57 protein-coding genes (1 of these 57 only partly in view) are annotated in these 56,231 nt (G+C 63.4%); 38 read left to right on the plus strand and 19 right to left on the minus strand.

Annotated features, from left to right (window positions below):
• The first annotated feature begins 116 nt into the window (after positions 1–116).
• The 22 genes from fliF to JYP46_RS08020 all read left to right on the plus strand — a co-directional run bounded on the left by fliF (position 117) and on the right by JYP46_RS08020 (position 19,492).
• Complete coding sequence (fliF, locus tag JYP46_RS07915) at positions 117–1,757, plus strand: flagellar basal-body MS-ring/collar protein FliF (RefSeq protein WP_206547786.1); 1,641 nt, start codon at positions 117–119, stop codon at positions 1,755–1,757.
• Positions 1,757–2,413, plus strand: coding sequence for a FliH/SctL family protein (locus JYP46_RS07920; protein ID WP_206547787.1), 657 nt, complete (start codon positions 1,757–1,759; stop codon positions 2,411–2,413). Before fliF ends, JYP46_RS07920 begins: the two co-directional genes overlap by 1 nt.
• Positions 2,410–3,744 carry a MotB family protein gene (locus tag JYP46_RS07925; RefSeq protein ID WP_206547788.1) on the plus strand — a complete coding sequence of 445 codons (1,335 nt, stop codon included), beginning with the start codon at positions 2,410–2,412 and terminating at the stop codon, positions 3,742–3,744. The genes JYP46_RS07920 and JYP46_RS07925 overlap by 4 nt, the downstream gene beginning before the upstream one ends.
• Positions 3,741–5,084, plus strand: a complete 1,344-nt coding sequence (locus JYP46_RS07930; protein ID WP_206547789.1) for a chemotaxis protein — start codon at positions 3,741–3,743, stop codon at positions 5,082–5,084. Before JYP46_RS07925 ends, JYP46_RS07930 begins: the two co-directional genes overlap by 4 nt.
• Positions 5,081–6,376 carry a flagellar hook-length control protein FliK gene (gene fliK / locus JYP46_RS07935; protein ID WP_206547790.1) on the plus strand — a complete coding sequence of 432 codons (1,296 nt, stop codon included), beginning with the start codon at positions 5,081–5,083 and terminating at the stop codon, positions 6,374–6,376. The genes JYP46_RS07930 and fliK overlap by 4 nt, the downstream gene beginning before the upstream one ends.
• Positions 6,348–6,902, plus strand: a complete 555-nt coding sequence (locus JYP46_RS07940; RefSeq protein WP_206547791.1) for a lytic transglycosylase domain-containing protein — start codon at positions 6,348–6,350, stop codon at positions 6,900–6,902. The genes fliK and JYP46_RS07940 overlap by 29 nt, the downstream gene beginning before the upstream one ends.
• Positions 6,903–7,041: 139 nt before the next feature.
• Positions 7,042–7,716, plus strand: coding sequence for a response regulator transcription factor (locus JYP46_RS07945; RefSeq protein WP_113152886.1), 675 nt, complete (start codon positions 7,042–7,044; stop codon positions 7,714–7,716).
• A 99-nt stretch (positions 7,717–7,815) separates the two neighbouring features.
• Positions 7,816–9,072, plus strand: a complete 1,257-nt coding sequence (locus JYP46_RS07950; protein ID WP_206544152.1) for a flagellar hook protein FlgE — start codon at positions 7,816–7,818, stop codon at positions 9,070–9,072.
• A 37-nt stretch (positions 9,073–9,109) separates the two neighbouring features.
• On the plus strand, positions 9,110–10,570 hold the full coding sequence (gene flgK, locus JYP46_RS07955; RefSeq protein ID WP_113152888.1) for a flagellar hook-associated protein FlgK: 1,461 nt from the start codon (positions 9,110–9,112) through the stop codon (positions 10,568–10,570).
• Between the two features lie 11 nt (positions 10,571–10,581).
• A complete protein-coding gene (locus tag JYP46_RS07960; protein WP_206547792.1) occupies positions 10,582–11,631 on the plus strand; it encodes a flagellar hook-associated family protein in 1,050 nt (349 codons plus the stop codon).
• A gap of 32 nt (positions 11,632–11,663) precedes the next feature.
• Positions 11,664–12,014, plus strand: coding sequence for a flagellar biosynthesis regulator FlaF (gene flaF / locus JYP46_RS07965; RefSeq protein ID WP_113152890.1), 351 nt, complete (start codon positions 11,664–11,666; stop codon positions 12,012–12,014).
• A complete protein-coding gene (gene flbT / locus JYP46_RS07970; RefSeq protein ID WP_113152891.1) occupies positions 12,011–12,448 on the plus strand; it encodes a flagellar biosynthesis repressor FlbT in 438 nt (145 codons plus the stop codon). Before flaF ends, flbT begins: the two co-directional genes overlap by 4 nt.
• A 3-nt stretch (positions 12,449–12,451) precedes the next feature.
• Positions 12,452–12,856 (plus strand): flagellar hook assembly protein FlgD, encoded by a 405-nt coding sequence (gene flgD / locus JYP46_RS07975; RefSeq protein ID WP_206544156.1) that lies wholly within the window; start codon positions 12,452–12,454, stop codon positions 12,854–12,856.
• 3 nt (positions 12,857–12,859) lie between these two features.
• Complete coding sequence (gene fliQ, locus JYP46_RS07980) at positions 12,860–13,126, plus strand: flagellar biosynthesis protein FliQ (protein ID WP_007008607.1); 267 nt, start codon at positions 12,860–12,862, stop codon at positions 13,124–13,126.
• Between the two features lie 114 nt (positions 13,127–13,240).
• Positions 13,241–15,328, plus strand: coding sequence for a flagellar biosynthesis protein FlhA (flhA, locus tag JYP46_RS07985; RefSeq protein ID WP_206547793.1), 2,088 nt, complete (start codon positions 13,241–13,243; stop codon positions 15,326–15,328).
• Positions 15,329–15,400: 72 nt separating this feature from the next.
• Entirely contained in the window at positions 15,401–16,147 is a 747-nt protein-coding gene (fliR, locus tag JYP46_RS07990) for a flagellar biosynthetic protein FliR (RefSeq protein WP_113152894.1), read from the plus strand.
• A 2-nt stretch (positions 16,148–16,149) separates the two neighbouring features.
• On the plus strand, positions 16,150–16,539 hold the full coding sequence (locus JYP46_RS07995) for a hypothetical protein (RefSeq protein ID WP_113152895.1): 390 nt from the start codon (positions 16,150–16,152) through the stop codon (positions 16,537–16,539).
• A gap of 60 nt (positions 16,540–16,599) precedes the next feature.
• The gene (locus tag JYP46_RS08000; protein ID WP_222473995.1) at positions 16,600–17,145 is read left to right on the plus strand and encodes a rod-binding protein; all 546 of its coding nucleotides are present in this window, start codon (positions 16,600–16,602) and stop codon (positions 17,143–17,145) included.
• Between the two features lie 22 nt (positions 17,146–17,167).
• On the plus strand, positions 17,168–17,581 hold the full coding sequence (locus tag JYP46_RS08005; RefSeq protein WP_204360837.1) for a hypothetical protein: 414 nt from the start codon (positions 17,168–17,170) through the stop codon (positions 17,579–17,581).
• Entirely contained in the window at positions 17,578–18,096 is a 519-nt protein-coding gene (locus JYP46_RS08010) for a hypothetical protein (RefSeq protein ID WP_206544157.1), read from the plus strand. Before JYP46_RS08005 ends, JYP46_RS08010 begins: the two co-directional genes overlap by 4 nt.
• Positions 18,097–18,551: 455 nt before the next feature.
• Positions 18,552–19,085, plus strand: a complete 534-nt coding sequence (locus tag JYP46_RS08015) for a MarR family winged helix-turn-helix transcriptional regulator (RefSeq protein ID WP_206547923.1) — start codon at positions 18,552–18,554, stop codon at positions 19,083–19,085.
• A gap of 125 nt (positions 19,086–19,210) precedes the next feature.
• The gene (locus JYP46_RS08020; RefSeq protein ID WP_113152899.1) at positions 19,211–19,492 is read left to right on the plus strand and encodes an SCP2 sterol-binding domain-containing protein; all 282 of its coding nucleotides are present in this window, start codon (positions 19,211–19,213) and stop codon (positions 19,490–19,492) included.
• A 136-nt stretch (positions 19,493–19,628) separates the two neighbouring features.
• Here JYP46_RS08020 and JYP46_RS08025 read toward each other — a convergent pair whose 3' ends face one another.
• Together JYP46_RS08025 and odc2 are read right to left on the minus strand one after the other, a co-directional pair.
• On the minus strand, positions 19,629–20,204 hold the full coding sequence (locus JYP46_RS08025) for a GNAT family N-acetyltransferase (RefSeq protein WP_206547794.1): 576 nt from the start codon (positions 20,202–20,204) through the stop codon (positions 19,629–19,631).
• A gap of 128 nt (positions 20,205–20,332) precedes the next feature.
• Positions 20,333–21,466 (minus strand): ornithine/lysine decarboxylase, encoded by a 1,134-nt coding sequence (gene odc2, locus JYP46_RS08030; protein WP_206544159.1) that lies wholly within the window; start codon positions 21,464–21,466, stop codon positions 20,333–20,335.
• Positions 21,467–22,009: 543 nt separating this feature from the next.
• On the opposite strand from odc2, the gene JYP46_RS08035 reads away from it, so the two are divergent.
• The 4 genes from JYP46_RS08035 (at position 22,010) to JYP46_RS08050 (ending at position 26,009) form a co-directional block, all read left to right on the plus strand.
• Positions 22,010–23,197, plus strand: coding sequence for an amidase (locus JYP46_RS08035; protein WP_206547795.1), 1,188 nt, complete (start codon positions 22,010–22,012; stop codon positions 23,195–23,197).
• Between the two features lie 11 nt (positions 23,198–23,208).
• On the plus strand, positions 23,209–24,111 hold the full coding sequence (locus tag JYP46_RS08040; RefSeq protein WP_113152903.1) for a LysR family transcriptional regulator: 903 nt from the start codon (positions 23,209–23,211) through the stop codon (positions 24,109–24,111).
• 68 nt (positions 24,112–24,179) lie between these two features.
• A complete protein-coding gene (locus tag JYP46_RS08045; protein WP_206547796.1) occupies positions 24,180–24,845 on the plus strand; it encodes a DUF1007 family protein in 666 nt (221 codons plus the stop codon).
• A 3-nt stretch (positions 24,846–24,848) separates the two neighbouring features.
• On the plus strand, positions 24,849–26,009 hold the full coding sequence (locus JYP46_RS08050; RefSeq protein ID WP_206547797.1) for a nickel/cobalt transporter: 1,161 nt from the start codon (positions 24,849–24,851) through the stop codon (positions 26,007–26,009).
• A gap of 30 nt (positions 26,010–26,039) precedes the next feature.
• On the opposite strand, the gene JYP46_RS08055 is transcribed toward JYP46_RS08050, so the two are convergent.
• From JYP46_RS08055 to JYP46_RS08110, 12 genes are all read right to left on the minus strand, one after another.
• A complete protein-coding gene (locus JYP46_RS08055) occupies positions 26,040–26,243 on the minus strand; it encodes a hypothetical protein (RefSeq protein ID WP_113155996.1) in 204 nt (67 codons plus the stop codon).
• Positions 26,244–26,383: 140 nt separating this feature from the next.
• Positions 26,384–27,058 (minus strand): GNAT family N-acetyltransferase, encoded by a 675-nt coding sequence (locus JYP46_RS08060; RefSeq protein ID WP_206547798.1) that lies wholly within the window; start codon positions 27,056–27,058, stop codon positions 26,384–26,386.
• A 261-nt stretch (positions 27,059–27,319) separates the two neighbouring features.
• Positions 27,320–28,939 carry a TRAP transporter large permease gene (locus JYP46_RS08065; RefSeq protein ID WP_206547799.1) on the minus strand — a complete coding sequence of 540 codons (1,620 nt, stop codon included), beginning with the start codon at positions 28,937–28,939 and terminating at the stop codon, positions 27,320–27,322.
• Between the two features lie 5 nt (positions 28,940–28,944).
• A complete protein-coding gene (locus tag JYP46_RS08070; RefSeq protein WP_206544165.1) occupies positions 28,945–29,640 on the minus strand; it encodes a TRAP transporter small permease in 696 nt (231 codons plus the stop codon).
• A 101-nt stretch (positions 29,641–29,741) separates the two neighbouring features.
• Positions 29,742–30,737 (minus strand): DctP family TRAP transporter solute-binding subunit, encoded by a 996-nt coding sequence (locus JYP46_RS08075; protein WP_206547800.1) that lies wholly within the window; start codon positions 30,735–30,737, stop codon positions 29,742–29,744.
• Positions 30,738–30,963: 226 nt separating this feature from the next.
• Positions 30,964–32,217 carry a phenylacetate--CoA ligase family protein gene (locus JYP46_RS08080; protein WP_206547801.1) on the minus strand — a complete coding sequence of 418 codons (1,254 nt, stop codon included), beginning with the start codon at positions 32,215–32,217 and terminating at the stop codon, positions 30,964–30,966.
• A 28-nt stretch (positions 32,218–32,245) separates the two neighbouring features.
• Positions 32,246–32,926 (minus strand): zinc metallopeptidase, encoded by a 681-nt coding sequence (locus JYP46_RS08085; protein ID WP_113152909.1) that lies wholly within the window; start codon positions 32,924–32,926, stop codon positions 32,246–32,248.
• Positions 32,927–32,957: 31 nt separating this feature from the next.
• The gene (locus tag JYP46_RS08090; protein WP_113152910.1) at positions 32,958–33,341 is read right to left on the minus strand and encodes an Omp10 family outer membrane lipoprotein; all 384 of its coding nucleotides are present in this window, start codon (positions 33,339–33,341) and stop codon (positions 32,958–32,960) included.
• Positions 33,342–33,484: 143 nt separating this feature from the next.
• Positions 33,485–34,930, minus strand: a complete 1,446-nt coding sequence (locus JYP46_RS08095; protein ID WP_206544168.1) for a homospermidine synthase — start codon at positions 34,928–34,930, stop codon at positions 33,485–33,487.
• Positions 34,931–35,024: 94 nt separating this feature from the next.
• Positions 35,025–35,309 carry a YciI family protein gene (locus tag JYP46_RS08100; protein ID WP_206544169.1) on the minus strand — a complete coding sequence of 95 codons (285 nt, stop codon included), beginning with the start codon at positions 35,307–35,309 and terminating at the stop codon, positions 35,025–35,027.
• A 43-nt stretch (positions 35,310–35,352) separates the two neighbouring features.
• Positions 35,353–36,507 (minus strand): aminodeoxychorismate synthase component I, encoded by a 1,155-nt coding sequence (locus JYP46_RS08105; protein WP_206547802.1) that lies wholly within the window; start codon positions 36,505–36,507, stop codon positions 35,353–35,355.
• Between the two features lie 19 nt (positions 36,508–36,526).
• Positions 36,527–38,386: a M3 family oligoendopeptidase gene (locus tag JYP46_RS08110; RefSeq protein WP_206547803.1), complete on the minus strand. Its 1,860-nt coding sequence runs from the start codon at positions 38,384–38,386 to the stop codon at positions 36,527–36,529.
• Between the two features lie 158 nt (positions 38,387–38,544).
• Between JYP46_RS08110 and JYP46_RS08115 the strand changes: the two genes are divergently transcribed.
• Both JYP46_RS08115 and mepK read left to right on the plus strand, forming a co-directional pair.
• Positions 38,545–40,059 (plus strand): sigma-54-dependent transcriptional regulator, encoded by a 1,515-nt coding sequence (locus JYP46_RS08115; protein ID WP_206547804.1) that lies wholly within the window; start codon positions 38,545–38,547, stop codon positions 40,057–40,059.
• Between the two features lie 280 nt (positions 40,060–40,339).
• Entirely contained in the window at positions 40,340–42,061 is a 1,722-nt protein-coding gene (mepK, locus tag JYP46_RS08120; RefSeq protein ID WP_206544172.1) for a peptidoglycan L,D-endopeptidase MepK, read from the plus strand.
• A gap of 75 nt (positions 42,062–42,136) precedes the next feature.
• Here mepK and JYP46_RS08125 read toward each other — a convergent pair whose 3' ends face one another.
• Positions 42,137–42,775, minus strand: a complete 639-nt coding sequence (locus JYP46_RS08125; RefSeq protein WP_206544334.1) for a 2-dehydro-3-deoxy-phosphogluconate aldolase — start codon at positions 42,773–42,775, stop codon at positions 42,137–42,139.
• 131 nt (positions 42,776–42,906) lie between these two features.
• The gene (locus tag JYP46_RS08130; RefSeq protein WP_222473992.1) at positions 42,907–43,803 is read right to left on the minus strand and encodes an N-acetylmuramidase domain-containing protein; all 897 of its coding nucleotides are present in this window, start codon (positions 43,801–43,803) and stop codon (positions 42,907–42,909) included.
• Between the two features lie 154 nt (positions 43,804–43,957).
• On the opposite strand from JYP46_RS08130, the gene trhO reads away from it, so the two are divergent.
• Positions 43,958–44,908 (plus strand): oxygen-dependent tRNA uridine(34) hydroxylase TrhO, encoded by a 951-nt coding sequence (trhO, locus tag JYP46_RS08135; protein WP_206544174.1) that lies wholly within the window; start codon positions 43,958–43,960, stop codon positions 44,906–44,908.
• 26 nt (positions 44,909–44,934) lie between these two features.
• On the opposite strand, the gene JYP46_RS08140 is transcribed toward trhO, so the two are convergent.
• Together JYP46_RS08140 and JYP46_RS08145 are read right to left on the minus strand one after the other, a co-directional pair.
• The gene (locus JYP46_RS08140; protein ID WP_222473991.1) at positions 44,935–45,108 is read right to left on the minus strand and encodes a hypothetical protein; all 174 of its coding nucleotides are present in this window, start codon (positions 45,106–45,108) and stop codon (positions 44,935–44,937) included.
• Between the two features lie 29 nt (positions 45,109–45,137).
• Positions 45,138–45,719 carry a TetR/AcrR family transcriptional regulator gene (locus tag JYP46_RS08145; protein ID WP_206547805.1) on the minus strand — a complete coding sequence of 194 codons (582 nt, stop codon included), beginning with the start codon at positions 45,717–45,719 and terminating at the stop codon, positions 45,138–45,140.
• Between the two features lie 74 nt (positions 45,720–45,793).
• On the opposite strand from JYP46_RS08145, the gene JYP46_RS08150 reads away from it, so the two are divergent.
• From JYP46_RS08150 to modC, 5 genes are all read left to right on the plus strand, one after another.
• The gene (locus JYP46_RS08150) at positions 45,794–46,564 is read left to right on the plus strand and encodes an HD domain-containing protein (protein ID WP_222473990.1); all 771 of its coding nucleotides are present in this window, start codon (positions 45,794–45,796) and stop codon (positions 46,562–46,564) included.
• Between the two features lie 119 nt (positions 46,565–46,683).
• Positions 46,684–47,379 carry a tellurite resistance TerB family protein gene (locus JYP46_RS08155; RefSeq protein WP_206547806.1) on the plus strand — a complete coding sequence of 232 codons (696 nt, stop codon included), beginning with the start codon at positions 46,684–46,686 and terminating at the stop codon, positions 47,377–47,379.
• Positions 47,380–48,077: 698 nt separating this feature from the next.
• Positions 48,078–48,815: a molybdate ABC transporter substrate-binding protein gene (gene modA, locus JYP46_RS08160; RefSeq protein ID WP_206547807.1), complete on the plus strand. Its 738-nt coding sequence runs from the start codon at positions 48,078–48,080 to the stop codon at positions 48,813–48,815.
• A gap of 9 nt (positions 48,816–48,824) precedes the next feature.
• A complete protein-coding gene (modB, locus tag JYP46_RS08165; protein ID WP_206547808.1) occupies positions 48,825–49,508 on the plus strand; it encodes a molybdate ABC transporter permease subunit in 684 nt (227 codons plus the stop codon).
• The gene (modC, locus tag JYP46_RS08170) at positions 49,505–50,626 is read left to right on the plus strand and encodes a molybdenum ABC transporter ATP-binding protein (protein WP_206547809.1); all 1,122 of its coding nucleotides are present in this window, start codon (positions 49,505–49,507) and stop codon (positions 50,624–50,626) included. The genes modB and modC overlap by 4 nt, the downstream gene beginning before the upstream one ends.
• Here the strand turns inward: modC and JYP46_RS08175 are convergent.
• Positions 50,601–51,110 (minus strand): OsmC family protein, encoded by a 510-nt coding sequence (locus tag JYP46_RS08175; RefSeq protein WP_206547810.1) that lies wholly within the window; start codon positions 51,108–51,110, stop codon positions 50,601–50,603. The two genes, modC and JYP46_RS08175, sit on opposite strands and share 26 nt — an antisense overlap.
• Before the next feature lie 217 nt (positions 51,111–51,327).
• Between JYP46_RS08175 and JYP46_RS08180 the strand changes: the two genes are divergently transcribed.
• From JYP46_RS08180 to JYP46_RS08195, 4 genes are all read left to right on the plus strand, one after another.
• Positions 51,328–53,577 (plus strand): 5'-nucleotidase C-terminal domain-containing protein, encoded by a 2,250-nt coding sequence (locus tag JYP46_RS08180; protein ID WP_206547926.1) that lies wholly within the window; start codon positions 51,328–51,330, stop codon positions 53,575–53,577.
• Between the two features lie 127 nt (positions 53,578–53,704).
• Positions 53,705–54,769 (plus strand): ferrochelatase, encoded by a 1,065-nt coding sequence (hemH, locus tag JYP46_RS08185; RefSeq protein WP_113152924.1) that lies wholly within the window; start codon positions 53,705–53,707, stop codon positions 54,767–54,769.
• Between the two features lie 201 nt (positions 54,770–54,970).
• Positions 54,971–55,930 (plus strand): SPFH domain-containing protein, encoded by a 960-nt coding sequence (locus tag JYP46_RS08190; RefSeq protein WP_113152925.1) that lies wholly within the window; start codon positions 54,971–54,973, stop codon positions 55,928–55,930.
• Positions 55,931–55,934: 4 nt separating this feature from the next.
• Positions 55,935–56,231, plus strand: partial view of an NfeD family protein gene (locus JYP46_RS08195; protein ID WP_206544182.1) — the 5' portion only. 165 nt of this gene lie beyond the right edge of the window; only the first 297 of its 462 coding nucleotides appear in the window; it begins with the start codon at positions 55,935–55,937; the stop codon falls past the right edge of the window.

Raw genomic sequence — 56,231 nt, forward strand, 5'->3', positions numbered from 1 at the left:
ACCGCACCGCACATCCCGGTATTCTTTCCAATGGGGCCGCGAAACGGCCCCATTTCATTTTCGCACAAGCTTCGGCGTCTACTCTCCCATCAGAATTCGTATGGGAGCATTGGGCGTTGCCTGAGCAGATTCAGACCGTTGTCGCTAACCTGAAAAGCCTCGGCCCCCGCCGGCTCGCCCTTCTGGGCGGCATGCTGGCGCTGGTCATGGCCGTCGTTGTCGCGGGCGCGGCCTATCTCAACAAACCCGCCTACGAAACGCTCTATGTCGGGCTCGACCGGTCCGACGTGAACCAGATCGGTCTGGTGCTTGGCGAAGCCGGTATCGGCTTCGACGTGGTGTCGGACGGAACCGCTGTTCTGGTTCCCGCCGGCAAGACCGCGCAGGCGCGCATGCTCCTCGCCGAAAAAGGCCTGCCGAGCAGCACCAATGCCGGTTACGAACTTTTTGACAATGTCGGCTCGCTTGGCCTGACCACCTTCATGCAGCAGGTCACGCGGGTGCGCGCGCTGGAGGGAGAAATCGCCCGCACCATCCAGTCGCTGACCGGCATCAAGGCCGCCCGCGTCCACATCGTCATGCAGGAGCGCGGCACGTTCCGCACCGAGGAGCGCCAGCCCTCCGCATCCGTCGTCATCCGCGCCTCCAGCCTCGACGCCACCAACGCCGCCTCCTCGATCCGCTATCTGGTGGCCGCTGCCGTGCCGGGGCTCGACGCGGAAAAGGTAACCATTCTCGATTCCACCGGCACGCTGCTCGCTTCCGGCGACGATCTGTCAAACAGCACCGCACAGCGCTCTATCGGCGTTGAACGCACCGTGGAAAACCAGATCGAAAAGAACATCCGCCGCGCACTCTCTCCGTATCTCGGACCGGACAATTTCCGCGCCAGCGTGAAGGCCGACGTCAACACGGACGCGCGCCAGATCGAAGAAGTCATCTTCGATCCCGATTCCCGCGTCGAGCGCTCGGTTCAGGTGGTGCGCTCCAGCGACAGCGCCAACCGCGAAACAGCAATCCAGCCCACCTCCGTCGCCCAGAACCTGCCCGAAGACGAGGCCGCCGCAAGTGCCGGACCGAAATCGTCCGAGGAGAGCGAGCGCCGCGAGGAAACCACCAATTACGAGCTGAACACCAAGCGCATCGCCACCACCAGCAACGGCTACAGCGTCGACAAGATGTCCATCGCCGTCGTGGTCAATCAGGCGCGCATCATGGACATTCTCGGGCCGAACGCGACCCCTGACCAGATCAATGCGCGCATCGCCGACATCCAGAAAGTCGTCGCTTCGGCCACCGGCTTCAACGAAACGCGCGGCGACGTGATCAACGTTTCCTCCGTCGAGTTCATCGATGGTCTGGATGGCGTACCGGTCGCCGAACCCGGCATCATCGACGCCGTCGGCCAGCACACCGGCACGCTCATCAATGCAGCCGCCTTCATTCTGGTCGCCTTCCTCGTCACCTGGTTCGGCCTGAAGCCGCTCGGCGCAAACCTGATGCGCCCGGCAATCGCGCAGGGGCCTGCCGATGAAGAGATGCAGCGTTCGCTGCCCAACCCGGAAGAAGAGCAGGCCCGCCTCACCGATGGCGGCTACTCCGAGACCGAGTTCGAGGAAGACGACACATATGGCACCCATCGCCTGAAAATCCGTCCCGCACCGCAGGAGCGTCTGGCCCGCATGGTCGACCTCAATGAGGAGCGCACCGCGCACATCCTGCGCAAGTGGGCGCGCGTTGAGGCGGAGGCGAGCTGATGCCCCCCGCCCTCTCGCTGTTCGACGTTCTGCCGGATTTCGGCGCGCCAACGCCGCCGCCTTCTCCCGGCGACCATGCGGCGGATCACGGTTTCAACCCGCTCTCCCAGCCGGACGAGCAGCCGGTGGCAGCGGCAGAGCCCGTCCGCCCGCTCCAGACCCAGACGGACGAACTCATCGCGGCCGCACAGATTGCACTGGCGGAGCGTCTTTCACGTGAACATGCCGAGGCCATGGAGCAGGAGCGCCAGCGCCATGCCGACGAGATGGACGCACTGCGCGCCCAGCTTGGCGAGGCCGCCGGCCAGACCATCACCCAGCACTTCACCGTTCTGGAAAATCAGGTGGTCGAGCTCGCCACGCAGGCAACCGCGCGCATGCTTGGTTCGGTTCTCACCGAGGATCTGCAAAAACGCTCCATCGCCGAGCTGGAACGCGTCGTGCGCAGCGCCATCGATGATCGTGAGGCCCTGCGCATTCGCGTCAGCGGCTCGCCGGCCCTCTGGGAGGCGCTGAAAACCGGGCTCGGCGAAAAGGCCAGCCACGTGGATTTCGCCGAAGCGCCGGGCTTCGACATAAGCGTCACAATCGATGAAGAGCTGTTTGAAACGCGGCTCACCGAGTGGTCGGAAACACTGGCAGGATTGATCTCATGAGTTTGGCCGAGAACGAGGATCGGGCATCCGAGATCATTATCGTTCGCCGTGGCGGCGGCGGCGAGGACGAGGGCCATCATGGCGGTGCATGGAAGATCGCTTTTGCGGATTTCATGACCGCCATGATGTGCTTCTTCCTGGTCATGTGGCTCATCAACGCTACGGATGACGACACCAAGACCGCGCTTGCCAGCTATTTCAATCCCGTAAAGCTGATCGACCAGAGCACCAACAGCAAGGGTCTGGAAAGTCTGGACGGCGATCCGGCTGATCCCGCACCGGAGGATGTCGAGGTCGATGCGCCCGGCGCACCCTCGCAGGATCACGACCAGACCTCCGGCCCGATGAGCTTTGAAAGCGCCGTCGGCACCTCCGACACGCGCGAACTCTCCGACGAAAACCTTTTCTCCGATCCCTATGCCGTTCTGGCCGAGATCGCGTCGAACACCGACACCATGCAGAACGTGTCGACCAAGGGCGAAGGCGGCGCGCAGAATGCAGGCCCGTCATCGGGCGCGTCGGGTGGTGAATCCTACCGCGACCCGTTTGCGCCCGATTTCTGGTCGCAGCAGGTTGCCCGTCCCGGCATCGGCGTTCAGGGCGATCCCGACGATGTGCGCGAGAATGCGGCCGGCAGCGATGTCGATCTGCCCACGAATGGCAAGAATGCGCCTCCGACCGTCGCCCGCGAAGCGCCGAAGGAGGGCGACGGCAACGCCATCGCCCTGACGCCCGTTCCAGACGTCCAGCCCCTCAAGCCGGAAGAAAAGGCAGAGGCCGAACCGGTCGAGGCCGTGCCGCCCGTCGCGCAACAGGCAGACGCGACCGCCGAGGCTGAAACCGCTGCCCCTGAGGAAACGCCAGGCGAGCGCGGCCAGAAGCTCGCCGACCAGATCCGCGAGCAGCTTGCACAGCAGTTTGCCGGCAGTCCTCTGGAAGGCTCCATCTCGGTCGTCGCCACCGATGAAGGTGTGCTCGTCTCCATCACCGACGATCTGGAAAACGGCATGTTCCCGGTCGGCTCCGCCGTGCCGCAACGCGATCTCGTGCTCGCCATGGACAAGATCGGCCAGACCCTCTCCGATCAGTCGGGCAATGTCAGCGTGCGCGGCCACACGGATGGGCGTCCCTTCCGCAGCGAGACCTACGACAACTGGCGTCTTTCCAGCGCCCGCGCGCAGGCAGCCTATTACATGCTGGTTCGCGGCGGTCTCGACGAGCAGCGCATCGAACAGGTCGCCGGCTTTGCCGACCGCAAGCTGAAAGTGCCCGAAGACCCCTATGCGGCCGCCAATCGCCGCATCGAAATCCTGCTGGAAGTGCCGCAATGAGAGTGATTGCGAAACTGGCCGCTGTCCTGGTGGCGGGCATGTTTCTCGACAACAGCGCCCAGGCAGCGGCCATGCAGCCCTATCAGATGGTGCGTTCGCTCCAGCGCGTGCAGGACCGCATCGCCGATGGCGATCACGCAGCACTCCCCATGCAGCAGAAGCTTCTGGGCATCATCGACGGCCGCATGAGAAACGCCACGCCTGAAGATTTCGAAGACGAGCGAAACCTCCAGGCGCTGCTTATCTACGGTCTGAGCGGCGGCAATCCGAAGACGCTCGAACTGCTTTTCTCCAGGCTCACGCTTGAGGGCAAGAAGGCCGAACTCGGTCAGGCCATCGTGCACTACGCGCTTGGCGATTATGCCTCGGCCCGCGCCACATTGCAGACGCTCGATCCAAAAACGCTGCCGCCGGAAGTCGGTCCGTCGGTCGCGCTTGTCAGCGCAACGGTCACGGCGCGTGACAATCCCCTGTTCGCCGTGAAGATGCTGGATCAGGCGAGGCTGTTAAGCCCCGGCACGCTCATCGAGGAAGCAGCCCTGCGCCGCAGCATTCCGCTGGCCGCAGCACTCAACGATACCGAGCGCCTCTCGCGCGCGTCCGAGCAATATGTCCGGCGCTATCTGCGCTCGCCCTATGCGACCCAGTTCGTCGACACGTTCGTGGCCGCCGTGGTGGAGCTGCACGACACGGTGGATCCGACCATGGTCGATGAAGTCACCGCACAGATGTCCGACGAGCAGGCGCGCATCGTCTATCTGCGCCTCGCCCGCAAGAGCGCCATCGAGGGCTACGACCGGCTTCTCTCCTTCGCCGCCATGAAGGCCATGTCCTACAGCCAGACGACTGAGGGTGAGAGCGATCCCCGCGCCATTCTATACGCAAACATGGCGTCGGTTACCTCCGACAATGTGGACGAGGTGCTCGCCGCGCTGAATGGTCTGGATGCAGAACGCCTCTCGGCCCCCGACCGTGAATTGCTAGACGCGGCCAAAACCATCGCCAAGGCGGTTCTCGATGAGCCCCGCCACACCTCGGCCGTGTCCGAAGAGCCGGCACCCACGCCAGCACCTGCCGCCGTGCCCGTCGTCACACCTGCCGCGGCGCCCGTCGCCGTACAACCGGAGCCGCAGAACGACCCGCTTCTGCCGGATATCATTCCCGACGCCGATCTCATCCCGGACCTCGTGGAGACGCAGCCGGAGAGCGCGCCGCAGGAGCCTGTGGAGGCCGCATTCCCGGGCGACCCGATCAACGAAGCCGCCGACGCTTACATGCTGGAAATGCGCAGCAAGCTCGATGACATCGACGCGCTGCTTGAGAAGGAAACCGGTCAATGAACGCTGCCATCAGTCGCGGACTGCCCGCTGCCGCACAGGCACTCGATTCAGCACCGAACAAGCGCGCCAATGGCGCTGCTGACGAAGCCGGGTTTGAAGAAGCCCTGCAGGAAAGCGCGGCCAAGAAAACCAAATCCGCGCCCGGTGAGGAAACGCCGGGCGAAGACAGCGCATGGCGTCCCATCCGCTGGACCCTGCCCCACCAGATGGACACGCAGGAAACCGAGACTGCAGAGGGCGACGCCAGCGCGACCGACCCTGCCCTTACCGACCCTGCCCTTCCGGCCAATCCGGCTCAGGCGACCGAAACGCCTGCCGCGCCGCCAGCAGCCGCCACACCAGCCAAAGCAGACCATGCCGCCATCCCGGCGAATGCCGATACAGAAACCACCGGGGAGCAGGCGAACACCGCCGGCAAAAGCGGAACGACCCCGGCGCAGCCCGAACTGCCCGCAAATGCCGCCGCAGCAGCACAGACGGCAGGCGCTTCGCAGGCAGCCGCCGCACAGCCCGCGCCACAGGCAGGCGACCGTGCGCGCGAGCGCTACGCTCCTGCATCCGCGTTAAACCAGCCCGCCCGCGCCCTGCCGGAAGCCGCCAGCGCAACCGCAAAGGCCCATGCCGCACTTGGCGAAAAGGCCGTTTCCCGGACGCCGGAAGAACAGCCGGTCCAGACCGGCAGAGGCGAAAACCAGACGCGCGGCGGCGGCGAGACGCTGTTGCGCGATGGCCCGCAGCAACAGCAGCAGCCCCAGCCCGAAATCCGCGTTGTGTCGATCCAGCGCGCGCCTGCACCGGCAGCGAGCAGCGAACAGGCTGCAGCCACCCAGCGCGCCGCAGCCGGTGAAGCCGCACATCTGCAAACCACGCAGCAGGGTGAAGCCGGCCGCATGGTCCAGACCCTGAAGATCCAGCTTCAGCCGGCAGAGCTAGGCCTTGTCACGGCGCGTCTGCGCATTGTCGCCGATCAGCTCACCGTCGACCTGCAGGTGGAGAACGCGGAAGCCCGCCATCGCCTCAGCACCGATAGCGAGAGCATCGTCAAGGCGCTGCGCTCGCTCGGCTATGACATCGACCGCGTGACCGTCCAGCAATCCGCATCCGGAGGCCAGAGCAACACCGCCACGGGCGGCAATACGCGCGATGGCAGTTTCCAGTCCATGAACGGCCAGAACGATGGCGACCTTTCGCGCGGAGGCAATGGCGAACGCTCCTCACGCGAACAATCGGGCCGTGAGGGACGGCAGACGCAGGATGGCGGCGATGCGGCGAATAACGGCCTTTATATTTAGCCTCGCAGCTCTCACCGCAGGCGCTCAGGCCGCGACCAATGCCTGCGAAAGCGAAATCCTGCGCGCCGCCGAACGCTACCATGTTCCGCCTGGCATTCTTTACGCCGTCGGCCTCACCGAGACCGGCGTGAAAGGAAGCCTCCAGCCCCACGCACTCAACATCGAAGGCAAGGCCGTGTTCGCCCGTAGCACCAGTGAGGCGATCCGCACCTTCGAGAAGGCGCGCAGGGAAGGCAGAAAGCTGATCGATCTGGGCTGCATGCAGATCAATCACCACTACCATGGCGATCAATTCAGGAATCTGAACGCCATGCTCGACCCCCGCCAGAATGTCGATTATGCCGCCCGTTTTCTGGTTCAGCTGAAGAAGCGTCACGGTTCCTGGTCAATGGCGGTGGCCCGCTATCATGCCGGGCCGAATAACGACCCGGCACAGAAACGCTATGTCTGCCGCGTCATCACAAACATGGTCGCGACCGGCTTCGGAACGTGGACGCCAGAGGCACGCAGTTTCTGCAACCCATAATTGAATCTACTGAACAGCGATACCGGAAGCCGGACCGCTCTCCGGACTCCCCATTATTGACTCCTGAGAATTCATAGTTGTGCGCGATTCGCCCGACCAGTTACCACTTGACACATTAGTTGATTCGGAGGGCGGGCCGGTGATTGTGGTGATAGACGAGCGTGAGCTGGTGACGGAAGGTTACCACTCACTTTTCAATCGAGAAGGGGTGGCGAGCGCGGGTTTCGCGCCGCAGGAATTCGGCGAATGGGTCGAAACCGTTGCAGATGATGAGTTGAAGGCCGTCAGCGCCTTTCTTCTCGGTCAGTGCGACGAAGGCGACATCCGCGCCCAGCGCATCCGCGAACGTTCGGCAGCACCGCTGATCGCGCTCAGCGAGCGCAATTCGCTCGATGACACGCTGCGCATGTTCGAATGGGGCGTCGATGATGTCGTGCGCAAGCCCGTTCACATCCGCGAAATCCTGGCGCGCATCACGGCCATTCGCCGCCGCGCCCAGCAGGATACGGCAACCTTCACCGAAATCGGCGCCATGCGCATCTATTTCGACGGGCGCGACCCGGAAGTGTCCGGCGAGCCTCTTCCCCTGCCGCGCCGCGAGCGCCGCATTCTGGAATATCTGGCCGGCAACCCGACGCGCCGCGTGACCAAGACCCAGATCTTCAACGCCATCTACGGCATTTTCGACGAAGACGTCGAAGAGAACGTCGTGGAAAGCCACATCAGCAAGCTGCGCAAGAAACTGCGCCAGAAGCTCGGCTTCGATCCCATCGATTCCAAGCGGTACCTCGGTTACAGGCTGGCGGACGGATAATCCGCCAGTTTTCTTCCTCAAAACGCGCCACCACCAGTTTCACGCAAGTCACATCCCCTACCGTGATTGCAATCGGCGTAGACTACGAGGAGACTTCCGATGGGCCTTTACGGCATGATGCGTACCGGCGTTTCCGGCATGGCGGCACAATCCAACCGGTTGTCCACCGTTGCCGACAACATCGCCAATTCCAGCACCAATGGGTACAAGCGCGCGAAGGCTGAATTCTCCTCGCTCGTCCTGCCATCGTCCGGCGGGTCCTACAATTCGGGCGGCGTCACCACGTCGATCCGCTACGAGATTTCCAAGTCCGGTCCGCTTCAGTACACGACGTCGGGCACCGACCTCGCCATTGAGGGCGGCGGCTTCTTCGTCGTTCAGGGCACCAACGGACAGCCCTTCCTGACCCGCGCCGGCTCCTTCGTTCCAAATGCCCAGGGCGAACTGGTCAACGCCGCCGGTTACAAGCTCATGGGCTACAGCTACGCCAACGGCACGCCCGCAGTCACCGCAAACGGCTATGCCGGCCTTGAAGCAGTCACCATCGCCCAGTCGGAACTCGTCGCAACGCCCTCGCGCAACGGCAAGCTCGCAGCCAACCTGCCGGCAAGCTCGACTGCGGTTGCAGCAGCCGATCTCCCCTCCGCCAACGCCGCGACGGCGCAGTACACCCACAAGAGCTCGCTGGTCGCCTATGACAATCTCGGCGGCAAGCAGCTGCTCGACGTCTACATGACCAAGACCGGCCCCGACACCTGGGAGATGACGGTCTACGACCGGGCGGATGCAGCGCCCAACACGTCGTTCCCCTACGCCAATCCGCCGCTTGCAACGACCACGCTCACCTTTGATCCGACAAACGGCAAGCTGGCCGGCGGCAGCCCGACCGACATTTCGCTGACGGTGCCCGGCGGCGATGCGCTGACCATCGACCTGTCCGACATGACCCAGCTCGACACCGGCTTCTCGGTGACCGGCGAAGTCGACGGCAGCGCGCCTTACGCCATCGACAGCGTGGAGATCGCCGAAGACGGCACCATCTTCGCGCAGTATGCGGACGGCTCCATGCGCGCTCTCTACCGCATCCCGCTCGCCAATGTGCAGAGCCCCGACCAGCTCAACGTGATCACCGGCAACGTGTTCTCCGAAAGCGCGGATTCGGGCGGCGTACAGCTCGGCTTCTCCGGTTCGGGCAATCTCGGCAAGGTCGTCGCCGGCGCGGTCGAAAGCTCCAATGTCGACATCGCCCAGGAGCTTACCGACATGATCGAGGCGCAGCGCAACTACACCGCCAACTCCAAGTCGTTCCAGACCGGCTCGGAGCTGATGGAACTGCTGGTCAACCTGAAGCGATAAGCGTCGATTTCTGGAACGGGGAAGTGGAAGAATATAAATGTCACTGACATCCGCACTTAGCATCGCACAGACCGCGCTCTTCAACACCTCGCGCCGGACATCCGTCGTCTCACGCAACGTTTCAGAAGCCAGCAACCCCGATTACGCACATCGCAGCGCGCTGTTGACCAGCATGGTCCCCGGCGCGCGCATCGCCCAGATCCGGCGGGCAGCCGACGAGGTCCTGTTCCGGCAGAACCTCTTTGCCATCTCCGCATGGCAGGGGCAGAAAGCCATGTCCGGCGGGCTCGACACGATGCGCCTGACGGTCAATGGCGTGGACGACGCCAATGCGCCGGCCACCGCCATCAGCAAATTGCAGGAGGCGATGCAGCTCTACGCGGCAACGCCTTCCAACGCCACGCTCGCCGAAAGCGCGGTACAGGCCGCGCATCAGGTCGTGCGCTCGCTGAATGACGGCGCCAATAGCGTCCAGACATTCCGCGCCGACGCCGACCGCGACATCGTCACGGCGGTCGACGACCTCAATTACCTTCTGGGCGAGTTCGAAACGGTCAACACCGAGATCGTCAACGGCACCCGCGCGGGCCGCGACATCTCCGACGCGCTGGACCGCCGCGACGCGCTCCTGAAGAAAATCTCCGAATATGTGGCGATTTCCACCACGACGCGTGCGGCCAACGACATGGTCATCGTCACCGCAGACGGCGCGACGATGTTCGAGACGGTCCCGCGTCCCGTCACCTTCACACCGAACACGGCCTATGGCCCCGGCACGACCGGCAATGCGGTCTATGTGGACGGTGTTCCGCTGGTGCCGGGCAGCGGCGGCAACACCGACGCCAAGGGCTCAATCGCGGCAGCCCTGCAGCTGCGCGACCAGACCGCCCTTCAGATGCAGCGCCAGCTCGACGAAGTCGCGCGCGGCCTCATCACCGCCTTCGCCGAAACCGATCCGAGCGGCATACAGCCGGACATGGCCGGTCTCTTCAACTGGGCAGGCGGCCCCGGCATTCCGCCGGCTGGCACACTGATCGACGGCCTGGCGGGCGCAATCCGCGTCAATGCCGCCTTCGACAAGAATGCCGGCGGCGACCCGTCGCTCTTGCGCGACGGCGGCGCGAATGGCGCGGTCTATCTGCACAACACCACGGGTGCTGCATCCTATTCGGATCTGCTCCTCAGCTATTCCCAGCGCCTCGACGAGCCGATGACCTTCGACCCGCTGGCCGGGCTCGATACGACCCGCAGCGTCACGGCCTTCTCGTTCGATTCCGTGAGCTGGCTGGAAGCCACCCGCAAGCAGGCGGCGAGCGGAGCTGAAGGCAAACAGGCGCTCGCCGTGCGCTCGGCGACGGCCTTATCCAATGCAACCGGCGTCAATGTCGACAATGAGATGGCGCTGCTGCTGGACCTTGAAAACGCCTACGAAGCGTCCGCGCGTCTCATCTCGGTGATCGACGAAATGCTCAAAACCCTGATGCAGGCCACCCGGTAGAGAGAGAGCACATGAAAACCTCCTTCATCTCATCGCTCGCCATGTCGCAGACGCTGCGCTATCAGACGATGCGCATGCAGTCGGAGCTGGCCGAGAGCCTGAAGGAGTCGCAGACCGGCCGTCACTCCGATGTTGGCATCGCCCTTGGCGCGCATGCCGGCCGCAATCTCTCCATGGACCGCAACATCGACCGGCTGAAAGGCCTGATCGACGCAAACGCGCTCGCCGCCAACCGGCTTTCGGCAACGCAGAACGCCATGTCGCAGATCGGCGACATGGGCCAGAGCCTGCTCGTCTCGCTGACCGCAGCAAAATCCGACATCGATCAGGTCGCCGTTTCGCAGGCCGAGGCGGAGCGTGTTCTCAAAACGCTGACCGGTGTGCTCAACACCAATCTGAACGGCGAATATCTGTTCGCGGGCATCAACACCGATGTGAAGCCACTGACCGATTTCCACGATGCAGGCTCGCCGGCAAAGACCACCTTCGACGCCGCCTTCATGGCCAAGTTCGGCTTCACGCGCGACGATCCGGCAGCCGCCACCATCAGCGCGGCCGACATGGACGACTTCATCACCAATTATGTGGAGCCGCAGTTCACCGGCGCGGGCTGGGAAACCAACTGGTCCAGCGCATCGAACCAGAAGATCACGAGCCGCATCGCCATGAACGAGATGGCCGAGACCTCGCTGACAGCCAATGAGAACGGCATCCGCAAGCTCGCCATGGCAGCCGCCACCATCTCCGACCTCCTCAACGGACCGCTTGGCGAAGAAGCCCGCAACGTACTCTACGAAAGATCACTCACCATGGTCGGCGAGGCCATTGCCGACATCGCCAATGCGCAGGCGCATGCCGGCGTCGTGGAGAACCGCGTGTCAGACGCCAGCGCGCGGGTTTCCGCGCAGGTGGATCTCTTCAAGACACTCATCAAGGACAGCGAGGGCATCGACCCTTATGAAGCCGCGACACGGGTCAACGACCTGCGCGCTCAGCTTGACGCATCCTATGCACTGACCGCCCGCCTGCAGCAGCTCAGCCTGCTCAACTATCTGCGTTAACCGACAGCCGGAACCAAACGAACGGGAAGCACATGTACCAGTTTTCCTACAGCGAAGTTCAGACAGACTCGCTTGCCGACGCCCGGGACAGGGAGGAGCAGGTTCTGAGCCGATCGATCGAGCTTCTTCAGAGGGCGCGCGAGAAGGGCCTGAACTCGCAGGAGGCTGTCGAGGCCATTCACTTCATGATGCGCGTCTGGACCGCCTTCATCGACGATCTCGGCAGCCCGGACAACGAACTGCCCAATGAGTTGAGAGCCAATCTCATCTCCATCGGCTTATGGCTTCTGCGCGAAGGTGAAGAAGTCCGTCAGGGGCGTTCCCAGAACCTGGACGGCCTCATAGAGGTGTCGCAGATCATTCGCGACGGCATCCAGCAATGAGCACACTGAAAATATCCCTGAAGGCGAATGAGAAGATCTACGTCAACGGCGCGGTCATCAAGACCGACCGCAAGGTGACGCTCGAATTCCTGAACAATGTCCAGTTCCTGCTCGAGAACCACGTTCTGCAGGCAGAGGATGCGCGCACGCCGCTGCGCCAGGTCTATTTCACGGTGCAGATCATGCTGATCACGCCGGAAAACGCCGATGATGCGCGCCGGCTCTTCAATCAGCTTCTGCCGCGCCTGCTCGACAGCTTCACCAATGAACGCATTCGCGCCGGCCTCAAGCATGTCGAGGAACTCGTTTCCAACGGGCAGGTCTATGACGCCCTGAAGGAAATCCGCGCGCTCTATCCAATCGAAGACGAGATCATCGCACAGCCTGCCGCGCCCACCGGGGACAACAGGCTGGCTGCAATGGCAGGGGAGTAAGTCATGAACGTCGAAGCGACTTCGGGCGCACAGCAGGCCCAGAAGGCCGGCGCCGCCCGGCAGGCCAACGCGCCGCAGACCGTCGACTACCAGTCGTTTCTGCGCCTTCTCGTGGCCGAGATGAAAAACCAGGATCCCACGAGCCCGATGGAGTCCACCGACTACGTGGCCCAGCTCGCCAGCTTCTCGCAGGTGGAGCAGTCGGTGCAGGCCAATGCCAAGCTCGACCAGATCCTTCAGGCCTCGGCGCTGGCGCAGGCCGGCAGCCTGGTCGGCCGCGAAGTCACCTCCGCCGATGGCGAGATCACCGGAACGGTTGCCGAAGTGCGCCTCTACAGCGATGGCGTGATGGCCGTGCTGGAAAGCGGCGACAAGATCCCCGTCGGCCCCGGCGTTGTGATACGCTAGGCCATGAACGAAGCCGACGCCCTCGATATCGTCCAGTATGCGATCTGGACCGTTCTGGTGGCATCCAGCCCCGCGGTCATCGTCGCCATGGTGGTCGGCGTCGGCATTGCGCTTGTGCAGGCCCTGACACAGGTGCAGGAAATCACCCTCACCTTCGTGCCCAAGATCGTTGCGATCCTCGTTGCGGTGGCGTTTTCCGCACCTTTCGTCGCCTCGCAGATCTCCGGCTTCAGCAACGTCATCTTCCAGCGCATCGAGGGCGGGTTCTAGACCCAGCCTTAATTACAGCCGGCAATCCTCCCACGCTCCTCTTTCGCGCAAGCTTGAGACGCTAGCTTCGGCGCAAAGGCGTGCGAACGCCTTCCATCGAGTGGGAAGACCGGCATGGCGTTAAGCGAAGCAATCACAGGCGCAGAGACCCGAAAGCACGGCCGCGACATCGGCTTCGCAATCGGCGTCGTCATCATTCTGGCGGTGCTCTTCCTGCCCATCCCGCCATTCCTGATCGACGTCGGCCTGGCCTTTTCCATCGCTCTTTCGGTTCTCATCCTCATGGTGGCGCTGTGGATCCAGCGGCCGCTGGACTTCTCCTCCTTCCCCACGATCCTGCTCATCGCAACCATGCTGCGCCTGTCGCTCAACATCGCGACAACCCGCGTTATCCTGTCGGAAGGCCACGAGGGCGCGAATGCAGCCGGCTATGTCATCGGCGGCTTCTCGCGCATGGTGATGAGCGGCGATTTCGTGATCGGCCTCATCGTCTTCACGATCCTTGTCGTGGTGAACTTCGTCGTCATCACCAAAGGCTCGACCCGTATCGCAGAGGTGGGCGCACGCTTCACGCTGGACGCCATTCCCGGCAAGCAGATGTCCATCGACGCCGACCTCTCCGCCGGCACCATCGACGACAAGGAAGCCCAGCGCCGACGCGCAGAACTCGAAGAGGAAAGCTCCTTCTTCGGCGCCATGGACGGTGCATCCAAATTCGTGCGCGGCGACGCCATTGCCGGCCTCATCATCACCGCCATCAACATCGTCGGCGGCATCGCCATCGGCTATGCGCGCCACGACATGAGCATCGGCGAGGCAGCCGATGTCTTCACCAAGCTTTCGGTGGGTGACGGTCTCGTCTCGCAGATCCCGGCGCTGATCGTTTCGCTCGCCGCCGGCCTGCTGGTTTCCAAGGGCGGTACGCGCGGTTCTGCCGATCAGGCCGTGTTCGGCCAGCTCAGCGCCTATCCCCGCGCGCTGTTCGTCGCCGCCATGCTGCTCACCGTTCTCGGTCTGGTGCCCGGCCTGCCGTTCCTTCCCTTCATCACGCTTGCCGTCATCATGGCCGCCATCGGCTACACGCTGCCGCGCCGCGCGCGTCAGCGTCAGGAAAGCGCCGACGAGGCCCAGCGTCAGGAGCAGCTCTCGCAGGAAGAAGAAGAGCGCAACTCCGTCAAATCCTCGCTCAAGACCGCGGAGATCGAACTTCTCATCGGCAAGCAGCTCTCCACGCGGCTTCTCGCCTCGCATCAGGAGCTCGCCTACCGCATGGGCAAGATGCGCAAGAAATTCGCTGCGCAATACGGCTTCGTGGTGCCCGAAGTGCGCCTGACGGATGATTATACGATCCCGCCAAAGAGCTACCGCATCAAGATCCACGGCACCGTGGTGACCGAATATCAGATGCGTGTAGGCGAGTTGCTCGTGCTGGTCGGCAACAACCGGATGCCGGACATGCCCGGCGAAGAGGTCAAGGAACCCGCCTTCGGCATGCGCGCCTTCTCCGTGCCGGAGATGTTCGCCGACGATCTGAAGCGCGAGCGCTATGCGTTCGCCGACAACATGTCGGTGTTACTCACCCATCTGAGCGAAGTGATCCGCAACAACCTGCCGCAGCTCCTGTCCTACAAGGACATGAAGGCGCTGATCGAGCGGCTTGATCCGGAATACCGGAAGCTTGCCGACGAGATCTGCTCCTCGCACATCACCTATCCGGGTCTGCAGGCAGTGCTGAAACTGCTCCTTGCCGAGCGCGTATCGATCCGCAACCTGCACCTCATCATCGAGGCCATTGCCGAAATCGCCCCCCATATCCGCCGCACCGAGCAGATCGTCGAGCATGTGCGCATCCGCATGGCGCAGCAGATCTGCGGCGACCTGACGGAAGGCAACACGCTCAAGGTGCTGCGGCTCGGCGGCCGCTGGGATCTGGCCTTCCACCAGGCGCTCAAGCGCGACGCCAAGGGCGAGATCCGCGAATTCGACATCGACCCGCGCCAGCTCGAAGAGTTCGGCCAGGATGCGAGCAAGGCAATCCGCAAGCATCTGGACGCCGGCGAGCGCTTCGTTCTCGTCACTGCGCCGGAAGCCCGCCCCTATGTGCGCATGATCACCGAACGCCTGTTCCCCACCCTGCCGGTGCTCAGCCATGTGGAAATGGCCAAGGGCGTCGAGCTCAGCGTTCTGGGCTCCATCTCCTGATGCGGCGTCCGCCCCTTCCTTCATGCAGACCCGGCGTCCACCGCCGGGTCATTCCTGCCACGGGCTGACGCGATGCTTGAAACGCCGCTCCTTGCAGCCTTTCTGGCGTTCTGCCGCATCGGCGGCTGTTTCCTGTTCATGCCGGGCCTTTCCAGCGTGCGCGTTCCCATGCAGGTGCGGCTGTTCGTGGCCGTTGCCGCCACACTTGCCATGCTCGCGCATCTGTGGGACCTCATCACGCCGCATGTGTCGAGTGAGCCCGGACCACTTTTCCTGCTCATCGCTTCGGAACTCGCCATTGGCGCGCTGATCGGGCTCATCGCCCGGCTTTATGTCCTGTCGCTGCAATTCATCGGCACATCCATGGCGATGTTCGCCGGTTTCGGCATGGCTGCCGGCGGCACCGCAATCGAAGAAGCCGAACCGCAGCCGCCGCTTACCGCGCTCATCTCGCTGTCGGCGCTGATGCTGCTTTTCGTTCTGGACTTCCACCACGAGATCATCCGCGCGCTCGTCGTGTCCTATCAGCTCGCGCCGATCGAAAGCCTGTTCGATCCGCAGTCGGCCCTGACCGACATCACCGACACGCTCTCCGACGCCTTCTACGTGATGATCCGGCTTGGCAGCCCGTTTCTCGCCTACGCCATTCTGGTCAATCTGGGCATCGGCTTCATCAACAAGCTCACGCCGCAGATCCCGATCTACTTCATCTCCCTGCCCTTCGTGATCGCGGGCGGCCTGATCCTGCTTTATTTCGCCATTCCCTCGCTGCTCGGCCTGTTTGCCGAGGGCTTCTTCCCGATTTTCGAGGGGCGCTAGCCATGGCGACGCCACGACAAAAACGCCTCCAGAAACTGGTTCTCGTGATGCAGCGCCTGAAGGACTACCATCAGGCCCAGCACGCGACCCATCTGGCGCAAGCGATTGCCGCCGAGGAAGAGGCAAAGGCCATCACCGACACGCTCGACACCGGCACGGACATGACCAACCTCTTCCCGGAACTCTATCACCGCCGGGTGGCCAGTGCGATGGAGCGCAGGCAGGCCAGCGCCGCACGCGCCCGACAAGAGGTCGGCAACATCATGCAGGCGGATGCGCGCGGCAACGCGCTGGCGCGCGCCTATCGCGAAGCCACCGACCTCGAAGAGCGCAGCGCCGCCGACAAGGAACGTCTCGAATTCATCGAGCGCCGCAGGTCAAACGAGGCTTAAGCCTCCCACAAGCTTGATCTGGGAATATGCCGGTTACAGACACGAGCGATGGAGGACGCCTTGGCGATATCGCCTCCCGGCGACATTGTTTTGAATGTGGCGCGCGCCGCAGATCCGGCCAAAGCCGCCGCCGCGAAGGAGCGGTTGCAGGCAAAGTCGGGCGCGACGGCCAGCTTCCAGGCAGTGTTCGACGCAAGACCCGTCGGCGCAACCAGAACCGACGCCAGCGCACCTTCCGATGTGGAGAAGAAGTTCGAGGCCATGGTGCTTCAGAACTTCATGCAATCGCTCCTGCCGGAAGAGACCTCCTCCGTTTACGGCGAGGGGCTGGCCGGCGAAATGTGGCGCTCCATGCTCGCGCAACAGCTTAGCGAGTCCCTCGCCGAGCAGGGCGGGCTGGGCATCGCGCGCAATGTGCTGCGCGACTACACGGTCGAAAACGAAGAACGGGTTCCAGTGGGCGCAGTCTCGCAGACACCCGAGCAGGAAGAGGCAGGCAGGCGGGCTCTCATGTCCACCGCCATGGTCGAGGAAATCGAACGGCATGCAGCCAGGACACTCGGGGTAAACCCAGCCGCTGCCGCACGTGACGAAAAAGAGAGCTGAAGCTCAGAAACGGAACGAACCCATGTATGATATGACCTCCGCAGCCAATTCCGAGAAAGCCGCCCTGGCCATGAACCAGCATGGAGGCGCGAGCGCCTTGGCAATCATGCGCCGCATCGAGGAAACCATCGACGCCGAGACGGACGCGATCCGCAACAATCCCGGCTTCGACATCAAGGCCTCCAATGCGCGCAAGAGCCGTCATCTCTACGAACTCACCCGCGCCCTGAAAGGCGCAAATGAAGCAGGCCTCGCCAACGCACACCGCGATGCGCTGGAGCGCCTGCGCGACAAGCTCGCCGTCAATGAAGAGACCATTCGCGCCCATATGAGCGCCGTCAACGATGTGGCCGACCTCCTGCAGGAAGCCATCGAACGCGCCCAGACCGACGGCACCTATTCCGAACGCGAATTCGGGCAGGCCTCACCCGCATGATCAAGTTCGTCCTTGCAGCCCTGTGGATCTGCGCCGTCACGGTGGGAACGATGCTTTATTCGTTCCAGTTCTCACAGGCCAAGAACAGCGCCGAGCCGCCGCCCGCCTTCTTCGGCGGCCTCGACTATGTGAGCACCGACGTGATCTCGGTGCCGGTCGTGAAGAACGGCGCGGTGGATGGCTATTTCCTCGCGCGCCTGTCCTATTCGGTGGATTCCAAGAAGATCAAGGCGCTCAGCATTCCCATGGACGCCATGCTGGTGGACGAGATCTACTCCCATCTCTACGCCAACCCCACCATCGATTACGCAAGCGAAGACGGTTTTAACGTAAACGCCTTTCGCGACGGGCTGATCGAGAGCATCAATGCCCGGGTCGGCGACGAACTCGTCCATGAAGTGTTTATCGAGCAGGCCGACTATCTGTCGAAAGCGGAAATCCGCAATCAGGGAGCACGGAGCCGGCTCGGTCCGGATTCCGAGAGCAGCGCACCCGCATCAAAAACCGATCACTAGGGACACGACTGACACTGTCGTCCTGCTCCTGAAACACCTTCTGCGAGCCAAATATCCCAGACCCTGAAAATCGCCATGGTTTTCAGGGCTTTTGCTTGTCTGAGATCAGGCAAAGCCGATGGATCGCCCCCAAAAGCTTCAAGCCTCAGCACGCCGAGAATAGAGATTATAACTTTAAAACTTGAAATATTATAAAGAATAAAAGCTATCGCAGGACGGCCATTTTTTGCGAAATTAGCCTAATTCGTGAACTTTTGTTTCCGAACGCCTCATTCCTGTCCAAAATCGATTTGTTTAATGCAGATATAAGGCGTTGCCTTATACAGCGAACCTATGCAAACAGTCTTTTGCTACTGCGATTATCCCGGTCATTTTTCGTCCGGGGTGCAGAGCGCTGTTTCGTTGCCGCCCTTCGCGCGGGCCGAAAGAGTATATTTTGGAGATTTATAGTGACGATGACGCACACCACGGTCGATATTTCGCCGCCGACCACGGATAAGGAATATATCGAAGCTTTTGACACCGACACCAACGGTTCGTGTTTACCGCCCCTGGCAACGGCCATCGGATACAAGCTGCGTCGTGCGCAGCTTGCAGTCTTCCAGGATTTTCAGAAGTCGTTCGCTTCGGTGAAGTTGCGTCCAACCGAGTTTGCGGTGCTTTCCCTGATCGCCGCAAACCCCGGCCAGAAGCAGACCGAAGTTGCAGAACAGCTCGGCATCAAGCGCGCCAATTTCGTCGCATTGATGGACTGTCTGGAAAACCGTGGCCTTGCCGAACGCCGGAAGGGCGACATAGACCGCCGCTCCCACTCTCTGCACCTCACCGAGAAGGGCGCGGATTTCATCACCGAAATCTCGAAGCTCTGGGCACAGCATGAGAAGCGGATCATCGACAAACTGGGCGGAGAGGACAACCGCAACGCCCTCATAGCACTGCTCGACCGCCTGCTGGCCCCCAAGAAAAGAACCCCGCTACCGCGCCGGTGAACGCCAGAAAAACATTGACGTAAACGTCAACAAATGACTAGTGTCGCCATGTCAGGCCGCACGCTCTCAGAGCGGGTGAAGCCATCGAAACAAGAAAGCGCATCCGGGTTACAGGGAGAATACGCATGGGGATGGACGCAATTGCCGAGAAGGTGAAAGCACGTGTCGCAGATTCGGGCTTTGGCAGCTCGGTGAAATTCGATTGCGGCGATGACGGTGTCATCGTCATCGACGGAAACAGCGTCTCCACCGAGAACGGTGATGCCGATTGTGTCATCAGCCTCGCCAAGGAAGACCTCGAGGCCATGATCGCGGGCGATCTCGACCCGACAGCCGCTTTCATGCAGGGAAAACTCAAGGTGGCCGGAGACATGTCCGTCGCCATGCAGCTCAGCCAGGTGCTCTAAACGACAGCTGAACAGCAGGTCTCCTGCACCATTGCAGGAACCATAACGCATCAGGGCGGGTCGCTTTTGTCAGGAAAGCGCTCCGCCCTTTTTCATTTCGGAATGGCACGCAGGTCTTATCCCCAGGATCAGAACCCTAGACAACCCGCCCATGCGCCCCGGCGCGCGCGGCAATCAGGCGGCCACTCGCCTCAAGCGTCCCGGAAGCACCGGCAAGCACGCCGGGCCTGAACTCGAGCGCCTGAAAGCGTTCCGCCTCATAGGGTCCGGGCATGGCAAGCGCACCCGTCAAACTGGCCGAAAACCCGAAGCGCTCATAATAGGCGGCGTCTCCCACCAGAAGAACGGCTGCGTGCTCCAGCCGCCTGGCCTCGGCCAGCGCATGGCGCATCAGGGCCGCGCCCACCCCGCGCCCGGCAAGCGCCGTTTCGACAGCAAGCGGCCCGAGCAGCAGCGCGGCAGGACCGCCCTCGCCGAGACGCACGTCCCAGAGACGCACCGACCCGATCATGAAACCATCCGCATCGCGCGCAACAAATGCCAGCCCCTCGGCCGGCACCCGGTCACGGCGCAGCGCCTCGGACGATTTCAGCCTGCGTTTCGGTCCCATGACGCGGTCGAGCAGCGCCTCGCGCTCGATCTCGTCATGCGCTGTTTCGCAATGAATGGAGAAGGCAGGCGCAAGCGCCCCACCGACAACAGCCTGTGTCATGGCCCTGTCCTCGATGTTCTGTCGATCGCACAGATCGTCCCTGCGCATCCGAATGGGCGCAGGGCGATCTGGAGGCAGTGTGGAATGGGAAGCCCGCGCGTTCCTGCGCGGGCCGGATGTCCGATGCGTCAGATGACGTAGGATCGGAGCGGCTCAAACCCGTTGAAGGCCACCGAAGCATAGGTCGTGGTGTAGGCGCCCGTGCCTTCGATCAGCACTTCATCGCCAATGGTCAGCGACAGCGGCAGCGGATAGGGCGTCTTCTCATACATCACGTCTGCGGAATCGCAGGTCGGGCCGGCCAGAACGCAGGGTGCGGTCTCACCGCCGTCATGCGGCGTCACCAGCGGGTAACGGATGGCCTCGTCCATCGTCTCGGCCAGACCGCCGAACTTGCCGATGTCCAGATAGACCCAGCGCACATTGTCGTTGTCCGCCTTCTTGGAGATCAGCACGACTTCCGACTTGATGACGCCGGCATTGCCGACCATGCCGCGGCCCGGCTCGATGATGGTCTCGGGAATGCGGTTGCCGAAATGCTTGCGCAGCGCCGAGAAGATCGCCTGGCCATAGGCCTGTGCGGCCGGAACGTCGCGCAGGTAGCGGGTCGGGAAGCCACCGCCCATATTGACCATGCGCAGCACGATGCCTTCGTCAGCCAGCGCGCCGAACACGCCACGGGCGTCTTCCAGCGCGCGGTCCCATGCATCGAGATCGGTCTGCTGCGAGCCGACATGGAAGGAAACGCCATAGGGGTCGAGGCCAAGCGTGCGGGCATGGCGCAGAACGTCCACGGCCATGGCCGGCACGCAGCCGAACTTGCGCGACAGCGGCCATTCAGCGCCAGCGCCGTCCGTCAGCACGCGGCAGAACACGCGCGAGCCCGGTGCGACGCGCGCAATCTTGTCCACCTCTTCCTCGCAGTCCACCGCGAACAGGCGAATGCCAAGCTCATAGGCGCGCGCAATGTCGCGCTCCTTCTTGATCGTGTTGCCGTAGGAGATGCGGTCGGGCGTCGCGCCGGCGTTCAGCGCCATCTCGATTTCGGCCACCGAAGCGGTGTCGAAGCTCGAGCCCAGCTGGGCGAGCAGGCGCAGGATCTCCGGGGCCGGATTGGCCTTCACGGCGTAATAGATCTTGGAATCGGGCAGCGCCTTTTCAAAGGCGCAGTAATTGTCATGCACGACGTCGAGGTCGACGACCAGGCAGGGACCATCGGGACGGCGGGTGGCGAGGAAGTCAAGAATGCGCTGAGTGGCCATCAGTCTCTCCAATTGCGGCCCTGCTGGCCGCATTACCGAAGCTTCGAAACTGCAAATGCCGTCAGGCATCCGCGGTGGACAAAGGACGCGGCGTGCACACACTGGGGCCGGCAGGTGGAGAGCACCGGAACCAGGTCATGCGTAACGCGTATCGATGCATTCCCGCCTTGCGGCGAATATGCGCTTTGTCTGCCTCAGCTTTGGATGGGAGACCCCAACCGCACTGCCGGCAATGAAGGTGTGCCTCTTCAGTAACCCCGGCTTTTGGACAGCCGGCAGACACCAGAAAGGCCCGCACCGTCGTTGCTTCAAGATGTCCTCGATCTATCGGTTGGCCGTAAGATCGACTGGAGCGGTTAGGTCCAGGTACCGTACCGGTTTCCTCGCCATTTTCGAGGTCCGGCGGACACCCACAGGCACGTGCGACTTTGGGCAGCGCGGATATAGGGGCAACGCCTGTCACAATCAACGAAAATTTTTGTGTGCTTGAAAAAAAGTTCCTGAATGCCAACCTGTTGCCGCAAGACCCAGCGAGGAAAAACAATGACAACGACCCGCGACACGCTGAATGCTTTCCTCGACTACCCGAACATCCCCCTTCCAGCCTCCGGCGAAGGCCCGCTCAACGGGCTGACACTCGGCGTCAAGGACATCTTCGACGTGGAAGGCTACCCGACTGGCGGCGGCAATCCGGATCGCGCCAAAGCCTTTCCCGAAGCGACGGGTACCGCGCCCGCCATCCAGCGCCTGCTCGACGCCGGCGCGCAGTTCATCGGCAAGACCCAGACCGACGAGCTCACCTTCTCCATGATCGGGCTCAACGCCCACTTCCCGGCTCCGGTCAATCGCGCCGCCCCGCAGCGCTTTACCGGCGGCTCCTCTTCCGGCTCGGCTGCGGCCGTCGCCGGCGGGCTTGCCGACATCGCCGCCGGTTCGGACACCAATGGCTCCATCCGCGCGCCCGCTTCCTATTGCGGCCTGATCGGCCTGCGCACCACCCATGGGCGCATTTCACTTGAGGGTTCGATGCCGCTTGCCCCCTCCTTCGATACGTTCGGCTGGTTTGCGCGCGACGCCTCGCTCTATGCCCGTGTGGGCGATGTCCTCCTCGGTGAGGACACGCACCGGACACGCCTGACCAAGCCGGTCCGGATCGCGGAACTCGAAGCGCTTCTGTTCGGCGAGCAGGAGCGCGCCGCCTACACAAGCATGCTCCACGCAACAGGTCGTCATTTCCAGCGCGAAGCGGCGTTTCTCGCCCTTCCCGGAACGGTCGATGCGCTCTTCTCCTGCTTCCGCACCATTCAGGCTTACGAGGCCTGGCAGTCCCATGGGGATTTCATCCGCAGGGAAAAACCCCAGCTTGGCCCCGGCGTGAAGGACCGGTTTGAATTCGGCAGCCGGATCAGCGCCGAAACCGTTGCCGGGGCCCGTGCCGAACGCCACCGCTTCCAGCAGGATTTCGCAGCGCTCTTCGAAGACGACATGGTGCTGGTCATGCCCACCCAGCCAACGGTCGCCCCGCTCAAAGGTGCGACCGAGGAGGAGCTGGACCGTTTCCGCGGCCTCGCGCTCAGCCTCACCTCCATTGCCGGCCTGCTTGGCTGGCCCCAGATCACCCTCCCCCTCGGTCACGTGCATGATGCCCCCTTCGGCATCTCGCTTCTCGGGCCAGCCGGCAGCGACCGGCAGCTCATTCGCATGGCCGCAGACATTCTCTCCGGAACCTGAAGGATACGCCCTTGGACACCCTCAGCCGCATGCGCGCCTTTGTCGACGTGGTCGAAGCGGAAGGCTTCTCCGCAGCCGCCCGCAAGGTCGGCAAGTCGAAGGCCCTGCTCTCGAAATATGTGCGTGAGCTCGAAGACGAACTGGGCGCGCTGCTTCTGAACCGGACCACAAGGCAATTGTCGCTGACGGAAGCCGGCCACACCTATTACGCGCGCGCCGTGGAGCTGCTGCGCGATGTGGAAGACCTGGCTGAATCCGTGCGCGATTCCTCCGGTGACGTGCGCGGCCGCGTCCGCCTTTCCGCCCCGCGCACCTTCGCCGACGCGCCTGTCGGCCAGTCGCTGATCGATTTTGCCAAGGCGCATCCCGACATCACGCTGGAGATCAATCTGGATGACCGGTTCGTCGATCTCGTGGAAGAAGGTTTCGACCTTGCGATCCGGATCACGAAGCTCTCCGATTCCTCGCTCATCGCAAAGCGCCTCGCCCCCTTCCGCGTCGTGCTCTGCGCTTCCCCGGAGCTGATCGCCACCCATGGCGAGCCCAAGAGCCCGCAGGATCTGACCCACCTGCCCTGCATCGTCGACACCAACAGCCGCTATCGCCAGAACTGGCCCTTCCGCGACGAAGATGGCGAAATCGTCAACATCCCCGTCACCGGGCGCATCGAGGTCAACAGCCCGATGACCGCGCGCGCTGCCGCGATCTCCGGGCTGGGTTTCGCCGTCCTGCCGGACTTCATCGCCGATCCCGAGGTCGAGGCCGGCCGTCTCGTGCCCCTGCTTCAGGACAATGCCGCCAATGGCGCGGGCATCTACGCCATCTACCCGCATCGCCGATACCTTCCGGCAAAGGTGCGCGCTTTCGTCGACTATCTGGCGCGCTGGCTGAAGGAAAATTATCCCACGCGCTAACAATTGGTCTAATTTCCGCCGGGTTCGTGTAAAACACAGCACAAACGAGACGGGAGCAGACATTTCAAATGCCGACTTGCAAAAAATCCATGCTGAGAACCGGCATCGCGCTTTTGGCCATCGCCTGCGCGGCTCCCGCATTCGCGCATCCGCATGTCTTTGCCGAAGCGCGTCTCGACGTGAATGTCGACGATCAGGGCAACATCGCATCGCTGCACCATGTGTGGCGTTTCGATGATCTGTTCTCCAGCACCGTGCTGGTCGAGTTCGACAAGAACCAGGACCTAGCGCTCAGCCAGGAAGAGCTGGACGAGGTGGCAGGCGTCGTTCACGCCTCGCTCGCCGACTTCAACTATTTTCAGCTCGTAACCAGGGACGGCAAGGATGTCGCGATGGAAGCGCCGGACCGGCTCATTGCCGATTTCGTCGACAACCAGCTCATCATCCTGTTTGAATCGAAGCCCGAAGCGCCGCTCGCCCTCGACGGCAAGATTTCGCTCGGTGTCTACGACCCCACCTTCTACACAGCCATCGACTTCATCGAAGACAGCTACATGACCGTCAACAATCTGCCGGCCGGTTGCACGCAGAGCGTCGTCCGTCCCGATCCCGATGAAGCGCTCGCCCAGAACCAGCAGACGCTGACCGAGGCCTTCTTCGAAGATCCGACGGGCAACGACATGAGCAAGATTTTTGCGACCCGGCTGGAGATCGCCTGCAACAAGGACAGCTGACCAATGCTTCCATCCCGCCGTGTTGTCATCGCAGCCGCCGCGCTGACCGTTCTGGCCACGGGCGCGGCCCTCGCGCAAAGCTCGCTCGGCATCGGCGCGGCAGAGCCGGCAATCACGCCGACAGGCCCCTTCGCCGGCACGCTGCAATGGATCAACACCCAGCAGCAGGCGTTCTACCGCACGCTCACCGGCGCGCTGAAAGCGATGCGGGACGATGGCAGCAATCTCTGGATCCTGATCGGCCTGTCATTTGCCTATGGCGTCTTTCACGCCGCCGGCCCCGGCCACGGCAAAGCCGTCGTCTCGTCCTACATGCTGGCCAATGAAGTGGCGCTTCGGCGCGGCGTGGTTCTCTCCTTCGCCTCCGCGCTCCTGCAGGGGCTCACCGCCATTGTCCTCATGAGCATCGTCTTCCTCGCGCTGCGCGGCACCTCCATCTCCATGACAGACGCCGCCCGCTTTCTGGAAACCGTCAGTTTCGGCCTCATCGCCGTGTTCGGCGCATGGCTCCTGTGGCGCAAGCTCTCGGGCATGATGCGCAGAAGCCCGGCGCCAGAGCCCGCGCCGCAGGCCATGCACAGCCTGTCTGCCGCCCGTGCCGGCAACCACGCGCATGACCACCACGATCATTCCACCTGCGGCCACGCGCATCATCACGATCACGCACATGATCATGACCACGGACATGACGGACACAGCCATGACTGTGGCCACGACCATGCGCACACGCATGACCATGGGCATGATCATGAACATGACCACGGGCACGCTCATGGTCCGGGCGAAGTCTGCCCCTCCTGCGGCCATTCGCACGCACCCGATCCCGCCCTGCTTTCAGGCGAGCGGTTCGACTGGAAGACCGCGAGCACGGCCATTGCCGCAGTCGGCATTCGCCCCTGCTCGGGCGCGCTCATCGTGCTCACCTTCGCATTCCTGAACAGCCTGTGGCTCGGCGGCATGCTCTCGGTCATCGCCATGTCCATCGGCACGGCCATCACCGTTTCTATTCTCGCGACACTCGCGGTCACGGCCAAGAACTGGGCAATCGCGCTGTCGGGCAGCGACCGCGCAAGCAATCGCGTTCACAATGTGATCGAGATCGGCGGCGCAGCCATGGTCATGCTCCTGGGGCTCACGCTTCTGGCAGCGAGCCTCACCGCCTGAGATTTCCCGTCTGACGAAAAGGGAGCGGGGTCAGTCCCGCTTCTTCTTCTGGGCGCGCGCGCGAAGCCAGAACACGCCGAAAAACGCGAGTACGAACAGCGCCGCGAAAGTGCCCGCCGCCCAGGGCGAATACTCGCCAATGGCCAGCATGATGCGTGGCATCAGATACGCCACGACGCCAAAACCGATGAGGATGAGCGCGGCCGCGATCGCCGCCTTGCGATTTTCCGACAAGTGATCCCGTCCGTCTTCCAGATCGTCCCGCGTCCATTCCGACGCACAAAGGACCATCGCAATCATTGATGCAGCCCCGGGCATTCCCGCCCGCCTGCACGTTGCCACAACAAAAGCGCCTGCAATCAATCCGCCCCGGATCAGTCCCGGAACGCTTCCAGCCGCTTCCTCTGTCGGCCTTCCTTATCGAAATTGGCCGGATCAAGCCATCCGTCAAATGCACTTTTTAGGGCCGGCCACTCGCTGTCGAGCATGGAAAACCACGCCGTGTCGCGGTTCTCACCCTTGACCACCATATGCTGCCGAAACAGCCCCTCATGGGTGAAGCCAAAGCGCTCAGCCGCCCGCCGCGAGGGTTCGTTGGCATTGTTGCACTTCCACTCGAAACGCCGGTAGCCCAGATCCTCAAACACATGGCGCGCCACCAGATAGAGCGCTTCGGTCGCCCGCACCGTTCGTGAAATCCCCGGCCCCCAATAGATGTTGCCCACCTCGATCACGCCATTGGCCGGATCGATGCGCATCAGCGCCTGTCGCCCGCCAACCGCGCCCGTCTCCTGATCGATCACCACATGGAAAAACGGATCGGCGCTGGCAGCCTCCTGTTCCAGCCATTCCTGAAACGCCTCACGGCTCAGCGGCGGATAATCGCCCAGCCAGCGAAACCGTTCGCCAGCATCGGGGACGGTCGAAACCGCGTAGAGCCCGTCGCCATGGCGCGCCGGATCAAGCGCCTCCAGCCGCACGGTGCGCCCCTCCAGAGCGGCGCGCCCGGGACGCGGCCTTGCTGTCCAGCCGGAGAGATCGGTCTGCATGTCGGTTTCCTCCAAAAGCGCCTTTTCTCCTGAAAAGCACGCCCGCCCTGCACAGAACAGACCCAGCTCCAGACGCAGGCTGCGCCAGAAACACCAAGAGCACCTTGGAAGAGGAAATATCAGGGTGGAAAACGGGCGGAGCGGCCACTGGTCGGCCGCCCCGCTTCGAACCGTGCTTGGGAGGAGGAAAGCCGATCCGACATCCAGAATCCTAAGCGCGAAATCGTTAACGTTTACTTAACGCAACCCCTCAAATCCCGATTATCGCGTCACGATCTCAGGCCCCATAAGGCTATAGGGCAACCATGTTGACATAAACGGTACATAGGTGACGAGGATCAGGAAGACGAACAGCACCAGCACGAAGGGCGCTGCCGCCCGCACCACCTGGATCAGACTCATGCCGGTGATGCCGCTCGTCACGAACAGATTGAGCCCGATCGGCGGCGTGATCATGCCGATCTCCATGTTCACCACCATGATGATGCCGAGATGCACCGGATCGACCCCAAGCTCCATGGCAATGGGAAACACCACCGGCGCAACGATCAGAAGAAGCCCCGACGGCTCCATGAACTGGCCACCCAGAAGCAGGAGCAGGTTCACGGCAATCAGGAAGGTGAACCAGGTGAAGCCCGCATCGACCATGAGGGCGGTGATCGCCTGCGGAATGCGCTCGGCGGTCAGCACATGGGCGAACAGCAGCGCGTTAACGATGATGAACATCAGCATCACCGTCGTGCGCGCGGCGTCCACCGTCACCTTGCGCGTTTCCTCGTTGAAGAAGGCGCGCAGGAAATTGCGCCCCATCAGCCCCAGATTGCGCCGCCAGATCGGCAGGCTGGCCACCAGAAGCCCCGCAAGGCCCCGGGAACCGGCCTGCTTGCCGCGCCACAGCGCATAGGCGACCATCGCCACCAGCGACAGCACGACGCCCGTCAGCGTGCGCCCCTGAAGCGTGACGCCCTCCCAGTCCGCCGTCAGGAAGAAGGTCAGGATCATCCAGACGAAGAAGAAGGCCAGCGCATAGACGGTCGCGGAGAACCCGATGCGCGCATTGACGCCATCCTCATCGCGCACCCATTGCTCGCCCTTCATCGGCCCCATGTCACGGTAGACGAAGACCGCCACAAGGAAGGAATAGACAGCGGCAACGGCCGCCGCCTCGGTCGGCGTGAAAACGCCGCCATAAATGCCGCCCAGAATGATGATGATCAGGAACAGGCCCCAGCCGGCTTCCTTGCCGCCCGCGATGATCTCGCCAAAGCCCTTCCAGTCTTCCGCCGGCAGGTTGCGCACCCGCGCCATCACATAGATGGCGATCATCAGCATCAGGCCCGCCACCAGCCCCGGCACCACACCGGCCAGGAACATGCGGCCAACCGAAACATCCGTCGCCGCCGAATAGACGACCATCACGATGGACGGCGGAATGAGAATGCCGAGCGTGCCCGCATTGGCGATGATGCCGGCCGCAAACTCCTTGGTGTATCCGACCTGCCGCATGCCCGCGATGGCGATGGTGCCAATGGCCACCACCGTTGCCGGCGACGAGCCGGAAAGGGCCGCAAACATCATGCAGGCCAGAACCGACGCCATGGCCAGACCGCCACGGAAATGACCGACCGAGGCGATGGCGAAGCGGATGATACGCCGCGCCACACCGCCCGTCGACATGAAGGCGGACGCCAGAATGAAGAACGGAATGGCAAGCAGCGTGTAGTTCTGCGACGCGGTGAATAGCTGCAGCGCCACCGACGATATGGAATCGCTGGAAAAGAACGCGATGATGATCAGTGACGAAAGGCCGAGCGCCACCGCCACGGGAACGCCCATGAACAGAAGGAACAGGACGAGGATGAACAGAATGGCTGGTTCCATCGCCGCTACTCCTTCAACGCGTCTTTGTTTTCGGCGACCAGATCCTCGGCCTCATGACCGGCAATGATCAGATCGCGCTCGCCACGGGCGATGCTCACCACGCCCTGCAACGCGCGGAAAGCGAGCAGCGCAAGCCCGACCGGCAGCATCAGATAGGCCACCCAGCGCTGCACACGGTCCTGCAGCCCAAAGGCCTCCTGCATCCACAGGGGATAGCGCAGATCATCGAGGCCGGTGCCCCGGTCGAACATGAATTTCCAGTAGCCGATGGCCCCGGTCTGCCGCCAGTTGGTGGAGACATCCGCGCCGACCAGCGTCATCCAGCCCGCATAGAGCAGGATGAAGGCATAGAGGAAGACACACACCGCCCCGAAGATCGCCGCCAGCTTGAAAAGCCGCGACGGCATCATGCGGATAAAGGCATCGACCCCCAGATGGATGCCGTTCTTCACGCCATAGCTCATGCCGAAAAGGATCATCCAGGCAAACAGGATGCGCGTGAATTCCAGCGCACCGCCCCAGCCACTGTTGAAGCCGTAACGCGCGATCACCTGCGTGAACGAAACGAATGTGATGGCTGCCAGAAGAATGGCGAGAATGTTTTCCTCAAACCGCCCCACCGCATCGGGATAGCGCCGTTCCAGAACGAACAGCACAATCACGAGGGCGACGAGTCCGAGCGCCGGCCACAAGAGCGCCATGTTTTCCTCCCGAAAACACCTGCCACAAGACCGCCCGCTGAAAGCGGACGGCCCTGCAAGGCGCGGCGAGGGGAAACGCCGCGCCGGGATTGGTTATGGGATCAGGAGCCGCTGGAAGCAGCAGACTCGATCAGCTCCGCGCCGATGTCGCCTTCGAACTGCGTCCATACCGGCTTCATGGTCTCAACCCATACGGCGCGCTGCTCGGGCGTGAGCTCGCGGATCGTGCCGCCTGCATCCAGAATGTTCTGGCGGCAGGTCGCTTCCTGCTCGGCAACATTGTTGTTCGCCGTCGTGGTCACCTCTTCCACGATGGCCACGAACTGATCGCGCACCGCCGGATCGAGACTCTCAAGCCATTCGGTCGAGGTCACGAGAAGATAGGCAAGGAGCTGGTGGTTGGTCTGGGAGATGCCGTCCTGCACCTCGAAGAATTTTTGGGTGTAGATGTTGCACCAGCTGTTTTCCTGGCCGTCCACAACGCCCGTCTGCAACGCGCCATAGACTTCCTTGAAGGCGAGCTTCTGCGCCGATGCACCCATGGCCTCGATCATGGCGACGGCCACGTCGGAGGTCTGCACACGGAACTTCAGCCCCGCCGCGTCCTGCGGCTCGATCAGCGGCTTGCCAGCCGAAAACTGCTTGAGGCCCGAAGACCAGAAGCCAAGACCCTCATAGCCCTCGTCTTCCATAACCTTCAAAAGCCCGTGCCCTTCCTCGGAGCCGATGAAGCTGTTCACCGCATCCAGTGTGGGGAACAGGAACGGAAGGTCAAACAGGCGGTATTTCAGCGTGTAGGCCTCGAATTTCGCAAGCGAGGGGGCAGCGAGCTGCACATCGCCCAGAAGCAGGGCTTCCATCACCTTGTCATCGTCGTAAAGCGTCGAGTTCGGGAACACTTCCATACAGGCGGTTCCGTTCATCTCCTCATTCACGCGCTCGGCAAGAAGCGTCGCTGCATCGCCCTTGGGGTGGCCCTTGTCGGCAACCACATGGCTGAACTTGATGACCATTTCGCCATCGTCACACTGGGCCTGGGCCTGCGTGGCTAAAGCGGTCAGGGCAAGCGCCGACACGGCGCCAATCAGAAATCGCATGAGTGTCTCCTCCACTGTGCACGCCCCGTCATGCGCGTCATACGCGACGGGTCATCCAATGCGGCCTTTTCCGGCCGCCTCATTCTAGTTCTTGGGTGCTACCTTGTTCTTGGGCATTGCACGAAAGGCACACGCCATCCGAGCACCGCTATAACTGTATCCTGTGATACGGGTGCCCTGAAATCAAGCGAGAGGAGGAGCCCTCAATGGGTTTCGCTCTTATGCTTTAGTCTGAGTAGTCGCGTTCGTCGGCGATCACCTTGCCGTCGCGCGGCAGGCTTCCGGGCTCCGCCAGATGCACCTGTCCGCCAACCTTGGTCACCTCGCGCAGCGTCGCCTCAATGGCGGCTGCGTCCGGCTCAGCGCCCGCATGCGCCTCCACATGCAGGGCCATCGCATCGCTTGCGCCATCGCGCGTCACCACCAGCCGCGCCCGTTCAACCGCGCCATGCCGGCGGATCAGCTCCGCGATCTGCTTCGGGTCGATGAACATGCCCTTGACCTTGGTGCGCTGGTCGGCGCGCCCCATCCAGCCCCGGATGCGCATGTTTGTGCGCCCGCAGGGGCTTTCCCCCGGCATGATTGCCGAGAGATCGCCAGTGCCCAGCCGCACAAGCGGATAGGCAGGATTGAGCGATGTGACCACCACCTCCCCGACCTCGCCTTCCGACACCGGATCGTCTGTGCCCGGCCGCACGATCTCCACGATCAGATTCTCGTTCAAAACCATGCCCGGCAGCGGCGCACCGTCCTGCCCGGAGGTTTCATATGCGATCACCCCGAACTCCGCCGTCGCATAGCATTGCAGCACCGAAATGCCGCGCGCGCGATAGGCTTCCCGCATGGAGGGAAACAGCGCACCACCGGAAACAAGGCCGATGCGGATGGATGAGAGGTCCCTGCCATCCCTGTCCGCGCGCTCCAGCATGATCTGCAGAAAGTCGGGTGTTCCCGCATAGACGTCGGGCCGAAACGCCTCTGCCGCCTCCACCTGCATGTCGGTGTTGCCGGTGCCGGCGGGAAACACCGCACAGCCCAGCGCCCGCGCGCCCGTGTCGAGCACGAAGCCGCCCGGCGTCATGTGATAGGCAAAGGCGTTGTGCACGCGCGCACCCGGCCGCACACCGGCGGCAAAGAAGGCGCGGGCCGCCTGCCAGGGATCGGCCCCGGCTCCCTGAATCTCCCAGATCGGCCCCGGCGACATGAACACCCGCGCGCCCTCAAGCGCATCCGGGTCGACAAACCCGCCAAACGGCGGGTTCTGCTTCTGTCGTTCCAGAAGCTCCGGCTTGCGCAGCACAGGCAGGCTGGCAAGAGCCTGCCGATCCACGATTTTTGAGAGATCATGGCCGGAGAGCCAGTCCGCAAGGCCTTCAGCTTTGCCAACGGCGTCGCTCAGAAAGCGCGGCAGGCGTGAAAACAAATCATGCTCGCGCTCCGCCGGATCGCGGATTTCCAGCGCATCGAAATGCGGTGACATGGCTCCTCCCCCATGGGTTCAGGCCATGTTATCGCAACAATCGCACCCAGCGGGCAAGATCGACCAAGGTAATGAGTGCCGCCGCCAGATAGGTCAGCGCCGCCGCCTTGAGCACCGAGCGCACGGCCGGCATATCCGTCTCTGAGACATAGGCCCCCTTCTCCAGAACCGGCAGCGCCTTGCCGAAACTGGCGTCCAGCTCTACCGGCAGCGTGGCGAGCGTCACCAGAACGCGCACCGAAAGGAGCCCTACCCCGACCGCGAGAAGCGCCACCAGCGCCATGGGCGTGCGGGCCAGAATGGCGAGAAAAGGCGCAGCGATGAAGAAGATGCCCGCCGCCTTGTCCGTCACCATGGCAAAGCGCGCAAGCCCCTGCCACGCCCTGAAGGAGCGTTCGCCATTTGCGTGCTGAACCGCGTGCGAAACCTCATGCGCGGCAACGGCCACCGCCGTCAGCGAACGCCCGGAATATACATTTTCGGAAAGACGGACCGCCCGCGCCTGCGGGTCGTAATGGTCGCCCCGATCACTGGTTTCGACGGGAACATCCGGCAGCGAGAAGCGGTCGAGCAGATGGCGGGCAAGCTCCCCGCCGGTTCCGGGAATGTCCGGTCGGTCATCCCCGTGCTTTGCCAGCGTGTGCCGCACCCAGAATTGCGGCAACACGATCACGGCAAGCAGAAGAAGGGCGAGGACGGCAAACAGCATGTGTCGCGGCTCGCCCCCGCCCCTTCAAGGTTCAGGAAACGCCGGAGGCGCGGTTGAGAACGAAGTTCGTTCCGTTGGCCAGCGTGCAGTTCATCCGGTCGCTTGAGGCCAGAAGGCATGTGGCTGCCGTCTGCTGCTGGCTCTTCAGCGAATAGAAGGAAAGCTCGATGGTCTGCCCGCCACGGTGCGAGTACGACCCCTCGGTCAGCACTTCACCGGTCTGGATCGAGCGGGAGCTGAAGCGTCCGCCCTGCAGGGTCGAAACGGCCACACCGTCCGTGCCCATCCACTGCCCTTCGACGCCGGTCTGCCGCGCCATGCGCGGGCCGCCGCCGCTGCCCATATCGGTCTGACAACCAGCCACCGCCAGTGCAGCCGCCACCGCTCCAAGCGTCAGAATATTACGTGTTCTCATAGCCTTGGCCTCCTGTCGCCAACCGGCTCCTGCCGGTCGCGCACCGTCTTTTCATCAGGCCCGGCCCCCGGCGGGGACCGAACTATACCCGTTTCAATTGCCCGATTTTGCCGGCATTGCAAGCGCAGCGCGCCGCCTGACGCTCAGCGCACGAGAATGTTGCGGAACTGCCACGGGTCGGATTCGTCCAGATCTTCAGGGAAGAGGCCCGGCCTCCCCTCAAGCGGCGTCCAGTCGGTGTAATAGCCTTTCACCGGTCCGAGATAAGGCAGCTGCACTTCGAGACAGCGGCGGTAATCCACCTCGTCCGCCTCGACGATGCCGGCTTCCGGGTTCTCCAGCGCCCACACCATGCCTGCGAGCACGGCGGAGGTAACCTGCAGTCCCGTCGCGTTCTGGTAGGGCGCGAGCTTGCGGGCCTCTTCCAGCGTCAGCTGCGAGCCGAACCAGTAGGCATTCTTGTCATGGCCGTAGAGCAGCACGCCCAGCTCGTCCATGCCGTCGACCAGCTCGTTCTCATCCAGCACATGCTGCTCGGGCTGCGCCTTGCCTTCCGCACCGAACATCTCGTGTAACGAAAGCACGGCGTCGTTGCAGGGGTGATAGGCGTAATTGCAGGTCGGGCGGTAGACCAGCTTGCCCTTCTTGTCGCGCACGGTGAAAAAATCCGCGATGGAGATCGATTCATTGTGCGTGACGAGGAAACCGTATTGCGGGCCGGGCGTCGGGCACCAGCTGCGCACCCGCGTGTTCGCGCCCGGCTGCTCCAGAAAGATGGCCGCCTTGTTGCCCTTCTTCTGCTTGCGCGCGTTTTTCGGCGTCCACTTCTCATGCGTGCCCCAACCCAGTTCCGCCGGCTGCAGCCCCTCGGCCACGAAACCTTCCACCGACCAGGTGTTCCAGAACACGTTCATGGGCTTCGGGTTCTTCGCGCGCTGGGTGTCGCGCTCGGCGATGTGAATGCCCTTCACACCGCATTTCTTCATGAGCTTCGCCCAGCCCTCACGGTCATCGAACGCGGGCTCCTCGAATTTTAGCCCAAGATCGCCGGCAAGGTTCACCAGCCCCTGCTTCACGAACCACGAAACCATGCCCGGATTGGCCCCGCAGGTGGAAACCGCCGTGGTTCCGCCCGGGTTCTTGGCCTTTTCCCGCCGCACCGTCTCACGCAGCGCATAATTGGTGCGCGAGGCATTGTCGGCCTTGTCGTCGAAATAGAAGCCAAGCCACGGCTCGACCACCGTATCGACATAGAGCACGCCGAGCTTGCGGCAGAGCTTCATAAGGTCGAGCGAGGACGTGTCCACCGAGAGATTGACGCAAAAGCCCTGCCCTTCGCCCTCGGTCAGAAGCGGCTTGAGCAGCTCCTTGTAATTGTCTTTGGTGACATGCGCCTGCACGTAGCGGATGCCGCGGTCGTCCAGCAGCTTGCGGTCGGTATCGACCGGGTCGATCACCACCATGCGCGTCTTGTCGAATTTGAAATGGCGCTCGATCAGCGGCAGCGTGCCGCGCCCGATAGAACCGAACCCGATCATCACGATCGGTCCGGTGATTTCACCATGGATGGGCCAGTCGTTAGCAGCCATTGCACGCCTCTCCGAAACAGAATGTCTGAATTTCCAAAACATATAAGCCTGTCATAATAAAGAGCAAAAACGGTTCTGGTTCAGACAGGCTTTGTTATTCCTTAAGAGCATCCAGCCTGTCGACCGTGCGCGAGATGGCGCATTCGATGATCTCGAATTCGGCAACCCCGTGCACCGCGAAGGGATCTTCCGCAAGACACGCTTCCAGCGCCGCGCGCTCGCCCCGCGCGAGGATCACCCCGCCGGTGCGCGGCACCTTGCGCCCGGAGGCAATGAAAATGCCGTCGGCATAGCAGCGGTCCAGCCACGCCATATGACCGGCCATATGCGGCTCGACCTCTTCGACCGGAACCACATAGCGCAGCGAAACAATGAACATGCCCTGATCTCCAATAACAATTCCAGGAAAAGCGGGAACCGCTCTAATTCTCGATTTTCGCGAAGCGCGCCTTCACGAGCGCTTCCTCATATTCACCCCGGGCAGTGGAATCGAACACGACCCCGCCGCCCACATTGTAGATCGCAGACCCGTCTTCAAAGAGCGAGACCGTGCGGATCGCCACGTTGAACCGCATCGTGCCATCGGGCGCGACCCAGCCGACCGAGCCGCAATAGGCCCCGCGCGGCCCCGCCTCCAGCGCATGCAGGATTTCCATGGCGCGTATCTTGGGTGCGCCCGTCACCGAGCCGCAGGGAAAAAGTGCGGAAAAGATCTCGCGCAGCCCCGTTCCCGGCGTCAGCCGCGCCCGAACCCGGCTCACCATCTGGTGCACCGTCTGATAGGTCTCCACATGGAACAGCTCCGGCACGTCCAGCGTGCCCACCTCGCTGATGCGCGAAATGTCGTTGCGCAGCAGGTCGACGATCATCCGGTTTTCGGCCTGGTTCTTCGGATCGTTGCGCAGAAAATCCTTCAGCGCCGCATCCTCGTCCGGCGTCTCGCCACGCGGCGCGGTTCCCTTCATCGGCATGGTCTCGATCCAGCCATCGCGCGAAACCTGAAAAAACAGTTCCGGCGAGCGCGAAACGATGACCGGCCAGCCAAGATCCAAAAGCGCCGCATAACGCACGGGCTGGCGCGCGCCGAGCGCATCGAACAGCGCCGCCGGTTCCCCCTCCCAGCGCGCATGGACCGGAAAGGTCAGGTTCGCCTGATAGCAGTCGCCTGCGCGCAGATGCGCATGCAGTCGCTCAAAACGCGGAGCGTAATCCTCAAAGGTCCAGAGCGGCTGCGCATCGCCAAGCGCCGCATCGCGCACATCAAGCACGGGCCGCACTGCGCGTTCTTCCGGCGCGTCAAACACGCCGAAACACAAAAGCGGCCCCCGCCGCCCCGCTTGCTGCCGCCCTTCCGGCAGGAGCGGCTTCAGCTTCGGCTCCAGCAGATAACCGGCCTCGTAGGCCATGTATCCGGCAAGCCAGAACCCGTCGCGCCGCGCCTTCTCGGCGCAGGCGAGCATGTCGTCAAATGACCGGCCGTCCCATGCGATCAGAACATCGCGCGGGCGGGAGAAGAAAAGCTCCCGCCCGGCCATGTCGTCTCGAAAAAGAGCCTGCCCCCGAAGGTCCGTCAGCATCGGGTCGAACGCGCCCGGATTAGCCGTCGAGCGTCTCGAGCTCGTCGATCAGCCCCTCGATGACCGACAGCCCCTTGCTCCAGAAGTCCGGATCGCTCGCATCGAGACCGAACGGCGCGAGAAGCTCGGAATGATGCTTCGTGCCGCCTGCCTCGAGCATGGCGAAATACTTCTCCTGAAAGCCCTCCGGCGCCTGCTGGTAGACCGCAAAGAGCGAGTTCACCAGGCAATCGCCGAACGCATAGGCATAGACGTAGAAAGGCGAATGGATGAAGTGCGGGACATAGGCCCAGAAGGTCTCGTATCCCTCGCGCAGCTTCACCGAAGAGCCAAGGCACTCGTTCTGTGCCTCAAGCCACAGCTCGCCGATCTGCTCGGAGGTCAGCTCGCCATCGCTGCGCCGCCTGGAGTGCACCTTGCGCTCGAACTCGTAGAAGGCGATCTGGCGGACAACCGTGTTCAGCATGTCCTCCACCTTCTGCGCCAGCATCGCCTTGCGCTCGCGCTTTTCGGTGGTCCGGTCAAGCAGCGAACGGAAGGTCAGCATCTCGCCGAACACGGAGGCCGTCTCGGCCAGCGTCAGCGGCGTCGGCGCCATCAGCGCGCCCTGCTTTGCCGCCAGCACCTGATGGATGCCATGGCCCATCTCATGCGCCAGCGTCATCACATCGCGCGGCTTGCCCAGATAGTTCAGGAGCAGATAGGGATGCGCGGAAGGCACGGTCGGATGGGCAAACGCCCCCGGCGACTTGCCCGGACGCACCGGCGCGTCGATCCAGTTGCGGTCGAAGAAGCGCCCGGCGATCTCCGCCATGCGCGGATCGAACGCCGCATAGGCGTCGAGCACGGTCTTCTGCGCTTCCTCCCAGTCGATCACCGCCTGCGGGGTTTCCGGCAGCGGCGCATTGCGGTCCCAGTGGTTCAGAACCTCCATGCCCAGCCATTTCGCCTTCATGGCGTAATAGCGGTGCGACAGTTTCGGATAGGCCGTGCGCACGGCTTCGGCCAGCGCGTCGACAACCGGGCGTTCAACGCGGTTCGCCAGGTGGCGGGAGTCGGCAATGTCCTCGAAACCGCGCCAGCGGTCGGAGATTTCCTTGTCCTTGGCGAGCGTGTTGGTGATCAGCGTGAAGGTGCGCAGGTTCTTGCCAAACGTCTCCGCCAGCGCTTCGGCGGCCCTGCGGCGTTTCTCGCCATCGGCGTCCTGCAACAGGTTGAGCGTCTGCTCCAGCGCCAGCTCCTCGCCATCGACCGTAAAGCGAAGCCCCGTCAGCGTCTCGTCAAAGAGACGGTTCCAGGCACCGCGTCCGGTGACCGACTTTTCATGGAAGAGCTGTTCGATCCGGTCTTCCAGCTCATAGGGCTTGTCGCGGCGAATATCGAGCACCCAGGGCCGGTAATGAGCCAGCCGGGCATCCGCCTCAAGCGCTGCCTCAATGGCCGCATCGTCAATCTTGTTGAGCTCCAGCGTGAAGAAGATCAGATGCGCGCTCGCATCGGTCAGCTTCTCCTGCACGTCGCCATAAAGCTTTGCGCGCTTCGGGTCGGAGGTGTCGCCTGCATAGAGAAGCCCCGCATAGGACACGATGCGCCCCATGAGTTCCTCAAGCCCCTCATAGGCCTCCACGGCCTCGCCCAGCCGGCTCTCCGCGCCCTTGGCCACCTCGTCGGCGAGCTTGCCCTTCCAGGCCCTCTCAAAACCGGCAGCCTCTGCCGCTGCGCGGTCCAGATCGCGCTTCAGCTCAGGCGACTCGATTGCGGGATAAAGATCCGTCAGATCCCATTCTGGCAGCTTGCCGAATTCCGAAGCGGCCCTGTCAGCCACAATTGCCGCATCCGTTGCCGCAGGGCGCGCGACCCTGCCAGTGTACTTGGCCATGTAATCCTCGTTCTGCCGAATTCGGTCATTTCTCCGCGACGACGAAAGGTTTCGTTCACCGGGATTCTTGAACCCTTGTTTAGAAGCCTATGCCATTTTGATCCAGCCCGTGCGCGGAAAGCGCGCTCGATACTCTAACGCCATTGCATAAATGCGACATGTCGGAAGCCGTTCTCATAGTCGATGATGACCCGGTCCAGCGCCGCCTCCTTCAGGCTGCGGTGGAGAAACTCGGGCACACGGCGCTGCTTGCCGAGAACGGACGCGAAGCGCTTGGCGTTCTGGAGCGCACCGAACAGACGCCGCGCACCATCGTTCTCGATCTCATGATGCCGGAGATGGGCGGGCTTGAAATGCTCGAACACCTCAATGGCGACGGAACAGACATTCCCGTCATCGTCCAGACATCGCGCGGCAGCATCGACACGGCTGTCGAAGCCATGCGCGCCGGCGCGTTCGACTTCATCGTCAAGCCCGTTGCCCCTGCGCGCCTTGGCGCCGCCATCGGCAATGCGCTCAAGGTCCGCGCGATGGAGACGCGCCAGCGCAGGAGCCAGAAGCCCGCCGAAACCGCCTCTTTCGAAGCCCTCGTCACCAACAGCCCCTCCATGGCGCGCGTCATGAAGCTGGGCGAAAAGGCCGCCGCGAGCGACATCCCGGTTCTCATCGAAGGTGAATCCGGCGTCGGCAAGGAGCTGATCGCCCGCGCCATTCAGGCAGCAAGCGCCCGCCGCCGCAAACCTTTCGTCACCGTCAATTGTGGCGCGATCCCCGACACGCTGGTGGAGAGCATCCTGTTCGGTCACGACAAGGGCGCGTTCACCGGCGCAACCGAAAAGCGCGCCGGCAAATTTGCCGAGGCCGACACCGGCACCCTGTTTCTCGATGAGATCGGCGATCTGCCGCTCGACGTGCAGGTCAAGCTTCTGCGCGCGGTGCAGGAAGGCGAGATCGATCCGGTCGGCGGACGCGGCACGCGCAAGGTGGACATCCGCCTCGTCTCGGCCACCAATCAGAACCTTATTGAGCGGGTGAAGGAGGGCCGCTTCCGCGAAGACCTCTTCTACCGCCTGAACGTCTTCCCGATCATGGTTCCGCCGCTGCGCGACCGCAAGGAAGACATACCGCTTCTCGTGCAGGCCTTCATCGCCCGCTTTGCAGACAGTGCGGCAAGCCGCGTCACCGGCATTGCGCGCCCGGCCCTTGCGCTTTTGGAACGCTATGACTGGCCCGGCAATATCCGCCAGCTCGAAAACGCGGTCTTCCGCGCCGTGGTGCTTTGCGAGACCGGCGTCCTCGATGTCGCCGACTTCCCACAGATCCGTGCGCAGGTGGAAGGGATCGACCCCTATGAGGCGCAGTTCGAGGCTGTCACCGCCTCACCCGCACAGGAAGCGCTGGCCCCCGAGCACCGCCAAGAGACAACGGGCGGGACAGCAGCAACGCCGGCAGAGCGGGTTCGGAAGGGTTTCATCAAGGCGTTGGACGGTCACAATGAGATCCGTCCGCTGGAAGAGATCGAGAACGACATGATCCGGCTCGCCATCGAACATTATGGCGGCCAGATGAGCGAAGTAGCGCGCCGTCTCGGCATTGGTCGCTCGACATTATACCGCAAACTCAAGGATCTCGGGATCGATCCGACCGGGCGCACACGCCCGAATGAAGACTGAGGCCAATAGAGCACAGTCCACGCATTAACCTGGCGTTTACCCTGCGGCGCGTCGTCACGCTTCGCCACGATATCGCCATCGTCTTTGCGCATTCCTACTTTAATAAGATGGAATTAACCATTAAATCGAATACTCGTAAGGTGGGAAGATAGAGTTCCGGGCCAAAGGCTCGGGGGACAAACACCAGCCTGTAAGGCCACGGACCTTGAGACAGAACGACGTTCACGCACCTGTATGGCGCTTGGCTTCACTCGCACGCGTGAGGTTCCTCGCCGGATTGATGCTCGCAGCCAGCGCGCTTTTGGCAGCAGCGCCTGCCGCGCACGCTGAAACGCGCACGCTGAAGCTCTACTTCATCCATACCAAGGAGCGCGCGGAAATCACCTACAAGCGCAACGGACGCTACATCCAGAGCGGCCTGAAGCAGGTGAACCGTTTCCTGCGCGACTGGCGTCGAAACGAACCAACCAACATGGATCCGCAGGTTCTCGACCTGCTTTGGGAGACCTACCGCGCCGCCGGTGCCCGCGATTACATCCATGTCGTGTCCGCCTATCGTTCGCCGCAGACCAACGCCATGCTCCGCAGCCGCTCCAGCGGCGTCGCGAAAAAGAGCCAGCACATGCTCGGCAAGGCGATCGACTTCTACATTCCCGGCGTGAAGCTCTCCACCCTGCGCAATTCCGCCCTGAAGTTTCAGGCTGGCGGCGTCGGCTATTACCCGCGTTCCGGCTCGCCCTTCATCCATATCGATGTCGGCGGCGTGCGCCACTGGCCGCGCATGAGCCGCAAGGAGCTTCTCGCTGTGTTCCCGAGCGGCAACACGATCCACGTGCCGACCGACGGCAAACCGCTCCCCGGCTACAAGCAGGCGCTCGCCTCCTATGAAGCGCGCAAGCGCAAGGGCAGCACCATTCAGGTCGCCCGCGACACCGGCAGCAAGAGCAATAGCGGCGGTGGACGCGGTCTTCTCGCCACGCTGTTCGGCGGCGGCGCCGACGAGGAAGAGGATAACGCAGAAACCACAACGGTTGCTGCGCGTCAGCCGGCAGCCCGCCGCGCGCCTGCCCCGGCAGCCGCACCTGAGCCGCAGCCCGAAACGCCGGGCACGATCCTTGCCGCCCTGCCCCAGCGCAGCGTTCCCACGCCGCGCGCCGCACCGCGCCCTGCCGCCGAAGTTGGCCAGCAACCCCTGCCCTTCGAGGTAAAGCCGGTTGAGGAAGCGCCGACCATTGAGGAGGCAACGCCGCAGGATGCAGGCACTGCCGTTCTGGTCGCAGCGAACATTCCGACGCCCACGCAGCGTCCGGAATACGCGCCTGAAACCTCGACGCAGGAAGCGCTTGCACAGATCGCCGCTGCAGAACCCCAGGCCTCCGACGCCATTGCCGGCGTGCTGGCCGATGCCGCGCAGGAAGAAGAACCGATCACCACGGCCGCCTACATGCCGCTGCCGTCCAGCCGTCCGGCTCAGGCTCTTGCGCCGTCCGACGAGTTCACCCTCGCCGCACAGCCCCAGCCGCGCCCGCAGCCCGCAGCAGTCACCGCGCCTGAGAGCGACTTTGCGCTCAAGGTCGATGAGCAGGCTGCCGTCACGGTTGCCGCGGCTCCGGCACAGCCTGAACGTGGCCAGCCGGTCTCCGCATCGCCGCGTCAGGCGCTTCTGGCCCGTGCGGACCAGCAGGCTGCCCCGCGCCCGGAAATCCGTTCGCGCAGCACGCGCAAATCGGCCAAGCCCGGCCCCAACGACATCGCACCGGGCGCACAGCCCGTCGTCGTTGCGGCAACCGGCGAAGCGCCGATCCGCGCACTCAGCCGCAACTCCATGCTGAACGAAGCCGTAAAGCCGACACAGCCGCCGGCATTCGACAGCGAGTTCGTCCGGTCGCCTGAAACCGTCTACACGACCGGGTTCCAGCAGGACGTGACCGTCGCCGACGCCACGCGCTTCACCGGCAAGGCCGTGAACTTCATTTCCATGGCCCGGTTCCGCACCAACTGACGAGCCGAAAGCAGACATGAAAAAAGCGGGGCCAGGCCCCGCTTTTTTTGTGCGTTGGTTTTCGCGAAAAGGCATTCAGTTCTTGAGGCCACTTGCCTCACGCGCCAGCGCTTCGATGGCGTCCCAGTCGCCTGCGTCAATCGCCTTGTCGGGCGCAACCCAGGAACCGCCCACGCAGATCACGTTGGGCAGCGAAAGATAGTCACCCACATTCTTCGGCGACACGCCGCCCGTCGGGCAGAAGCGTATGGAAGCCAGCGGGGACGAAAGCGCCTTCAGGAAGGGCGCGCCGCCCGCCTGTTCGGCCGGGAAGAACTTCAACAGGCTGTAGCCTTCCTCACGCGCAGCCATCACCTCGCTCGGCGTCGCCGCGCCCGGCAGGAAAGGCACCTCGGACATGGAGGCCGCATCAAGCAGCTCCTGCGTGATGCCGGGGCTCACGATGAACCGCGCGCCCGCCGCCACTGCATAGGAGAAGTCCTTCGAGGTCAGGATCGTGCCCGCGCCGACAATCGCCTCCGGCACTTCCTCGCAGACGAGGCGGATCGCATCGATGGCGTCCGGCGTGCGCAGCGTGATCTCGATGGCGGGAAGCCCGCCCTTCACCAGCGCGCGGGCCAGCGGCACGGCATCTGCCAGACGGTCGATCTTCAGAACCGGAATGACCGGCTGTCCTTCAAGGATCGCCAGCAATACGTCGTTCTTCTTCTGCATGGCAGCGTTCATGTGCACACCTCTCCTCAAGGCCTGTCCGTTTCGTGCGAAACCGCACTTTTAAAACGGTTCAATACATCGATTTCGCCGCCCATGAACACTTTTCTTCCGAAACTGGCAAGCCGCAACGCTCAAAACGCCCGTGGCAAATCGCGCCAGAGGCGCAAAACAAACGCTTTTGCGCGCGTGAAAAGCCCGGTGAGCGGCAGGCTCCGACGAAGCGCCGCACGCGTCACCGGCCCCGCGATGCCATCCACCCTGATACCCGCCTCCGCCTGAAACCGCTTCAGCGCCTCCTCGGTGCGCTGCCCGAAAACGCCATCCGCCGCCACCGGATAGCCCTGCGCCGAAAGCATGGTCTGCACGCTCTCGACCGCCTCTCCCCGCGCGCCCATTTTCAGCAGACCTTCAGCAGCCTGCCTTCCTTCGACACGCTTCCCCGCATATGCGCGATAGGCCTGCGCCAGCTTCCGGTCATAGCGGTTTCGCCGGTAGCCCGGCCCGTTATAGCCATGCGCGAACCGCGCCCAGTCATGCGCGGCAAGCGGCTCCTTCAGCCCGGCCTTTTCGATGTAGCGCAGCATCAGACGCATCTGCCCGGCAAGGCCGTCGCGCGCCTCGGCCACCAGCGCCTCCACATCGGCAAAGCCGAGCCAGCTCCAGTGCGCGCCCATCACCTGCCCCACGCCCCACGACACCGACTCATACGCCGCCTTGCGGTCGATGCGCGCCGCCTTTTGCAAAAGCGCCCAGCGCGCCGCCTGGCTGCGTGGATTGGCAATCGCACCCGCCTCGGGCGAAGCCAGTCCCGCCGCCCGCGCCGCCGCCTGCTTCGCACCGGAAAGCCGACGGTCGAAATAATGCCCCTCAAACCGGATCGGCGGCTCCGCCCTGCCGCGCACCATCGCCGACACCTGCCCGCCGCTTTCCACCTGCGCCACCGCCAGAAGCAGCGCAGGCTCCAGCCCCGCCGCCAGCGCCGCATCCCAGATTTCACCGATCTCCGCGTCCGAAAACATCGCGCTCATCCCTCTCCGTTTTCAGGAATTATCGCCCCGCCCCCGCAGCCGGGGAGAAAACGCGCTTCAGGAAAACCCGCGCAAACCCGCATCCGCCCCCTCAAACCGAGGAAAACGCGGCTTTTTCTTGCAAGCTGAAAAGGAGAAGCGTAGGAGACCGCGCATGATTTCATCCTCGCCAGACCAGACGTTCCGCGTCGCCGCTCTTTATCGTTTCGCCGCCCTGCCGGATTATGAGGCGCTGCGTCCGCAGCTTGCCGCCTTCTGCGAGAAGAACGGCATTCGCGGCACGCTTCTGCTGGCCGCCGAGGGCATCAACGGCACCGTTGCCGGCGCGCCCGAAGCCATCGACGCGCTGATCACCCATCTGGAAACGATCCCCGCCCTCAAGGGCATCGAGGTCAAATACAGCACGGCCTCCGAAATGCCCTTCCACCGCATGAAGGTGCGGCTGAAGAAGGAGATCGTCACCATGGGCGTGCCCGAGGTCGATCCCGTCAATCAGGTCGGCGCCTATGTTGAGCCTGCCGACTGGAACGCGCTGATCGCCGATCCCGACACGCTGGTCGTCGACACCCGCAACGCCTACGAAACCGCCATCGGCACGTTCTCGCGCGCCGAGGATCCGGAAACGGAAACCTTCCGCGACTTCCCCGCCTGGGCCGAGCGCAACCTCAATCGCCTCAAGGGGCGCAAGGTCGCCATGTTCTGCACCGGCGGCATACGCTGCGAAAAGGCCACCGCCTATATGAAGCTGATCGGCGTCGATGACGTCTATCACCTCAAGGGCGGCATCCTGAAATATCTGGAAGAGGTTCCGGCCGAAGAAAGCCTGTGGGAAGGCGAGTGCTTCGTGTTCGACGAACGCGTCTCGGTGCGCCACGGTCTCGAAGAGGGCGACGCCACGCTTTGCCGCGCCTGCCGGCATCCGCTGACGCCTGAGGAGCGCGCCTCCCCGCTGTTTCAGGAAGGCGTTTCCTGCCCGCATTGCGCCGAAACCCGCAGCGAAGCAGACCGCGCCCGCTATGCCGAGCGCCAGCGCCAGGTGGAACTGGCCGAAAAACGCGGCGAGAGCTTCCCCATCGGCGCACCGTCAGAGAAGCACAAAGCCTAAAGCAATTCCAGGAAAAGCGGATTGCTCTAGACCGCTGCGGCCAGATCCTCGAGTATCGCGTCCGCATTGCTCCACAGAATGGCGCTGCCCTCGCCTTCAAGCCGGTGCAGCGTGCTGTTGACGAAACGGCCATCCAGCGTCGCGCCGAAGTCCGGCGAATGCACCGGGCTCGTATCGGCAAGGCCGAACCACAGCGCCACCCGATGCGCGAAATGTCAAAGTTCGATCATCAGGACTGACGCAATGCCGCAGCCACGCCGGCGCGCGCAAAGCGCTTCAGCGCCGTCTCGTCAACACCCGCACGGGCCTGAACGGCAATGCCGATCAGAACCGACACCATCAACTGCGCAAGCCCCGCCACTTCACCGTCAGCCGCTTCCCGCGCAATCCGCGCCGTAAGCTGCGCCTCGATCCCGCGGATCGTGTCCGCCAGCGCGGCTGCGATCTCCTCATCGGCCGGCGCTTCCGCCGTTGCCGTGCACAGAACCAGACAGCCAGGCGCAGCACCCTCGCCATAAAAGCCGACCGCCGCGTCGAAGAACCCCGTCAGCGCATCGCCCAGAGGCCCCTCGCGCTCCAGCGCCGGCGAGACCGCCCGTTCCATCCGCCGCCGGTAATCTTCAAGGGCGGCCAGATACATGGCCTTCTTGTTGCCGAACGCGGCGAAAAGGCTGGGCCGGTTCATCCCCGCCGCCCGCGCGATCTCGTCCAGCGAGGCAGCGGCATAGCCGCGCAGGCGAAACGCTTCTGCAATGGCCATCAGCGCCGCTTCGCGGTCATAGGCAGGCGGACGTCCTCGGCGTGCAATCATTTTGTACCATCTTGCATAAAATTCATCTCCGTGCATTTTTATGCGAAACAGTACAAATATCAAGGCACATCACAATGACCCAATCCAAACATCCCGGAAATGCAGCCATGGGCACACTCGCCTGGGGCCACGGAACGGATGGAACACTGAGCGGCGGCGAAAAAATCCGCCTCATCGGCAATCTCGCCTTTGTGCAGGTGCAGCAGGCACTCGACACGGTTCGCCACCGCCTCGGCCTTCTCACCCCGGCCCCGGTCTCGCTCGACGCGCTGATGCCGCCGCAGACCGCGCTGGTCGAAGATGCGCTTCAGCTCGCCACGGAGACCCATCGCGATGCGCTGCTTTTCCATAGCTGGCGCACCTATCTGTTCGGCGCGTTGATCGCGGCCCATGAGCGCCTCGACCACGATCCCGCCCTGTTCTTCGCCGCCGCCATCCTGCACGATATCGGCCTGACCGAGCGCCACGAGCCGTCACTCTGCACGCGCTGTTTTGCGCTCAGCGGCGGCGAGCGGGCGCGCGATCATCTCTGCACGAAGGGACATGGCGGCGAGATCGGCCGGAAGGTCGGTGACGCCATCGCGCTCCATCTCAACGGATGGGTGTCCGCCCGCGCCCATGGCGCGGAGGCGCATCTGGTGTCGCGCGGCGCGGTCTGCGATCTTTTCGGCGCTGGCCGCCACCGTATCGCACCCGCCACGCTCGCAAAGGTCCTGGAGCGTTTCCCACGCGACGGCGTGATCGAAGCCCTCCGGTTCGAAACCGCCGAACACAGAAAGGGCACCCGCCCCGCCATCATGACCGGGCTGTCAGGCGGCAAGGCTCCTGCCGAACCCTTCGGATGACATTGGACTTTCGTCGCCCCATGCCGGTTGCAGCGCCCTGCAACATTGCAATGCCGCAAATGCCTTCCTACCTTTTCGCCAACGCTACGGCGCGACAGGCGCGAAACGAGGAGATGCGGATGTTTGATCCAAAGAAGCTGCTGAACGACCTTCTGGGCTCACAGGTGCCCGGAACGCAGGGAACCGTGCGCGACAAGGCGGGCCAGGCGGTTCAGCTCGCCAAGGACAATCCGCTTGCAACCGGCGCCATCGCGGCTGTCCTTCTGGGCACCAGCACGGGGCGTTCCGTCACCGGCAGCGCGCTCAAGCTCGGCGGCATCGCCGCCGTGGCCGGCATCGCCTACAAGGCCTATCAGAACTATCAGTCCGGCAAGGAGCCTACCGAGGCTGCGAAAGAAGGCGAGCTTCTGCCGCCGCCGGAAGACACCAGCTTCAACCCCGCCCAGGCCCCGCAGGGCGAGGGCGAATTCGCGCTGGCGCTGGTGCGCGCCATGATCGCCGCCGCCCGCGCCGACGGTCATATCGATGAAAGCGAGCGCGCCAAGATCGCCGACAAGCTCAAGCTTTCCGGCATCGACAGCGAAGAGGAAGCCTTCCTCATGCGTGAGCTGGAGCGCCCGGTCGATCTCGATGCGCTGGTCGAGGCCGCACAGACCGACGCCCAGAAGATCGAGCTTTACACGGCTTCGCGCCTCACCATCGAACCGAAGACCCGCGCCGAACGCGGCTATCTCGACATGCTCGCCGGCCGCCTGCGCCTGCCCGACCCGCTTGTCGACCACATCGAGGCAACCGTCTCCCAAGCAACGGCCTGACCGTTTCTCGACCGTCCGGTCATGATCTTCCAGTCATGGCCACCCCGACGAAAAGCCGACCTCAACGTCAATGCCCCCTTCTCCCCGCAAGCGGGGAGAAGGGGGCTGCGCAACCGCCCCGCCTAAAGCCCAAAGGCCGCACGCCGCCAAACGACCCGGCCCCACCGTCGAGGCCCCCTTCTCCCCGCATGCGGGGAGAAGGTGAGGATGAGGGGCGGGCACCGACATCGCCGCAGCCCCCACGGCCAAACCAACGCCAATCCACAAACATTGCCGCACGCCCCTCATCCCCCTGCCGGAACCTTCTCCCCGCAAACGGGGAGAAGGAAGCTACGCAACCGCCCCGCCTAAAGCCCAAAGGCCGCACACCGCCAAACGACCCGGCCCCGGCGTCGAGGCCCCCTTCTCCCCGCATGCGGGGAGAAGGTGAGGATGAGGGGCGGGCACCGGCATTCGCGAAACACACACCCCGTCACCAGGCGCGCCACCACACCACCCCCATCCCCAGAGCTTTGCCCCATCCTCCCTTGACCCCGCCGTCACCGCCCTCCTAATATCCAAACCGGGCAGCGCGTGATGGCTGCCTCTGTCCCAAGGTTCGGGCGGCATTCGGGGCGCGAATGTCCAGACCTGACCACCATGCATTCCCGTTGACCGGCGCGCGGCACCCGTCCGCGCCAATGACCTATGGTGGTTCCATGTTCAAACGTGCTCTTGTGAGCCTCGCCCTCCTCGCTTCTCTTTCCACGGCGGCTACCGCCGAAAAACTCACCGTCTTCGCCGCTGCCAGCATGAAGGACGCCATTGAGCGCGCCGCAGGCGAATATCAGGCAGCCGGTGGCGACGAAGTGGTCGTCTCCTTTGCCTCCAGCTCCGTTCTCGCCCGCCAGATCGAGGCCGGTGCGCCGGCGGATGTCTACATCTCCGCAAACACCGACTGGATGGCGTATCTGGTCGAACGCAACCTGGTCCGCGCCGACAGCGAGACCATCATCGCCGGCAACAATCTCGTCATCGCAGCCGCAGAGGGCACAGAGCCGGCCGACAGCCCCGACGCCCTGCTTGACGAGCGCTTCGCCATGGGCGATCCGAGCCATGTGCCCGCCGGCAAATATGCCCGCACGGCGCTCGAAAACCTCGATCTCTGGAAAGACGTCGAGAAGAACGCCGTGTTCGGTGAAAACGTCCGCGTGGCGCTGGAGCTCGCCAGCCGTGGCGAGGTCAAAGCGGCCATCGTCTACGGATCGGACCAGAAAGCCGCCGGCGATCTGGTGCGGGCCTATGTCTTCCCGGCAGACAGCCATGCGCCGATCCTCTACCCCGCCGCCGCCACGAAGGATGGAGCCGAAAGCGCCGAAGCCTTCCTCGCCTTCCTGAAAAGCGAGGCCGGTCGCGCGATCTTCACCGATCTCGGTTTTTCCGAAGCTACGGAATAGACTGCCGACATGGGCGAGACCGAACTTTCGATCATACTCCTGTCCGCGAGGGTGGCGTTTACCGCCATCCTCTGCGCGCTCGTTCCGGCCTTTGCGGTCGCCTGGCTTCTGGCCCGCAAGCAGTTCCCCGGAAAGGGCGTCGTTCAGGCGCTGGTCACCCTGCCGCTCGTGCTGCCGCCGGTCGTCACCGGCTACGGCCTGTTGATCCTGTTCGGCTCCAAAGGGCCGCTTGGCCAGCTCTTTGAAAACCTGTTCGGCATTAGCTTCGCCTTCCGCTGGACGGGCGCGGCGCTCGCCGCCGGCGTCATGGCGTTTCCGCTCCTCGTGCGGCCCATCCGCCTGTCGCTCGAAGCCATGGATCAGGGCTTTGGCGAGGCCGCGCGCACGCTCGGCGCATCGCGTCTCACCGTATTCTTCACCGTCACCCTGCCGCTCGCCCTTCCGGGCGTCATAGCAGGCGCCGTTCTCGGCTTCGCCAAGGCGCTTGGCGAGTTCGGGGCGACGATCACCTTCGTCTCAAACATTCCCGGCGAAACACAGACCCTGTCGCTCGCCATCTATGCGCTGCTGCAATCGCCATCGGGCGATGCCGCCGCCCTTCGCCTGATCGCAATCGCCGTCGCCCTGGCGCTCGCCGCCATCGTAGCGTCCGAATATCTGGCCCGCAGGCTCACCGCCGGAGGACGCGCATGAGCACTCTACACGTAGACATCAGGGGCCGCGCCGGCAGCTTCGAGATCGAAACCGCCTTTCAGGCCGGCGCAGGCGTCACCGCGCTGTTCGGGCCATCCGGCGCGGGCAAATCGACCCTGCTCAAGATGATCGCCGGCACGGCACGGCCGCAGTCGGGACGCATCGTGGCTGGCGGGCGCACGCTGTTCAATTCGGCCACGGGAACGAACCTCCCGCCGGAAAAACGCGGCATCGGCTTCGTCTTTCAGGATGCGCGCCTCTTCCCGCATCTCTCGGTGCGCAGAAACCTCACCTATGCCCGCTGGGCCGGTCGCCGTCCGGCATCCCGCGCCTTCGATGAAGTGGTGGCCCTGCTTGGCCTTGAAGACCGGCTCGACGCTGCACCCGCCACGCTTTCAGGCGGCGAGCGCCAGCGCGTCGCCATTGGCCGGGCGCTGCTTGCCGACCCCGCGCTGCTTCTCATGGACGAGCCGCTCTCCTCGCTCGACAAGGCGCGGCGCAACGAGATCCTGCCCTATCTGGAAGCGATCCGCACCGAGGCCGGCATTCCCATCCTCTATGTGAGCCACGAAACTTCGGAGGTAGCGCGTCTGGCCGACACGGTGGTGCTGATCGAAAACGGACGCGTTTCCGACAGCGGCCCCGCCGCCGCCATCCTCGCCCGCCTCGGCCTTGCCGCCGGCGGCGATCCCGACGAGGCCGGCGTCATCCTTGAAGGCCGCATCACGGATGTTGACCCCGCTTACCACACCGCCGTCATCGCGCTTGATGACGACCGCATCGAGCTGACCGGAAACGGGTTTGCACCCGGCATGACGGTGCGGCTGCGCGTGCGGGCGGGCGATGTCGCCATCGCCAATGCGCCCCATGACGGGCTGTCGATCCGCAACCAGCTTCCCGCAATTGTCGAGGAGATTCGCCGTGACGGCGCGTTCGCCACCGTTGCGCTCGGCTTTGGCGGGCAGCAGCTTCTGGCCCGCATCACGGCGAAGTCGGCGGATGCACTCGGCCTTCAGCCGGGCAGCCGGGTCCACGCCCTGCTCAAGGCCGTTTCCGTCGAGATGGCGCGCATCGAAAGCCCGCGCGGCGGGCTCACATCCGCGTCATCGCCACGCTGAGCGAAGGGCCTTTCGCAATCGTCTGGTAGACCACGCAGTAGCGCTCGGTGAGCTTCAACAGCTGATCGAGCTGCTCCTGCGATGCATCCGTGTCGAGATCGAAGGACAGCCGGATTTCCGCAAAACCCACCGGCGTATCCTTCACCACGCCCAGCGTGCCGCGAAAGTCGAGATCGCCCTCGGCTGAAACCACGCCCGCCCGGAGTGGTATCTCCAGCGCCGTGGCCACGGCCTTCAGCGTCACGCCCGCGCAGGCGACCAGCGCCTCCAGAAGCATGTCGCCGGAGCACAGTTCCAGCCCTGTTCCGCCTGTCGCCGGATGCAGCCCGGCAATGGCGATCGCGCGGCCGGTCTCCACCTTGCAGGCAATGTTCTGATCGTCGAGCGCGCCCCTGGCGTGAAGCGTGATGAGGGCTGCGCCCGGCTCACCGCGATAGCGGTCCTTGATCGGCGCCTGAATGGCGCGCAGTTCTGCAGCGTCCATGGCATACACCTCCTTCGAGCCCACCGGGCTCGCCATCAAACCCCAGAATAGCACCATAAGCACGAGCCCGCGAACTTACGGTTTGCCACCCAAGTTTCACTTGCATCACCTTCAAGCCGGTGGAAACATGCCGCCGGGTCCGTCTTCAACGGGACGTCACAATGCGGCGCTAGAGACCGCGAATTGCCATTCGGGAGAAGTCACTATGCGAACTACCATATCCAAGCGTCTTGCCATTGCCTCGCTGACCGCATCGGCACTGGCCCTGAGCGCAGGCGCGGCGTTTGCCGATTACACGCTCAACATTCTCCATATGAACGACTGGCACAGCCGCATCGAGCCAATCAACAAATACGATTCCACCTGCTCGGCTGAAGACGATGCCGAGGGCAAGTGCTTCGGCGGCGCTGCCCGCCTCGTCACCGCCGTGGCCGAAGCGCGTCAGGCGCTGGGCGGTGAAAACGTCCTGCTGCTCAACGCCGGCGACAATTTCCAGGGATCGCTCTTCTACACCACCTACAAGGGCGCGGCCGAAGCCGAGTTCCTGAACCTCATGAAGACCGACGCCATGGTCGTCGGCAACCATGAGTTCGACGACGGCGAAGACGGTCTGGCGACCTTCCTTGACAAGGTCGAGTTCCCCGTGCTCGGCTCCAACGTCAAGGCCAGGGAAGCTTCCGCACTGGGCGACCGGGTGAAAGAATATCTCCTGCTCGATGTGGGCGGCGAGACAATCGCCATCGTCGGCGCGGTCGCCAATGACACGGCCGAGCTTTCCTCGCCCGGCGAGAACGTCTCCATCATCGAGGATGTGGCCGGCATCACCGCTGCCGTTGAAGCCGCCACCGCCGAGGGCGCAAACAAGGTCATCGCACTCACCCATGTGGGCTACCCGCGCGACCTCGAAGCCATCGCGAAGATCCCCGGCGTCGACGTGGTTGTCGGTGGCCATTCCAACACGCTGCTCTCCAACGCCATCGAGGGCGCCGAAGGCCCCTACCCGACCATGGTCGACAATCCCGACGGCCATCAGGTGCCCGTCGTGCAGGCCGGCTCCTATTCCAAATATCTCGGCGAACTCAAGCTCACCTTCAACGATGACGGCGTGGTCACCGCCGCCACCGGCGACGTCAAGCTGATCGATGCTTCCGTCGACAAGGACGAGGCGGTCGTCGCCCGCGTGCTGGAGCTGGGCGGTCCCATTGAGGAGCTGAAGAACAAGATCGTCGCCGAAACGGCAGCCCCGGTGGATGGCAGCCGCGAGACCTGCCGCGCCGGTGAGTGCGAGATGGGCAATCTCGTGACCGACGCCATGGTCGCGCGCACCGCCGATCAGGGTGTCCAGTTCGCCATCACCAATGGCGGCGGGCTGCGCGCCTCCATCGATGGCGGCGAAGTCACCATGGGCGAGGTGCTGGGCGTGCTGCCGTTCCAGAACACGCTCGCCACCTTCCAGATCAAGGGCGAAGATGTCGTTGCCTCGCTTGAAAGCGGCGTGAGCCAGATCGAGGACGGCGCCGGGCGTTTCCCGCAGGTCTCCGGCCTGCGCTTCAGCTTCGACCCGTCCGTCGCCCCCGGCGAAGGCCGCATCCAGTCCGTCGAAGTGAAGGATGGCGACGGCTGGACCGCAATCGACCCGGACGCCACCTACACGGTCGCCTCCAACAACTTCACGCGCAATGGCGGTGACGGCTACAAGCTCTTCGCCTTGAACGCCCAGAACGCCTATGACTACGGTCCGGGCCTCGAGCAGGTTCTCGCCGATTATCTGGCCGCCAACAGCCCCTACAAACCGTCTCTGGATGGCCGCATCACCAAGGTCGCCGCATCGACGATGGACAAGGCCGGCGAGACGATGGAAAAGGCCGCCGACGACGCCAAGACCATGGCTGAGGGCGTTGCCGAGAAGGCAAAGGAAGCCGTCGAAGGCGCTGTCGCAGGCGCAAAGGAGATGGCGGAGAAGGCCGCCGGTGAAGCCGACGCTGCCATGAAGAAGATGACCGAGGGCACAGAAAAGGCCACGGAAGACGCAGGCAACGCCGTCGAAAAAGCGGCCGATGATGCAGCCTCCATGGCCAAAACGGCAGCCGACAAGGCCGCAGAAGCCGCCGAGAGCGCAACCGAAAGCGCGAAGAAGATGGCGGACGACGCCGGCGAAGCCATGGAGAAGACCGCCGATGATGCGGCCTCTGCAACCGAAGGCGCAGCCGTCAAGGTCGAAGAGGTTGCCGAAAACGCAGCCGAAGCCACCGGGGAGATGGCCAGCAAGACTGCGGAAGACGCGGAAAAGATGATGGATGGTGACAAGAACACCTACACCATCGCCCGCGGCGACACGCTGTGGGAGATCGCCCGCGCGCAGTATGGCGACGCCACCAAATGGCGCGACATTGCCGATGCAAACCCGCAGATGGATCCCGGCCGGCTCAAAGTGGGCATGGTCATCACCCTGCCTGCGGCCAACTAACCGCATGAACCCCCTGAAAGCCCCGCCAATTGGCGGGGCTTTTTCATTTTTTCGCCCCTGCGGCCACGCGCTGCATTGAAAACCCGCCCGGCTTCGCTAGCTTCCCCTGCATGATCGGAGCCAAAGCATGAATCTCCCCACCACTATCGACCGTTCCGCCGCAAAGGCGGTCGGCCCCCTGCCAGCAGACCACCCGCCGGTGCGCATCGGCAAGGTTGGCGTTCTGCTCGTCAATCTCGGCACGCCTGACGGCACGGATTACGCCCCCATGCGGCGCTATCTGAAGGAATTCCTGTCGGATCGCCGCGTCATCGAATGGCCAAGAGCCATCTGGTATCCGATCCTTCACGGCATCGTGCTCAACACGCGGCCCAAGAAGTCCGGTGCGGCCTACGCGGAAATCTGGAACCACGAGCGTAACGAATCGCCCCTGCGCACCTTCACCCGCGCCCAGGGCGAAAAGCTCGCCGGGGCCCTGTCGGAGCATGAGCATGTCGTCGTCGACTGGGCCATGCGCTACGGCCAGCCCTCAATCGAGACGGTCACGAAGAGCATGATGGAACGCGGCTGCGACCGCATCGTCATGTTCCCGCTCTATCCGCAATACTCCGCCACCACCACGGCGACGGTGAACGACAAGTTCTTCGAAGCGCTCATGAAGATGCGCTTTCAGCCGGCCATCCGCACCGTGCCCTCCTATCAGGACGAGCCGGTCTATATCGAAGCGCTGGCCCGCTCCATCGAAACGCATCTGGCGAGCCTCGACTTCGAGCCGGAAGTCGTCATCGCCTCCTATCACGGCATCCCGCAGAGCTATTTCCAGCGCGGCGATCCCTATCACTGCCATTGCCAGAAAACCTCGCGCCTTCTGCGCGAGCGCCTCGGCTGGGACGAGAAGAAGCTGATGACCTGCTTTCAGTCCCGCTTCGGCCCCGAAGAATGGCTCCAGCCCTACACCGACAAGACGGTCGAGAAGCTCGCGAAGGAAGGCGTCAAATCCATCGCCGTCTTCAATCCCGGCTTCGTGTCCGACTGTCTGGAGACGCTGGAAGAAATCGCCGGCGAGGCCGGAGAAATCTTCCACGAGGCCGGCGGCACGAACTTCACGCACATCCCCTGCCTCAACGACACCGAAGAAGGCATGGCTGTCATTGAAACGCTGGTGCGGCGCGAGCTGGCAGGCTGGGTATAAACCCGGCCTCGCCATCCACGCGTCACATTTGGCGCAACATATGCGCGGCGTATTCCGCCCGCAGAGCATGCATGCCCGACAATTTGAGCCGTTGGGTTATGGTTTTGCCTGCGGTTAAGGTCTTCACAAAGCGGGTTACAACCTTACAGTGCGCCACGCGATTCAATACAAGCCCCTCCGGGGCGGTTTCAGGAGCCGATAATGCCCTTCTCCGGTTTTGACATACTCATCCCCGTCCTGGTGGTCCTCGTTGTCCTGCTGCTTTTTGCAGGCATCAAGACGGTGCCGCAGGGCTTCAACTTCACGGTGGAGCGGTTCGGGCGCTACACGAAAACCCTCACCCCCGGCCTCAACATCATTGTCCCGTTCATCGACCGCGTTGGCGCGAAGATGAACATGATGGAGCAGGTGCTTGACGTCCCCACCCAGGAAGTCATCACCCGCGACAACGCCATCGTCGCCGTCGATGGCGTCGCCTTCTATCAGGTGCTCACCGCCGCCGAGGCCGCCTATCAGGTGTCCGGACTGGAAAACGCCATCCTCAACCTGACCATGACGAACATACGCTCCGTCATGGGCTCGATGGATCTGGATGAGCTCCTGTCCAACCGCGACGCGATCAACGAAAAACTTCTGCGCATTGTCGATGACGCCGCAAGCCCGTGGGGCATCAAGATGACCCGCGTCGAGATCAAGGACATCAACCCGCCGGCAAATCTGGTGGAGTCGATGGCCCGCCAGATGATGGCCGAGCGCAACAAGCGCGCGCAGATCCTCGAGGCAGAAGGTCTGAAGCAGGCTGAAATTCTCGAAGCCGAAGGCCGCAAGGAAGCCGCCTTCCGCGATGCCGAGGCCCGCGAGCGCGCCGCCGAGGCAGAAGCCCGGGCAACGCAGGTCGTGTCCGACGCCATCGCCGCCGGCGACGTGCATGCGGTGAACTACTTCGTGGCCCAGAAATACACCGACGCGCTGGCGACCATCGGTTCGTCCAACAACAACAAGGTGGTTCTGATGCCGCTCGAAGCCTCCTCGCTGATCGGCTCTCTCGGCGGCATCGGCGCCATCGCCCGCGAAGTCTTCAGCGATGGCAACACGGCCCCCGCCCCGAAGAACCGGGCCTCCTCAGCCCGCCCGCCGCGTACGGGTCCCGCACAGGAATAGCCTCATGATCGAGCATGTCGTCGCTGAACTCGGCCCCTGGAACTGGATGCTGCTTGGCTTTGTGCTGCTGGCGGCGGAAATCCTGGCGCCCGGCGTTTTCCTTCTGTGGATCGGCATCGCCGCAATCCTGACCGGAACGCTGTCGCTCCAGTTATGGGATGCGGCGATGTGGACCTGGCACGTGCAGGTTCTCGTCTTCCTGGCGCTGTCCCTGCTCTCGGCCTATGGCGGCAAGCGTTTCATGGATTCGCGCAGAAACGAGGAGACGGATCAGCCGCTCCTCAACCGCCGCACCGAGCAG

Source organism: Nitratireductor aquimarinus (genome assembly GCF_017255295.1).
In the GTDB taxonomy this organism is placed as follows: domain Bacteria; phylum Pseudomonadota; class Alphaproteobacteria; order Rhizobiales; family Rhizobiaceae; genus Nitratireductor; species Nitratireductor aquimarinus.

Bases quoted from the DNA above. Each gene is read 5' to 3' on its own strand.
- JYP46_RS07920 (WP_206547787.1), top strand. From the start codon at position 1,757: ATGCCCCCCGCCCTCTCGCTGTTCGACGTTCTGCCGGATTTCGGCGCG.
- JYP46_RS07925 (WP_206547788.1), top strand. From the start codon at position 2,410: ATGAGTTTGGCCGAGAACGAGGATCGGGCATCCGAGATCATTATCGTT.
- JYP46_RS07930 (WP_206547789.1), top strand. From the start codon at position 3,741: ATGAGAGTGATTGCGAAACTGGCCGCTGTCCTGGTGGCGGGCATGTTT.
- fliK (WP_206547790.1), top strand. From the start codon at position 5,081: ATGAACGCTGCCATCAGTCGCGGACTGCCCGCTGCCGCACAGGCACTC.
- JYP46_RS07940 (WP_206547791.1), top strand. From the start codon at position 6,348: ATGCGGCGAATAACGGCCTTTATATTTAGCCTCGCAGCTCTCACCGCA.
- JYP46_RS07950 (WP_206544152.1), top strand. From the start codon at position 7,816: ATGGGCCTTTACGGCATGATGCGTACCGGCGTTTCCGGCATGGCGGCA.
- flgK (WP_113152888.1), top strand. From the start codon at position 9,110: ATGTCACTGACATCCGCACTTAGCATCGCACAGACCGCGCTCTTCAAC.
- JYP46_RS07960 (WP_206547792.1), top strand. From the start codon at position 10,582: ATGAAAACCTCCTTCATCTCATCGCTCGCCATGTCGCAGACGCTGCGC.
- flaF (WP_113152890.1), top strand. From the start codon at position 11,664: ATGTACCAGTTTTCCTACAGCGAAGTTCAGACAGACTCGCTTGCCGAC.
- flbT (WP_113152891.1), top strand. From the start codon at position 12,011: ATGAGCACACTGAAAATATCCCTGAAGGCGAATGAGAAGATCTACGTC.
- flgD (WP_206544156.1), top strand. From the start codon at position 12,452: ATGAACGTCGAAGCGACTTCGGGCGCACAGCAGGCCCAGAAGGCCGGC.
- fliQ (WP_007008607.1), top strand. From the start codon at position 12,860: ATGAACGAAGCCGACGCCCTCGATATCGTCCAGTATGCGATCTGGACC.
- flhA (WP_206547793.1), top strand. From the start codon at position 13,241: ATGGCGTTAAGCGAAGCAATCACAGGCGCAGAGACCCGAAAGCACGGC.
- fliR (WP_113152894.1), top strand. From the start codon at position 15,401: ATGCTTGAAACGCCGCTCCTTGCAGCCTTTCTGGCGTTCTGCCGCATC.
- JYP46_RS07995 (WP_113152895.1), top strand. From the start codon at position 16,150: ATGGCGACGCCACGACAAAAACGCCTCCAGAAACTGGTTCTCGTGATG.
- JYP46_RS08005 (WP_204360837.1), top strand. From the start codon at position 17,168: ATGTATGATATGACCTCCGCAGCCAATTCCGAGAAAGCCGCCCTGGCC.
- JYP46_RS08010 (WP_206544157.1), top strand. From the start codon at position 17,578: ATGATCAAGTTCGTCCTTGCAGCCCTGTGGATCTGCGCCGTCACGGTG.
- JYP46_RS08015 (WP_206547923.1), top strand. From the start codon at position 18,552: ATGACGCACACCACGGTCGATATTTCGCCGCCGACCACGGATAAGGAA.
- JYP46_RS08020 (WP_113152899.1), top strand. From the start codon at position 19,211: ATGGGGATGGACGCAATTGCCGAGAAGGTGAAAGCACGTGTCGCAGAT.
- JYP46_RS08025 (WP_206547794.1), bottom strand. From the start codon at position 20,204: ATGACACAGGCTGTTGTCGGTGGGGCGCTTGCGCCTGCCTTCTCCATT.
- odc2 (WP_206544159.1), bottom strand. From the start codon at position 21,466: ATGGCCACTCAGCGCATTCTTGACTTCCTCGCCACCCGCCGTCCCGAT.
- JYP46_RS08035 (WP_206547795.1), top strand. From the start codon at position 22,010: ATGACAACGACCCGCGACACGCTGAATGCTTTCCTCGACTACCCGAAC.
- JYP46_RS08045 (WP_206547796.1), top strand. From the start codon at position 24,180: ATGCCGACTTGCAAAAAATCCATGCTGAGAACCGGCATCGCGCTTTTG.
- JYP46_RS08050 (WP_206547797.1), top strand. From the start codon at position 24,849: ATGCTTCCATCCCGCCGTGTTGTCATCGCAGCCGCCGCGCTGACCGTT.
- JYP46_RS08060 (WP_206547798.1), bottom strand. From the start codon at position 27,058: ATGCAGACCGATCTCTCCGGCTGGACAGCAAGGCCGCGTCCCGGGCGC.
- JYP46_RS08065 (WP_206547799.1), bottom strand. From the start codon at position 28,939: ATGGAACCAGCCATTCTGTTCATCCTCGTCCTGTTCCTTCTGTTCATG.
- JYP46_RS08070 (WP_206544165.1), bottom strand. From the start codon at position 29,640: ATGGCGCTCTTGTGGCCGGCGCTCGGACTCGTCGCCCTCGTGATTGTG.
- JYP46_RS08075 (WP_206547800.1), bottom strand. From the start codon at position 30,737: ATGCGATTTCTGATTGGCGCCGTGTCGGCGCTTGCCCTGACCGCTTTA.
- JYP46_RS08080 (WP_206547801.1), bottom strand. From the start codon at position 32,217: ATGTCACCGCATTTCGATGCGCTGGAAATCCGCGATCCGGCGGAGCGC.
- JYP46_RS08085 (WP_113152909.1), bottom strand. From the start codon at position 32,926: ATGCTGTTTGCCGTCCTCGCCCTTCTTCTGCTTGCCGTGATCGTGTTG.
- JYP46_RS08090 (WP_113152910.1), bottom strand. From the start codon at position 33,341: ATGAGAACACGTAATATTCTGACGCTTGGAGCGGTGGCGGCTGCACTG.
- JYP46_RS08095 (WP_206544168.1), bottom strand. From the start codon at position 34,930: ATGGCTGCTAACGACTGGCCCATCCATGGTGAAATCACCGGACCGATC.
- JYP46_RS08100 (WP_206544169.1), bottom strand. From the start codon at position 35,309: ATGTTCATTGTTTCGCTGCGCTATGTGGTTCCGGTCGAAGAGGTCGAG.
- JYP46_RS08105 (WP_206547802.1), bottom strand. From the start codon at position 36,507: ATGCTGACGGACCTTCGGGGGCAGGCTCTTTTTCGAGACGACATGGCC.
- JYP46_RS08110 (WP_206547803.1), bottom strand. From the start codon at position 38,386: ATGGCCAAGTACACTGGCAGGGTCGCGCGCCCTGCGGCAACGGATGCG.
- JYP46_RS08115 (WP_206547804.1), top strand. From the start codon at position 38,545: ATGTCGGAAGCCGTTCTCATAGTCGATGATGACCCGGTCCAGCGCCGC.
- mepK (WP_206544172.1), top strand. From the start codon at position 40,340: ATGCTCGCAGCCAGCGCGCTTTTGGCAGCAGCGCCTGCCGCGCACGCT.
- JYP46_RS08125 (WP_206544334.1), bottom strand. From the start codon at position 42,775: ATGCAGAAGAAGAACGACGTATTGCTGGCGATCCTTGAAGGACAGCCG.
- JYP46_RS08130 (WP_222473992.1), bottom strand. From the start codon at position 43,803: ATGAGCGCGATGTTTTCGGACGCGGAGATCGGTGAAATCTGGGATGCG.
- trhO (WP_206544174.1), top strand. From the start codon at position 43,958: ATGATTTCATCCTCGCCAGACCAGACGTTCCGCGTCGCCGCTCTTTAT.
- JYP46_RS08145 (WP_206547805.1), bottom strand. From the start codon at position 45,719: ATGATTGCACGCCGAGGACGTCCGCCTGCCTATGACCGCGAAGCGGCG.
- JYP46_RS08150 (WP_222473990.1), top strand. From the start codon at position 45,794: ATGACCCAATCCAAACATCCCGGAAATGCAGCCATGGGCACACTCGCC.
- JYP46_RS08155 (WP_206547806.1), top strand. From the start codon at position 46,684: ATGTTTGATCCAAAGAAGCTGCTGAACGACCTTCTGGGCTCACAGGTG.
- modA (WP_206547807.1), top strand. From the start codon at position 48,078: ATGTTCAAACGTGCTCTTGTGAGCCTCGCCCTCCTCGCTTCTCTTTCC.
- modB (WP_206547808.1), top strand. From the start codon at position 48,825: ATGGGCGAGACCGAACTTTCGATCATACTCCTGTCCGCGAGGGTGGCG.
- modC (WP_206547809.1), top strand. From the start codon at position 49,505: ATGAGCACTCTACACGTAGACATCAGGGGCCGCGCCGGCAGCTTCGAG.
- JYP46_RS08175 (WP_206547810.1), bottom strand. From the start codon at position 51,110: ATGGACGCTGCAGAACTGCGCGCCATTCAGGCGCCGATCAAGGACCGC.
- hemH (WP_113152924.1), top strand. From the start codon at position 53,705: ATGAATCTCCCCACCACTATCGACCGTTCCGCCGCAAAGGCGGTCGGC.
- JYP46_RS08190 (WP_113152925.1), top strand. From the start codon at position 54,971: ATGCCCTTCTCCGGTTTTGACATACTCATCCCCGTCCTGGTGGTCCTC.